The 55694-nt window shown below is 68.5% G+C and carries 51 protein-coding genes (1 of these 51 running past the window's edge); 21 read left to right on the top strand and 30 right to left on the bottom strand.

Features of this window, described 5'->3' with window-relative positions; genetic code table 11:
• Positions 1–841, bottom strand: partial view of a malate synthase A gene (gene aceB / locus PUN71_RS12925; protein WP_277798749.1) — the 5' portion only. The gene continues 812 nt to the left of window position 1, outside the view; only the first 841 of its 1653 coding nucleotides appear in the window; the start codon lies at positions 839–841; the stop codon falls past the left edge of the window.
• A 217-nt stretch (positions 842–1058) separates the two neighbouring features.
• Positions 1059–2375, bottom strand: coding sequence for an isocitrate lyase (aceA, locus tag PUN71_RS12920; RefSeq protein WP_277798748.1), 1317 nt, complete (start codon positions 2373–2375; stop codon positions 1059–1061).
• A 149-nt stretch (positions 2376–2524) separates the two neighbouring features.
• On the opposite strand from aceA, the gene PUN71_RS12915 reads away from it, so the two are divergent.
• On the top strand, positions 2525–4036 hold the full coding sequence (locus tag PUN71_RS12915; protein ID WP_043448964.1) for an XRE family transcriptional regulator: 1512 nt from the start codon (positions 2525–2527) through the stop codon (positions 4034–4036).
• A gap of 203 nt (positions 4037–4239) precedes the next feature.
• Here PUN71_RS12915 and PUN71_RS12910 read toward each other — a convergent pair whose 3' ends face one another.
• From PUN71_RS12910 to PUN71_RS12900, 3 genes are read right to left on the bottom strand one after another with little or no spacing between them, the layout of a single operon-like run.
• The gene (locus PUN71_RS12910; RefSeq protein ID WP_277798747.1) at positions 4240–5268 is read right to left on the bottom strand and encodes a TAXI family TRAP transporter solute-binding subunit; all 1029 of its coding nucleotides are present in this window, start codon (positions 5266–5268) and stop codon (positions 4240–4242) included.
• Positions 5261–6715, bottom strand: coding sequence for a HAMP domain-containing sensor histidine kinase (locus tag PUN71_RS12905; protein WP_277798746.1), 1455 nt, complete (start codon positions 6713–6715; stop codon positions 5261–5263). The genes PUN71_RS12910 and PUN71_RS12905 overlap by 8 nt, the downstream gene beginning before the upstream one ends.
• Positions 6712–7383: a response regulator transcription factor gene (locus tag PUN71_RS12900; RefSeq protein ID WP_043449074.1), complete on the bottom strand. Its 672-nt coding sequence runs from the start codon at positions 7381–7383 to the stop codon at positions 6712–6714. Before PUN71_RS12900 ends, PUN71_RS12905 begins: the two co-directional genes overlap by 4 nt.
• Positions 7384–7627: 244 nt before the next feature.
• On the opposite strand from PUN71_RS12900, the gene PUN71_RS12895 reads away from it, so the two are divergent.
• Entirely contained in the window at positions 7628–9022 is a 1395-nt protein-coding gene (locus PUN71_RS12895; RefSeq protein WP_277798745.1) for an MFS transporter, read from the top strand.
• A 105-nt stretch (positions 9023–9127) separates the two neighbouring features.
• On the opposite strand, the gene aztD is transcribed toward PUN71_RS12895, so the two are convergent.
• The 4 genes from aztD to aztB are packed head-to-tail and all read right to left on the bottom strand — an operon-like array spanning position 9128 to position 13487.
• Positions 9128–10345, bottom strand: a complete 1218-nt coding sequence (aztD, locus tag PUN71_RS12890; protein ID WP_277798744.1) for a zinc metallochaperone AztD — start codon at positions 10343–10345, stop codon at positions 9128–9130.
• Positions 10346–10393: 48 nt separating this feature from the next.
• A complete protein-coding gene (gene aztC, locus PUN71_RS12885) occupies positions 10394–11320 on the bottom strand; it encodes a zinc ABC transporter substrate-binding protein AztC (RefSeq protein ID WP_277798743.1) in 927 nt (308 codons plus the stop codon).
• Positions 11317–12561 carry an ABC transporter gene (locus tag PUN71_RS12880; RefSeq protein ID WP_277798742.1) on the bottom strand — a complete coding sequence of 415 codons (1245 nt, stop codon included), beginning with the start codon at positions 12559–12561 and terminating at the stop codon, positions 11317–11319. Before PUN71_RS12880 ends, aztC begins: the two co-directional genes overlap by 4 nt.
• Positions 12558–13487 carry a zinc ABC transporter permease AztB gene (aztB, locus tag PUN71_RS12875; RefSeq protein ID WP_277798741.1) on the bottom strand — a complete coding sequence of 310 codons (930 nt, stop codon included), beginning with the start codon at positions 13485–13487 and terminating at the stop codon, positions 12558–12560. Before aztB ends, PUN71_RS12880 begins: the two co-directional genes overlap by 4 nt.
• A gap of 51 nt (positions 13488–13538) precedes the next feature.
• Between aztB and aztA the strand changes: the two genes are divergently transcribed.
• Positions 13539–14186, top strand: coding sequence for a zinc ABC transporter ATP-binding protein AztA (gene aztA / locus PUN71_RS12870; protein ID WP_277798740.1), 648 nt, complete (start codon positions 13539–13541; stop codon positions 14184–14186).
• Positions 14187–14235: 49 nt separating this feature from the next.
• On the opposite strand, the gene PUN71_RS12865 is transcribed toward aztA, so the two are convergent.
• The gene (locus PUN71_RS12865; RefSeq protein ID WP_277798739.1) at positions 14236–14544 is read right to left on the bottom strand and encodes a hypothetical protein; all 309 of its coding nucleotides are present in this window, start codon (positions 14542–14544) and stop codon (positions 14236–14238) included.
• A 97-nt stretch (positions 14545–14641) separates the two neighbouring features.
• Here PUN71_RS12865 and PUN71_RS12860 point away from each other — a divergent pair, with 97 nt between their 5' ends.
• Together PUN71_RS12860 and PUN71_RS12855 are read left to right on the top strand one after the other, a co-directional pair.
• Positions 14642–15256, top strand: coding sequence for a TetR/AcrR family transcriptional regulator (locus tag PUN71_RS12860; RefSeq protein WP_277798738.1), 615 nt, complete (start codon positions 14642–14644; stop codon positions 15254–15256).
• Between the two features lie 103 nt (positions 15257–15359).
• A complete protein-coding gene (locus tag PUN71_RS12855; RefSeq protein WP_277798737.1) occupies positions 15360–17108 on the top strand; it encodes a pyruvate dehydrogenase in 1749 nt (582 codons plus the stop codon).
• Between the two features lie 136 nt (positions 17109–17244).
• Here PUN71_RS12855 and PUN71_RS12850 read toward each other — a convergent pair whose 3' ends face one another.
• The 3 genes from PUN71_RS12850 to PUN71_RS12840 all read right to left on the bottom strand — a co-directional run bounded on the left by PUN71_RS12850 (position 17245) and on the right by PUN71_RS12840 (position 19809).
• Entirely contained in the window at positions 17245–18102 is an 858-nt protein-coding gene (locus tag PUN71_RS12850) for a hydroxymethylpyrimidine/phosphomethylpyrimidine kinase (RefSeq protein WP_277798736.1), read from the bottom strand.
• 111 nt (positions 18103–18213) lie between these two features.
• Positions 18214–19125 carry a TIGR01777 family oxidoreductase gene (locus PUN71_RS12845; protein WP_277798735.1) on the bottom strand — a complete coding sequence of 304 codons (912 nt, stop codon included), beginning with the start codon at positions 19123–19125 and terminating at the stop codon, positions 18214–18216.
• A gap of 21 nt (positions 19126–19146) precedes the next feature.
• Positions 19147–19809, bottom strand: a complete 663-nt coding sequence (locus PUN71_RS12840) for a TetR/AcrR family transcriptional regulator (protein ID WP_277798734.1) — start codon at positions 19807–19809, stop codon at positions 19147–19149.
• A gap of 190 nt (positions 19810–19999) precedes the next feature.
• Between PUN71_RS12840 and PUN71_RS12835 the strand changes: the two genes are divergently transcribed.
• Positions 20000–20761 carry a queuosine precursor transporter gene (locus PUN71_RS12835; RefSeq protein ID WP_277798733.1) on the top strand — a complete coding sequence of 254 codons (762 nt, stop codon included), beginning with the start codon at positions 20000–20002 and terminating at the stop codon, positions 20759–20761.
• Between the two features lie 70 nt (positions 20762–20831).
• Here PUN71_RS12835 and PUN71_RS12830 read toward each other — a convergent pair whose 3' ends face one another.
• The 6 genes from PUN71_RS12830 to PUN71_RS12805 form a co-directional block, all read right to left on the bottom strand.
• Positions 20832–21581, bottom strand: coding sequence for a dienelactone hydrolase family protein (locus PUN71_RS12830; protein WP_277798732.1), 750 nt, complete (start codon positions 21579–21581; stop codon positions 20832–20834).
• Positions 21582–21616: 35 nt separating this feature from the next.
• On the bottom strand, positions 21617–22903 hold the full coding sequence (gene tgt / locus PUN71_RS12825) for a tRNA guanosine(34) transglycosylase Tgt (protein ID WP_277798731.1): 1287 nt from the start codon (positions 22901–22903) through the stop codon (positions 21617–21619).
• Between the two features lie 50 nt (positions 22904–22953).
• The gene (locus PUN71_RS12820; RefSeq protein ID WP_277798730.1) at positions 22954–23682 is read right to left on the bottom strand and encodes an SRPBCC family protein; all 729 of its coding nucleotides are present in this window, start codon (positions 23680–23682) and stop codon (positions 22954–22956) included.
• Between the two features lie 72 nt (positions 23683–23754).
• Positions 23755–24786, bottom strand: a complete 1032-nt coding sequence (locus PUN71_RS12815; protein ID WP_277798729.1) for a DUF6707 family protein — start codon at positions 24784–24786, stop codon at positions 23755–23757.
• Positions 24787–24874: 88 nt separating this feature from the next.
• A complete protein-coding gene (locus PUN71_RS12810) occupies positions 24875–25414 on the bottom strand; it encodes an NUDIX hydrolase family protein (protein ID WP_043448992.1) in 540 nt (179 codons plus the stop codon).
• Between the two features lie 9 nt (positions 25415–25423).
• Positions 25424–26161 (bottom strand): VOC family protein, encoded by a 738-nt coding sequence (locus tag PUN71_RS12805; protein WP_277798728.1) that lies wholly within the window; start codon positions 26159–26161, stop codon positions 25424–25426.
• 106 nt (positions 26162–26267) lie between these two features.
• Here PUN71_RS12805 and PUN71_RS12800 point away from each other — a divergent pair, with 106 nt between their 5' ends.
• The gene (locus PUN71_RS12800) at positions 26268–26885 is read left to right on the top strand and encodes a YdeI/OmpD-associated family protein (protein WP_043448999.1); all 618 of its coding nucleotides are present in this window, start codon (positions 26268–26270) and stop codon (positions 26883–26885) included.
• Positions 26886–27003: 118 nt separating this feature from the next.
• Positions 27004–28680, top strand: a complete 1677-nt coding sequence (locus tag PUN71_RS12795; RefSeq protein ID WP_277798727.1) for a glycoside hydrolase family 32 protein — start codon at positions 27004–27006, stop codon at positions 28678–28680.
• Here PUN71_RS12795 and PUN71_RS12790 read toward each other — a convergent pair.
• Complete coding sequence (locus tag PUN71_RS12790) at positions 28677–29960, bottom strand: glycoside hydrolase family 76 protein (RefSeq protein ID WP_277798726.1); 1284 nt, start codon at positions 29958–29960, stop codon at positions 28677–28679. The genes PUN71_RS12795 and PUN71_RS12790 overlap by 4 nt on opposite strands.
• 138 nt (positions 29961–30098) lie before the next feature.
• Between PUN71_RS12790 and PUN71_RS12785 the strand changes: the two genes are divergently transcribed.
• Both PUN71_RS12785 and PUN71_RS12780 read left to right on the top strand, forming a co-directional pair.
• Positions 30099–30893: an SDR family NAD(P)-dependent oxidoreductase gene (locus PUN71_RS12785; protein WP_277798725.1), complete on the top strand. Its 795-nt coding sequence runs from the start codon at positions 30099–30101 to the stop codon at positions 30891–30893.
• Positions 30890–32095, top strand: coding sequence for an acyl-CoA dehydrogenase family protein (locus tag PUN71_RS12780; RefSeq protein WP_277798724.1), 1206 nt, complete (start codon positions 30890–30892; stop codon positions 32093–32095). The genes PUN71_RS12785 and PUN71_RS12780 overlap by 4 nt, the downstream gene beginning before the upstream one ends.
• Here PUN71_RS12780 and PUN71_RS12775 read toward each other — a convergent pair.
• Entirely contained in the window at positions 32092–32946 is an 855-nt protein-coding gene (locus PUN71_RS12775; RefSeq protein ID WP_277798723.1) for a DUF1684 domain-containing protein, read from the bottom strand. The two genes, PUN71_RS12780 and PUN71_RS12775, sit on opposite strands and share 4 nt — an antisense overlap.
• Positions 32947–33078: 132 nt before the next feature.
• Between PUN71_RS12775 and PUN71_RS12770 the strand changes: the two genes are divergently transcribed.
• The 4 genes from PUN71_RS12770 (at position 33079) to PUN71_RS12755 (ending at position 37648) form a co-directional block, all read left to right on the top strand.
• Complete coding sequence (locus PUN71_RS12770) at positions 33079–33765, top strand: NADPH-dependent F420 reductase (RefSeq protein WP_277798722.1); 687 nt, start codon at positions 33079–33081, stop codon at positions 33763–33765.
• Positions 33766–33787: 22 nt separating this feature from the next.
• Positions 33788–34327 carry a hypothetical protein gene (locus tag PUN71_RS12765; protein ID WP_277798721.1) on the top strand — a complete coding sequence of 180 codons (540 nt, stop codon included), beginning with the start codon at positions 33788–33790 and terminating at the stop codon, positions 34325–34327.
• A 114-nt stretch (positions 34328–34441) separates the two neighbouring features.
• On the top strand, positions 34442–37249 hold the full coding sequence (gene ppc / locus PUN71_RS12760) for a phosphoenolpyruvate carboxylase (protein ID WP_277798720.1): 2808 nt from the start codon (positions 34442–34444) through the stop codon (positions 37247–37249).
• A gap of 93 nt (positions 37250–37342) precedes the next feature.
• Positions 37343–37648, top strand: a complete 306-nt coding sequence (locus PUN71_RS12755; RefSeq protein WP_141158180.1) for a hypothetical protein — start codon at positions 37343–37345, stop codon at positions 37646–37648.
• Here PUN71_RS12755 and PUN71_RS12750 read toward each other — a convergent pair.
• The gene (locus tag PUN71_RS12750; protein ID WP_043449080.1) at positions 37645–38268 is read right to left on the bottom strand and encodes a DedA family protein; all 624 of its coding nucleotides are present in this window, start codon (positions 38266–38268) and stop codon (positions 37645–37647) included. The two genes, PUN71_RS12755 and PUN71_RS12750, sit on opposite strands and share 4 nt — an antisense overlap.
• A 34-nt stretch (positions 38269–38302) precedes the next feature.
• Between PUN71_RS12750 and PUN71_RS12745 the strand changes: the two genes are divergently transcribed.
• Entirely contained in the window at positions 38303–38833 is a 531-nt protein-coding gene (locus tag PUN71_RS12745) for an O-acetyl-ADP-ribose deacetylase (RefSeq protein ID WP_043449022.1), read from the top strand.
• On the opposite strand, the gene PUN71_RS12740 is transcribed toward PUN71_RS12745, so the two are convergent.
• Positions 38805–39782, bottom strand: coding sequence for an RluA family pseudouridine synthase (locus tag PUN71_RS12740; RefSeq protein ID WP_277798811.1), 978 nt, complete (start codon positions 39780–39782; stop codon positions 38805–38807). The genes PUN71_RS12745 and PUN71_RS12740 overlap by 29 nt on opposite strands.
• A 120-nt stretch (positions 39783–39902) precedes the next feature.
• Here PUN71_RS12740 and PUN71_RS12735 point away from each other — a divergent pair, with 120 nt between their 5' ends.
• Together PUN71_RS12735 and PUN71_RS12730 are read left to right on the top strand one after the other, a co-directional pair.
• Positions 39903–40541, top strand: a complete 639-nt coding sequence (locus PUN71_RS12735; RefSeq protein WP_277798719.1) for a helix-turn-helix domain-containing protein — start codon at positions 39903–39905, stop codon at positions 40539–40541.
• A complete protein-coding gene (locus tag PUN71_RS12730; protein WP_277798718.1) occupies positions 40538–41230 on the top strand; it encodes an SRPBCC family protein in 693 nt (230 codons plus the stop codon). Before PUN71_RS12735 ends, PUN71_RS12730 begins: the two co-directional genes overlap by 4 nt.
• Before the next feature lie 99 nt (positions 41231–41329).
• On the opposite strand, the gene yczR is transcribed toward PUN71_RS12730, so the two are convergent.
• Positions 41330–42925: a MocR-like transcription factor YczR gene (gene yczR / locus PUN71_RS12725; RefSeq protein ID WP_277798717.1), complete on the bottom strand. Its 1596-nt coding sequence runs from the start codon at positions 42923–42925 to the stop codon at positions 41330–41332.
• A 61-nt stretch (positions 42926–42986) separates the two neighbouring features.
• Between yczR and yczE the strand changes: the two genes are divergently transcribed.
• Positions 42987–43607, top strand: coding sequence for a membrane protein YczE (gene yczE, locus PUN71_RS12720; protein ID WP_277798716.1), 621 nt, complete (start codon positions 42987–42989; stop codon positions 43605–43607).
• Between the two features lie 71 nt (positions 43608–43678).
• On the opposite strand, the gene PUN71_RS12715 is transcribed toward yczE, so the two are convergent.
• From PUN71_RS12715 to PUN71_RS12705, 3 genes are read right to left on the bottom strand one after another with little or no spacing between them, the layout of a single operon-like run.
• Positions 43679–44509, bottom strand: a complete 831-nt coding sequence (locus PUN71_RS12715) for an Fpg/Nei family DNA glycosylase (RefSeq protein WP_277798715.1) — start codon at positions 44507–44509, stop codon at positions 43679–43681.
• Positions 44502–49577, bottom strand: a complete 5076-nt coding sequence (locus PUN71_RS12710) for an ATP-dependent helicase (protein ID WP_277798714.1) — start codon at positions 49575–49577, stop codon at positions 44502–44504. Before PUN71_RS12710 ends, PUN71_RS12715 begins: the two co-directional genes overlap by 8 nt.
• 51 nt (positions 49578–49628) lie before the next feature.
• Complete coding sequence (locus tag PUN71_RS12705; RefSeq protein ID WP_277798713.1) at positions 49629–51239, bottom strand: FAD-dependent oxidoreductase; 1611 nt, start codon at positions 51237–51239, stop codon at positions 49629–49631.
• Positions 51240–51432: 193 nt separating this feature from the next.
• On the opposite strand from PUN71_RS12705, the gene PUN71_RS12700 reads away from it, so the two are divergent.
• On the top strand, positions 51433–51906 hold the full coding sequence (locus PUN71_RS12700) for a DUF4383 domain-containing protein (RefSeq protein ID WP_277798712.1): 474 nt from the start codon (positions 51433–51435) through the stop codon (positions 51904–51906).
• 168 nt (positions 51907–52074) lie between these two features.
• Here the strand turns inward: PUN71_RS12700 and PUN71_RS12695 are convergent, their stop codons facing one another.
• Positions 52075–52533: a DUF4232 domain-containing protein gene (locus PUN71_RS12695; protein WP_082006926.1), complete on the bottom strand. Its 459-nt coding sequence runs from the start codon at positions 52531–52533 to the stop codon at positions 52075–52077.
• Here PUN71_RS12695 and PUN71_RS23085 point away from each other — a divergent pair.
• Positions 52532–52726: a hypothetical protein gene (locus PUN71_RS23085; RefSeq protein WP_346421894.1), complete on the top strand. Its 195-nt coding sequence runs from the start codon at positions 52532–52534 to the stop codon at positions 52724–52726. The two genes, PUN71_RS12695 and PUN71_RS23085, sit on opposite strands and share 2 nt — an antisense overlap.
• A gap of 197 nt (positions 52727–52923) precedes the next feature.
• Here PUN71_RS23085 and PUN71_RS12690 read toward each other — a convergent pair whose 3' ends face one another.
• A complete protein-coding gene (locus PUN71_RS12690; protein ID WP_277798810.1) occupies positions 52924–53133 on the bottom strand; it encodes a hypothetical protein in 210 nt (69 codons plus the stop codon).
• A 211-nt stretch (positions 53134–53344) separates the two neighbouring features.
• On the opposite strand from PUN71_RS12690, the gene PUN71_RS12685 reads away from it, so the two are divergent.
• Complete coding sequence (locus PUN71_RS12685; RefSeq protein ID WP_043449048.1) at positions 53345–53692, top strand: hypothetical protein; 348 nt, start codon at positions 53345–53347, stop codon at positions 53690–53692.
• 52 nt (positions 53693–53744) lie between these two features.
• On the opposite strand, the gene PUN71_RS12680 is transcribed toward PUN71_RS12685, so the two are convergent.
• A complete protein-coding gene (locus PUN71_RS12680) occupies positions 53745–55490 on the bottom strand; it encodes a thiamine pyrophosphate-dependent enzyme (protein ID WP_277798711.1) in 1746 nt (581 codons plus the stop codon).
• Positions 55491–55694 lie beyond the last annotated feature (204 nt).

The raw sequence follows: 55694 nt of genomic DNA, 5'->3' as shown, positions 1-55694 counted from the left end.
GGCCGGCGTTCAGGCCCGAGGCGTGGTCGCGCAGTTCGTAGAGGATCTCCTCCATTTCGAACGCGGCGGTGATGGTCTCGATCAGCACCGTGGCGCGGATGGTGCCCTGCGGGATGCCGAGCAGGTCCTGGGCCAGGATGAAGATGTCGTTCCACAGCCGGGCCTCGAGGTGGTTCTCGATCTTCGGCAGGTAGAAGTACGGTCCCTTGCCCTGGGCCAGCAGGCGGCGGGCGTTGTGGAAGAAGAACAAGCCGAAGTCCACGATCCCGCCGGCGATCGGCTGGCCGTCAATGAGCATGTGCTTCTCCGGCAGGTGCCAGCCGCGGGGCCGGACCACGATGGTGGGGAGTTCACCGGCTGGCTTCAGCTTGTATTCCTTGCCCTCTTCGCTGGTGAAGTCGATCCGGCGCTCCAGGGCGTCGGTGAGGTTCAGCTGGCCCTTGATGACGTTCCGCCAGGTGGGGGTGGAGGAGTCCTCCATGTCAGCCAGCCATACCTTGGCGCCGGAGTTCAGGGCGTTGATGGTCATTTTCTTGTCCACCGGACCGGTGATCTCCACGCGGCGGTCCTCCAGGCCGGGGGCCGGGGGAGCAACCCGCCAGGACGGATCGTTGCGGATGTGCTCGGTCTCCCGCAGGAAGCGGGGGTCGGCGCCGGCGGCGATGTCGGCACGCCGGGTACGCCGTGCCTGCAGCAGCTCCTGCCGTCGCTCGGCGGTGGCCCGGTGCAGCTTCGCAATGAAGGAGAGGGCATCCGGGGTCAGCACCTCGTCCTGCCGGCAAATGGGCTGCGCGGTCAGGGTGATGCCATTGATCGTAAAGCTATCGGTAAAGCTGTTCATCTCAGTCTCCTTAAAGCCGAAAGGGAAGTTCGACGGCGGGTAGCGGCAGGGTGGCGACTTGGGCACGAGGCCGAGGAGCCGGTGTCGCGGCAGCCTGCGTAAAAGGGGCCCTGCGTCCGGCCTCGGCGAGTTCTACGAGCCCAAGGCCGGACGTGGGGAATAGCAGGCAGAGCGATGCCGGTCCGAAGGCCGGACGGAAGCGCCGCCGTCGTAAGCGTTAGTGGAACTGGCCCTCTTCGGTCGATCCGACCAGGGCGAGGGTGGACGCGTTCGGGTTGAGCGCGGTGGAGATGGTGTCGAAGTAGCCGGTGCCGACTTCGCGCTGGTGCTTGGTTGCGGTGTAGCCGCGGGACTCGGAGGCGAATTCCTTTTCCTGGAGTTCGACGTAGGCGCTCATGCCTTCCCGGGCGTAGCCGTGGGCAAGGTCGAACATCGAGTAGTTCAGGGCGTGGAAGCCGGCCAGGGTGATGAACTGGAACGTGAAGCCCATGGCGCCGAGTTCACGCTGGAACTTGGCAATGGTGTCGTCGTCCAGGTGCTTGCGCCAGTTGAACGACGGCGAGCAGTTGTAGGAGAGCATCTGGTCCGGGAATTCGGCCTTGACGGATTCGGCGAACTTGCGGGCCAGCTCCAGGTCCGGGGTGCCCGTTTCCATCCAGATGAGGTCGGAGTACGGGGCGTAGGCCTTGGCGCGGGCAATGCAGGGTTCGATGCCGTTGCGGACCTTGTAGAAGCCCTCGGCGGTGCGCTCGCCGGTGATGAATTCCTGGTCCCGCTCGTCGACGTCCGAGGTGATCAGGGTGGCTGCCTCGGCGTCTGTGCGGGCGATGACCACGGTGGGGGTTCCGGCAACGTCGGCTGCCAGGCGGGCGGCGTTCAGGGTACGGACGTGCTGCTGGGTGGGGATGAGCACCTTGCCGCCGAGGTGGCCGCACTTCTTTTCCGAGGCAAGCTGGTCTTCCCAGTGCACACCGGAGGCGCCGGCCTGGATCATGGACTTCATGAGTTCGTAGGCGTTCAGCGGGCCGCCGAAGCCGGCCTCGGCGTCGGCGACAATCGGCACCAGCCAGTCCTCGACGGTCTGGATGCCTTCGGAGAACTCGATCTGGTCTGCGCGGAGCAGGGCGTTGTTGATCCGGCGGACCACGGTGGGAACCGAGTTGGCCGGGTAGAGGGACTGGTCCGGGTAGGTGTGCCCGGAGTTGTTGGCGTCCGCGGCGACCTGCCAGCCGGAAAGGTAGATGGCGCGCAGGCCGGCCTTGACCTGCTGCACGGCCTGGTTGCCGGTGAGGGCGCCCAGGGCGTTGGTATAGCCGCCGGTCTTGTGCTCCTCGGTGAGCTGCTTCCACAGCTTTTCCGAACCGCGGCGCGCCAGGGTGTGCTCTTCGGAGACGCGGCCGCGGAGACGGACGACGTCGGAGGCTGAGTAGTCCCGGGTCACACCTTCCCAGCGGGGGTTGGCGGCCCACTCGAGCTCCAGGGCGGCGGCCTGCTGTTCGGGCGTCTGCTGGGTGGGCTCAAATGCTGCAGTCATCGTTGATCTCCTTGATTGAGCTCCGGAGGAGGTAGGTGGGAACCGCGCCGTTGAGGTTCCCACCGGCTTTTCCGGTGCGGTGTTTCTTTCCGTGTGAACTACTTTTCAGTACTTTCAACCCCCTTTCCAGATAAAAAGGGTGGAAAGAAATGCAGTTCTTCGCGTATTCTTCAGAAATGTCGCCTTCAAGCTGGAACAGGGACGTTTCCCAGCCTCCGTCCGCTTCGTCCACGGACCTTGATGTCATTTCCCTGGGCCGCCGTGTCCGCCATCTGCGGAAGCAGGCCGGGCTGACGCTCGATGACTTGAGCGCCGCCGTCGGAACTGCCCCGAGCCAGCTGAGCCTGATCGAAAACGGCAAACGCGAACCGAAACTGACCCTCCTCCAGCACCTTGCGGCGGCGCTCAACGTCAGCATTGACCAACTACTCGGGGCGGAGCCGCCCAGCCGCCGGGCCGCCCTGGAAATCGAGCTGGAACGGTACCAGCGCGGCCCGCTGTACGAGTCCCTGGACCTGCCCAAAATCCGCATCAGCTCACGGCTTCCGCTGGATGTGCTGGAGGCCCAGGTGGGGCTGCTGCACGAGCTCGAACGGAAGATGAATGAGCAGGTGGCCACCCCCGAGGAAGCCCGGCGCGCCAACGGTGAACTGCGGGCCATGATGCGGGAGCGCGGCAACTACTTCCCGGAGTACGAGGCCGAGGCGCAGAAGGTCCTCAAGGAGGTGGGCTACACCACCGGTCCGTTGAGCCAGCACGTCATCGCGGACATCGCCGCGCACCTCGGTTTCACCCTGCACCACGTGGGCGATTTGCCCCATTCCACCCGGTCAGTGACCGATTTGAAGAACCGCAGAATTTACCTGACGCAGAGCCAGCGGCAGGACCACGACCCCCGCTCGGTGCTGCTGCAGGCCCTGGGCCACTACGTCCTGGGCCACGAAACGCCGCGGAACTACGGCGACTTCCTGGCCCAGCGGGTGGCCACCAACTATTTCGCCGCCGCCCTGCTGCTGCCCGAGCAGGCCACGGTGGAATTTCTGCAAAAAGCCAAAGCGGCCAAGGAAATTGCCGTGGAGGACATCCGGGACGCATTCGCCGTGTCCTACGAGACGGCAGCCCACCGCTTCACCAACCTGGCCACGAAGCACCTGGGCATCACCACACATTTCCAGAAGACCCACCAGAGCGGCATCATCTACAAGGCGTATGAGAACGACGGCGTGAACTTCCCGCAGGACCACACCGGCGCCATCGAGGGCCAGCCGTCGTGCAAGGCCTGGACGTCGCGGGCCGTGTTCGACGTCCCGGACAAGTTCAGCGCCTACAGCCAGTACACCGACACCCCGTCCGGCACGTACTGGTGCACGGCCCGCACCGAGCGCTCACCCTCCGGGGAGTTCTCACTGAGCATCGGGGTGCCGTACCAGCACGTGAAGTGGTTCCGCGGACGGGAGACCACCGCCCGGGCCACCTCCAACTGCCCCGACCCCACCTGCTGCAAACGGCCGCCCGCCGAGCTTGCCAGCCAGTGGGCCGGGAACGCCTGGCCCTCCGCCCGGGCCCACTCCCACCTGCTGGCCGCCATGCCGCCGGGCGCCTTCCCCGGCGTGGACGAGACCGAGGTGTACAGCTTCCTGCAGGCCCACTCCGGCTCATAGGAAACCCCCCATCAGCTCCTGCCGGTTTCGTCCCGACGCCCGATCAACTCCTGCCGGTTTCGTCCAAACGCCCGATCACTTTCCTGTTGAAAGTGATCGGGCGTTCGGGTTTGAGTCGCCAAACGTGATCGGGCGTTTGGGTTTGAGCGGCCAAAGGTGATCGGGCGTTCGGGTTTGAGCCGCCAAAGGTGATGGCGCGTTGGTCAGCCGTGGAGCACCCGGTAGGCGTTGGCAGCGGCCGGGTGCAGCGGGACGCCCGCGGTGTTGATGAGGCTTTCCGCGCTGAGGAACTGCACGCCCAGGCTGGATTGCGGGATGAGTTCGGCGGCGGAGTGCACCAACAGTTGGACGGTCCGCTCCACGGTGGCGGTGTCCAGGTCGCGGCGGCACAGGAGCAGGTTGGGCGCGCCCACCGTCCACACGGCGGGGATGCCGGGATAGCTGCCCTCCGGAACCAGGACGCGGTCGTACAACCCGCCGTACCGCCGGCGAAGCTCCGGCAGCACGCTGGAAAGGTCCAGCAGGGCCAGCGCCACCTCCTGGGTGGCGGCGGCGATCGCCGCGGTGGGAACTCCGCCCGACCAAAACAGGGCATCCACGGTTCCGGCCTTAAGCGCGGCGATCCCGTCATTGAGGCCAAGGTTTTCGACGGCGGCTGTTCCGGCCGCGGGGACGGCGGCATCCGCTGAGGTGCCCAGCCCGGCTGCTTCGAGCAGGCGGGGAGTGGTCAGGGACGTCCCGGATCCGGGCTGGCCCACCGCAACGCGTCGCCCCGCCAGCCCGGAAAGCTCCCGGATGCCGCTGTCTTTCCGGACTACGCAATGCACATAGTTTTCATACACCTTGCCAATGGCTGCGATCCCCGCAGAATCCCCGCCGGGCTGGCCCGCAGCGTCGGCCAAAGCCACCGCGAAGGCGGCCCGCCCCGCCCGCAGCTCCGCGATGTTGTCCAGGCTCCCACCCGTGGCGACGGCCCGGGCATGGGCCGCCACTCCGTGGCGTTCCAGCGCCGCCGCCAGCAGGGTGGAGAACTCCAGGTAGAAACCGCCGGGTTCGCCGCCGGCCACCACCAGCTCCTCCGGCCGGTCCGCGGCGGTACAGGCAGCAAGGCCAGGCGGCAGGCAGGCGGCGAGTCCGACGGCGACGGCTGACTTCAGCACGGACCGCCGCGCCGGCAGGGCGGTGCGGCAGCCGGGCGAACCAGGTGTGTCCGAAGCGGCAGGTTCACGCACGGGCACCACCCCCACCGGATCCAGGTCCCGGGGCCGGCCGGGCAGGCGGCGGAATGGGAAACAGGACGCGTGCCGACAGCCCGTGCGGTGACGCGTCGGCCAGCACCAGGCGCGCTCCGTTGGCGGCTGCGAGTTCGCCCACGATGGTCATGCCCAGCCCGGTCCCCGGGATTGAAGCGTGCCGTGGGGACCGCCAAAACCTGGTGGCAGCCGAGGCGCGTTCGGCGGCGGAAAGCCCCGGGCCGTCGTCGGAAATTTCGACGGCGACCGTGCCGGCCTCCTGCCGGACCGCTGCCGTCACGGTGGCGCCGGGCGCGTACTTGGTGGCGTTGGTGAGGAGTTCGCCGGCCATCTGGGCCAGCTCTGCGGGGTGGCACGCCACCAGGACCGGCGGCTGCGGGGGTGGCTCCAGGACCAGCCGGCAGCCGGCCTGCCCGGCCAGCGGTGCCGCCCGCTCGATTTCCCCCTGGAGGATGGGGAACGGGTCCATGGGTTGGGCGGGAGCCTGGTCCCCGCTGCCGGCCGCCTGCAGGGAGCCCTCGGACGCCCGGTGCTCCGCGGCGGCGAGCTTCAGCACGCCATCCAGGATCTCCTCCACCCGGTCCAGTTCGGCCACCGCCCGCCCGGCCGCGTCATGTTCCCGGTCGGTCTTCAGCTCGAGCTGGAGCAGGTCCAGCCGCAGCCGGAGCGCCCCCACCGGGTTCCGCAGCTGGTGCGACGCATCAGCGATCAGCTGCCGCTGCGCCGCCATGCTGGCGCTGACGGTGTTGGCCATGGCGGTGAAGGACCGGCTCAGTTCGCGCAGCTCCGGCGGCCCGTCCTCGGGCAGGCTTCCCGTCCGCCCGGTCCGTTCCAGTTCATGCACGGCCGAATCGAGCCGCAGCACAGGCCGCAGCACCCAGCCCGTGACCCGGGCGGCCCCCACCAGGAGCACGGCGGCCAGCACCAGGGCGGCAACCCCCACGCCGAGCCATCGCTCACGGAGTTTCTGCTGGGCCGCGTCGGCATGGACGTCCAGGACCACGGCGCCCAGGACCTGGCTGGCGCTGCCGAAGGGACGGAAGATGACGCGGGGACCGGAACCGAAGGGCTCCAGCTGCTCCAGCGATGTGTTGCTGACGTTGAGCCGGGCCAGGGCCAGCGCGTTCTGCACATCGGGCCGGTCCGCCGGGAGGCCGCCGGAAGCCAGGGTCTGCTCCTGCACCCGCACCACGATGCCCTCGCCGTACAGGCCGGAGTAGGTGTCCATCTCCTGCTGCAGCCGCACCGTGTCCCCGTCGCCCGCGGCATCAAAGGCCACCTGCGCCAGCCGGTTCACGGATGCCGCCCGGTTGATCTGCAGCTCCTGCGTGAGCTCGCGGGACGCCGAACCCAGGATGGTGCCCGAGATCAGGAAGACCACCACCAGGCAGAGCACGCTGAGGACACCCAGCACCCGCAGCCTCATCCGGACGCCGCCTCCACCCGGTACCCCACGCCGCGGACGTTGATGATGAAGCCGGGCTTCTGCAGTTTGGCCCGCAGCCCGGTGAGGTGGACGTCCAGCGACCGCGAGGACGCCAGGAAGGCATCGCCCCAGAGCGCGTCCAGGATCTGTTCCCGCGTGACCACCGAGCCCGCGTGGCGTGCCAGCAGGGCCAGGAGCTCAAACTCCGTGGCGGTCAGGGGCAGGGGCGTGCCCGCCCTGGAAGCGGTGTGCCGGTTCAGGTCGATGGCAAGGTCGTCCAGCACAATGACGTCCTCCCGCGGTGTTCCGCGCTGCCGCCCCGCCCGCCGGGTCACCGCTTCGATCCGGGCCAGCAGTTCCACCAGTTTCACCGGCTTGACCAGGTAGTCGTCCGCGCCCGAGCGGAGCCCCAGCACCACGCTGCGTTCGTCGTCGCGCGCTGTCAGGATCAGGATGGGGACGTCGGTGACCTGCCGGAGCTTGCGCAGCACCTCCAGGCCGTCCATGTCCGGCAGGCCCAGGTCCAGCAGGATCACCTGGAAGTCCCGGTGGGAGAGCAGCGCGTCTGCGCCGCGGGAGAGCCGCTGAGGGTGGTGCCCGGCGCTTTCGACGGCTGCGGCCAGGGCACCGGCCATGGCGTCGTCGTCCTCGACGATCAGCACGTCCATGGCCATCTTCCTTGCTGCTTTTCCTGTATGTCCGGTTCATCCCTGCCCCGTGAGATTACCGCGTGGCGCCAGGATATGCCCGACGGCGGCAGGCCCGGCAGGACAGGCAAGGGAACCCGGACGGCAAAACCTAAGGAAGTGTTAGGAAAGTGCCGTCCGCGTTGGTTGTGCGGTGGATCACCCATACCGTGGATGGGGCCCTCCGGCGTCGGAGGCCGCCGTCACCACCAGGAGGAACTCACCGATGAGCACCCAACAAACCGCGCCCCTGTCGGAGGCCGCCCAGACCCGCAGGGCGGTGGGCAACATCCTGAAGGGCTCCGCCGGCAACCTTGTGGAGTGGTACGACCTTTACGTCTACACCGTCTTCGCCGCCTACTTCCAGGCGCACTTCTTTAACTCCAAGGACGAGCTGCAGGCGGGGCTGGAAGCGATGGCAGTCTTCTCCACGTCGTTCCTCATGCGTCCCATGGGTGCCTGGTTCTTTGGCCGGTACGCCGACCGCAAGGGCCGCAAGGCCGCCCTGACGCTGAGCGTAACCATGATGTCCGCCGGTTCCTTCGGCATTGCCGTGCTGCCCACGCAGGACGTGATCGGGCTGTGGGCCATGATCCTGCTGGTGCTCATCCGCGTGATCCAGGGCTTCTCCGTGGGCGGCGAATACGGCACCAGCGCCACCTATATGTCCGAGGCCGCCACCTCCAGGCGCCGCGGCTTCTTCTCCAGCTTCCAGTACGTCACGCTGGTGGGCGGCCAGATGATGGCCCTGCTGGTCCTGGTCATCCTGCAGAACGTGATGCCCAAGGGCGACCTGAACGAGTGGGGCTGGCGGATCCCGTTCGCCATCGGCGGCGTTGCGGCCCTCGTGGTCCTGTGGCTGCGCCGCTCCATGGAGGAAACGGTCTCGGCCGAGCAGATCGAGGCAGCCAAGACCCCGGCGGTGGCCGGCCAGGCCCAGCCGGGCACCATGAAGCTGCTGTTCACCACCTACTGGAAGCCGCTGCTGGTCTGCATCGGCATTACCCTGGGCGGCACCGTGGCGTTCTACACCTACACCAACTTCATCCTGAAGTTCATGAACGATACGTCCGGCATCGCCAAGACCGACACGTCCGTGATCAACTTCTGGGCCCTGTTCATCTTCATGCTCCTGCAGCCCGTGTACGGCATCATCTCGGACAAAGTGGGCCGCAAGCCGCTGCTGCTCTGGTTCGGCATCACCGGTGTCCTGTTCACCTGGCCGCTGCTCTCCACGCTGGCCGGCACCAAGGATCCGTTCACTGCGTTCCTGCTGATGATGGGCGGCCTGCTGATCGTGGGCGGCTACACCTCCATCAACGCGCTGGTGAAGGCCGAGCTGTTCCCCGCCTCCATCCGCGCCCTTGGCGTGGGACTGGGCTACGCGATTGCCAACTCGCTGTTCGGCGGGACCGTTCCGCTGATTGGTGCGGCCTTCCAGAAGGCCGGCCAGGAGGAGCTGTTCTTCACCTACGTCACCGTGGCGATCGCCATCTCGCTGCTGGTCTACATCTTCGCGCTGAAGAACAAGAAGGCCACGCACCTGGACGCGGAGCAGGGGCACGCCTGGGTGCAGGCCGGTGCCGGCGACGGACAGGACAAGGACCGGCTCGGCGTCTAGCGCCGGGGCCCTAAAGCACCTGGTCACCAGGGAGGCGTACGACGGCGGCTGCCCGGCCGCCGTCGTACGCCTCCTTTTGTGCCCAGTTCAGACCGTAGGGCGGGGTCAGTACCTGCCGAGGGTGACGGCGATTTCGTTGGGCGTGACGTCCAGTTTTTCGGAAGCAGTGACTTTTCCGGTGGCAAGGTCAACGGCGTGCACCGTGTTGGTGGCGGGCTCGGTGACGTAGGCGGTGGTTCCGTTCACGGCAAGGGCCGGGTGGGCGTCCTGCCATTCGGCCGGCCCGTTCCAGGGGGCGATGACGGGGAATTCGTTGACGATTTTTCCGTCCCGGGGATCCAGGACGTGGATGGATCCGTTGGTGGAGAGGATGTACGCGAGGCCGTCCGGGCCGCGGGCGACGTCCCGGAAGGTGTAGTTGACGGTCTCGGGTAGCTCGACCACGGTATAGCTGTGCTTTTCGGTGTCGATGAGGACCACCGCGTTCAGCAGATAGCCCTCGGCGTCGGGGTCGTTCTTGTAGTCGCCCACCACGATGGGACTGTCCCCGGAGGCATAGGCGTTGCCCATGCGGCCGTAGGCATCGGGTGCCGTGAACTTTTCGAACGCCCCGTCGTGGAAGAGCAGCGCGCCGTCCTCGCAGCCGAACACCACGGCTTCGCCGGCGGCGGTTCCTTCGCCGTGGATGCCGGGGCACTGGTTGTTCTCCGCGGACTTGTCCCAGTAGTCACCGTGCGCGTGCAGGGCCGCGGCGCCGCTGCGGGACGATGTGTCTCCAATGGTGGTCAGCAGCGTGCCGTCCGCGAGCACAATGGAGACTCCGTGGTGCGGCGACGGCGCGGTGTAGGTCCGCGCGGCGGGCACGGCGCCATCCGCAGCGGCAAGATCGGCGGTCTCCAGGATGGTGGTGGTGCCGGTTCCGTCGTCGAACAGGACGGTGTTGCCGGCGTGCCGGACCACGTGGCCGGCGGCCCGGGCAGGGACCACGAGGTCCGTAAGTTCCGGCTGCACTGTGTCCAGCAGTTGGAAACCCGCCGTGGTGGTGACCAAAACATGCCGGCCGTCACCCGCGGCGTTAAGCCTGGTGAATTCCTCGGAGCCGAACGTCCCGGCCACCTTCAGGGTCTGTCCGTCCAGGACGCTGATTCCGCCGGGGTGGGAGATCGCGATGCGCCCGTGCGCCTCCGCCGGTGCGGAAGCCGGTCCACTGCCGGCAGCGGGGACGGTGCTGGCCGGGCTGCTGGTGGCGCAGCCGGAGGCGAGGAGCGTGACCGCGGCCATGGCGGCGAGGCTGCCCAGGCGGTGGTGTTTTCGGGTGTGCATGGTGTGGTTCCTCCGGGTTTTGGTGCGGTGCATGGTGCGGGTGGCCTTTCAGGGTGTGGGATGCGGTGATGCTGTGAGTCCGTGGACGATGCGCCCGGTGTTGGCCCGCATCATGTCCAGATAGGTGGGGGCGGCGCCGCCGGGACCGCTGAGTGATTCGGTGAAGAGGGCCGCCACCTGGACGTTCACGCCGGCTTCGCTGGCCAGGACCTGCACCAGGCGGTCGGGTTGGGAGGATTCGGCGAAGATGGTGGGCACTCCCGCCTGCCGGATGGCCTCGCTGAGTTGGCGGAGGTCACCGGCGCCGGGGGCTGCGAGCGTGGTGCCCCCGGGGATCACGGCGCCCACCACGCGAAAGTCGAAGCGCTTGGCAAGGTAGCCAAAGACGTGGTGGTTGGTGACCAGTGCCCGCCGCCCGTCCGGGATCGCGGCAAAGGCTTGAGCCATGTCCGCGTCGAGGGCCGCCAGCTGTTGCCGGTACGCTTCCGCGCCCGCGGCAAGCCGTGCAGGGTCGATTCCCTCGATGTTCCGGGCTGATTCTTCCAGGGCGTCGACGACCTTGATCATGGCCGTGGGGTCGGTCCAGAAATGCGGATCCGGCGTGCCTTCCGCGTCTCCTGACCCATAGGGGATTGCGGTAATGGCATCCCCTGCCACCAGCATGGGTGCACCGGCCGCCGCGGCCCGGTCCAGGTGCTGCTGCAGCCCTTCCTCAAGGCCAAGCCCATTCGAAACCACCAGGTCTGCGCTGCCCATCAGGGCCGCATCCCTGGCGGAGATTTCAAAGGAGTGCGGGTCGGCGTTGGGCTGCATGAGGGTTGTGACTTCGGCCTGGTTTCCCAGGACCTGCTGCACGACGTCGCCAAGGATGTTGGTGGTCACCACAACCTGCGGCTGCCTGGGTTCCTCCGGCTGGGAACAGCCCGGCAGCACGAGCGCCGCAGCCAGGGCGGCGACCAGCGCGGCCCGCCTCACCGGCCGGTCTCCACGAGGTGCACTGGTGTGGTGGGCATGCTGAGGGTGCGGGCCACCCTGGCGCCATCGGCATAGTCGATTTCGTGGACCACGCCTTCCGCGGGAGCGTTGACGTAGGCGCGCTGGGCATCGACGGTGAGGTGGATGTGGTCCGCCAGGTCAGGGCTGGCCAGCGTGGCGGCCAGCAGCGGTTCCGTCCTGGCGACCCGCTCCTTGTTGGCTGCGTCGTAGACCTGCACGGTGCCGTCGCCGGCAACCACCACTACGTGCCCCGCGGCATCGTCTGCCGTGGCCGCTGCCAGCACCGGGGCCGACGTCGGCAGCCATTCCCACGTGTGCCGGCGCGTGTTAAGGAGCCAGACGCCGGCATCGCTGCCGGTTCCGGCGACGGTGGGCCTGCCCTTGCGCCCGTTGAAGGATGTTGCGGGGGCGGCGGCGCCCTCCGGGTAGGGGACGTGGTGGAGGACGGGGGTGTGGCCGTCAGCCGTGGCGACGACTGCGCCGTCGGCACATCCGATGACCAGCCCGGCCCGCGTGGTGATGGTTCCTGCCGCCGCCGGGCACTCCGCCGTGGCCAGTTGCTTTCCGCTGGCGTCGACGGCGCGCACCCGGGCAGCTGTTCCGCCGTTGCCGGCCTCGGTGACCAGGGCGCCGTCGCCCAGCGGAGCAATAATGCCGGCATGCGGTTCGACGGAGAGCCGCAGGGCCTCCGTGATCCTGCCGTCGGACAATTCCGCGTTGTCCAGGAGGATGGCGGTGCCCGAGGCGGGGAAGAACACGCCCGTGGTCCCGGCGGTGGACAGCATCCCGCCGGCAATGGTGGGGGTTCCGTCGCCGGCCAGCGTCCCCACCGGCCGCGGGGCGGCACGGTAGTAGTGGAAATGATCCACGTGGTCCCAGGTCCACGCTCCGCTGTCGAAGATGTCCACGCCTGCGCTGTTGGCCGCGAAAACGTAGCGGCCGTCGGTGGTGACCCCGTCCGGCGGCTGTACCCGTGCAGGCTGCGATGTGGTGCCGGAGAGCAGGTCCAGCATGGCGGCCTGGCCGGCGGCGTCAATGGCCACCAGGTGCAAGGGTGGCTCGGCCGCCTCCGCTAAGCCGGGGCGGTCTCCGTGGCTTCCTTCGGGGGAGGCGGAGCCGGCGGGGGCGGGTGGTGACTGCGGGGGAGCTGCGTTGGTGCAGCCGGTGGCGAGCAGGAGGGCCAGGGCGGCCAGGGCCGCGGCAGGTGTCTGGGGTTTCATTGCTGCTTTCCGTGGAGGGGAACAAGGTCGGTGGCCGGCGCCGGTTCGAAGCCCTGGGTGCCAGGGGCGGCAACTCGGGAGGAGGTTGCCCGTGCCGCTGCGCTGATCCGTGCCGCGGCGCTGGTCCGTGCCGCGGCGCTGGAGAGGGCTGCGAGTGCGGCGGCGGCCGCGGCGATGGAGGCACCGGCCGCCGTGCCCGCGTACCAGGAGCACAGCAGGCCCAGCCCAACGGCCAGCACGCCCGCGGCGGAGGCCAGGGCCATCCGGGCCGGGATGCTGCGGGTCCAGGGGGCGGCAGCGACAGCCGGCGCCAGCAGCAGCCCGACGACGAGCAGGGAACCAACGGCCTGGTAGGAGGAGACGACGGCGAGGGTCACCAGCCCTACCAGCGCCAGTTGGGCGAGGTCAGGGCGGAGCCCGAGGGTCACGGCGATGCGGCGGTCAAAGGCGGCGGCCACGAACCGCCGGTGCAGGGCGACCGCGGTGGCCACCGCGGCACCCGCGGCCAGGAGCAGTCCGCCAAGATCCGCCATATCCAGGGCAAGGATGTCCCCGAACAGCATGGCTGTGGCGTCGGTGGCGAAGGAGCGCGAATGGGAGACGATAATGACGCCCAGGGACAGCATGGCCACGAACAGCAGGCCGATGCTGGTGTCGTAGGAGAGCCTGCCGCGGCGCTGGAGGGCGCTGATCATGGCAGTCATGACGACGGCACTCGCGGCGCCGCCCACCAGCGCCGGAACGCCAGCGACCGTCGCCAGCGCCACACCGGGCAGCATGCCGTGGCCAATGGCTTCGCCCAGGAAGGCCATGCCGCGGATCACCACCCACGTTCCCACCACGCCGCAGATGACAGCCACGAGGGCTCCGCCCAGCAGGGCGCGGAGGAAGAAGTCGGCGGTAAAGGGTTCAATCAGCAGGTGCACGTGACCAGCCTAGCTTATTGAGAATGATGCTCAATAGCGTTAAGGTGAAGCGTGCCTACATCCGGATATGCCCTGCAAGCCCGCCACCTTCACTACAGATTTGGTCCGGTCCCTGCCCTGCGGGACGTCAGTGTCGGACTCCAATGGGGTGCGGTGACTGCCATTGCCGGACCCAACGGCGCCGGCAAGTCCACCCTGGTGGAGATCCTGGCGGGCGTGCGCAGGCCCGGCTTCGGCACTGTGGAATGCGACAGCGGGATCGCCCTGGTGGTCCAGCGGGTCGCCACCCCGGACACCCTTCCCCTGACCGTCCGCGATGTGGTGGCGATGGGAACGTGGGGGAGGCGGCGGGACCAGGCCGCCCGCATCACCAGGGCCGGGCGGAGGGAGCGCGTCGACCATGCCCTGGAGCGGGTACGGCTGGAAGGTCTTGCCGGGCGGCCCTTCAACCAGCTGTCCGGCGGCCAGCGCCAGCGCGCACTGCTGGCCCAGGGCATCGCCCGCCAGGCGCGCGTCTTTCTCCTGGACGAGCCTGCTGCCGGCCTGGACCGGGAAAGCCGGATGCGCACGCGGTCCATCCTCGCCGCGGAGGCCCGGCGGGGCGCCGCCGTTGCCTGCGTAAGCCATGACGAAGAATCGATCGCCGCAGCGGATGCTGTGGTCCGCCTGGATGCAGGACGGCTGCTCGGTCAGGTCTAGACGTGTCCTGGCGGCGGCCCGTACACCCCCGCCGGTGGGTCATCCGCCACTAGCGGCGGATGACCCACCGGCGCGCCAGGAAGCCGTAGCCGGCGAACAGGCGGGGCAGCACCACATAAACCGCCGTAGGAACCACCACCATGGTCAGGGCCATTGCCCGGAAGATGGGGTGCCAGTTCTCCATTAAGGGGGCGGAAGTGATCATGCCGATGGCAACAAGCGGAAAAATCGCCAGCCAGGTGATGGCGGCGCGGACATGGATCGACGGCGGTGCTGCCGGTGCAGGCAGCGCCACGGACCCTGATGGGGTGGATGGCTGGGCGCTTGCCGGGGCTGAGGGCTGTGAAACAGTATCCATGGAAACTCCAACTACTTAGTTGCTTTTGCTTGCAATGACAATAAGCGCGCTCGGAAGCAATTGCAACTACCTGGTTGGAATTGCGTAGACTGACGTCATGGCATGGGACACGGAGCGGACCAAAGAGCTGCTGCTGGCGGCTGCAACGGAAGAGTTCAGCGCCAAGGGCCTGGCCGGCGCCCGGGTGGACCGCATCGCGGCGGCCGCAGGCGTCAACAAGGAACGCATTTACCAGTACTTCGGCAAAAAGGATGAGCTGTTCGACGCCGTCCTGGCCGCCGAAATGGTCCGGGTCATGACTGAAGTACCCATCAACGGCAGGGGGCCGGGGGCGTTCGGGGACTATGCCGGACGCCTCTTCGACCGGCACACCACCGATGGCGTCCTGCCCAGGCTCCTGTTCTGGGAAGGCCTGGAACGGGGCGGCGAGACTGTCAGCCGTGCCACCCGGTCCGACCATTGCGCCATCAAGGTGGGCCAGGTCCTGGACGTCCTGCCCGGGATCGACCGGACCGACGCGGCGGACCTGTTGATCACCGTCATCACCCTGTGTGACGGCTGGCCGGTCCTTCCCCAGATCGACACCCTCCTGGCGGGCAGCAGCGAAGACCGCACCACCCGCCGTCGTGCATTTATCGTGCGCACCGCAACCCTGCTCGCTGAAGCCCTGACAGCCGAGGCAGCGGCCGTGCCGCAAGCCGCGCGTCGCTAAGCGGACCGTTCCGCCGGGGGAGCGGGCCTGGGAAGGGCGCCAGGGCGGGCGGACTATATTGGCCATGTCAGCACACCACCACAAACGCGGGAGTCTGCCACCCATGGCCAAGGAACTTGCCACCCAGCTCATCGAACAACTCCAGGCTGCCGGCGTGCAGCGGATCTACGGGATCGTGGGGGACAGCCTCAACCCGATCGTGGACGCGGTCCGCCAGACGGGAGGCGCCGCGAAGGGCGGGATCGACTGGGTGCATGTGCGCCATGAAGAAGCCGCAGCGTTTGCGGCTGCCGCCGAAGCCCAGCTCACGGGAAAGCTCGCGGTGTGCGCCGGCTCCTGCGGCCCCGGCAACCTGCACCTGATCAACGGGCTGTACGACGCCAACCGCTCCGGGGCGCCGGTGCTGGCCATCGCCTCCCACATTCCCAGCAAGCAGATCGGCAGCAGCTTCTTCCAGGAGACCCACCCGGACCGGCTGTTCAACGAATGCTCGGTGTACTCGGAACTCATCAGCACGGCCGAGCAGGCACCACGCGTCATGCACAGCGCCATTCAGCACGCGCTGGGACTCGGGGGAGTCGCCGTCGTGACCCTGCCCGGAGACATCGCCGGCCTGGAAGCCGCGGCCCCCACCCCGCTGCCCGCCGCGTTCCGGCCCGCCAGCCTGGTTCCGGACCCGGCCAGCGTCCAGGCGCTCGCGGACACCATCAACGACGCCGGCAAGGTGGCCATCTTTGCCGGTGCCGGCGTGGAGGGCGCACACGCGGAACTGATGGCGCTCGCCGAACTGGCCAAGGCGCCCGTGGGCCACTCGCTCCGCGGCAAGGATTTCGTCCAGTATGACAACCCTTTCGACATCGGCATGACCGGGCTGCTGGGCTATGGGGCCGCAGCCGAGGGCATCGAGGACGCCGACCTGCTGGTTCTCCTCGGCACGGACTTCCCCTACGACCAGTTCCTGCCGGACACCCGGACCGCGCAGGTGGACCGGGCGGCCCACCGGCTGGGCCGCCGGACCGACGTCGACATCGCCGTCCACGGCGACGTGCTGCCCACCCTGCGCGCCCTCCTGCCGCTGGTCAAGGCTAAGAAGAGCCGGCGCTTCCTGGACCAGATGCTCAAGAAACACGACCGCCTGATGAACAAGGCCGTGGGCGCCTACACCCGCAAGGTGGAGAAAAAGCAGCCCATCCACCCGGAGTACGCGGCCTCCCTGCTGGACCAGGTTGCGGCCGAGGACGCCATCTTCACCGCCGACACCGGGATGTGCAACGTCTGGACCGCCCGCTACATCAACCCGCTGGGCACCCGCCGGCTGATCGGATCCTTCCTGCACGGCTCCATGGCCAATGCCCTCCCGCATGCCATCGGCGCACAGCTGGCATTCCCCGGCCGCCAGGTCATCTCGGTGTCCGGCGACGGCGGGCTGTCCATGCTGCTGGGCGAGCTCATCACCGCCGCCGCCTACAAACTGCCCGTCAACGTGGTGGTCTTCAACAACTCGACGCTGGGCATGGTCAAGCTCGAGATGCTGGTTGACGGCCTGCCCGACTTCGGCGTGGACGTGCCGGACGCCAACTACGCGGCCGTTGCACAGGCGCTGGGCTTCCACGCGGTGCGGGTCACGGACCCCGCGCAGATCGAATCGGCCTACCGGGAGGCGTTTGCGCACCCCGGCCCGTCACTGGTGGAGCTGATCACCGATCCCAAGGCGCTGTCCATCCCGCCGAAGATCTCCGGCTCGCAGGTGATCGGCTTCGCCACCGCCATGTCCAAGGTGGTCCTCAACCGCGGCGCGGGCGAGGCTGTGAGCATGGCCCGCAGCAATCTGCGCAACATTCCGCGGCGCTGACCGGGTCCAGACCCGCCATGAGATACTGCCCTTAAATCCGGAACGCGTCTGCATAAAGTGCAGACGCGTTCCGGATTTTTCGGCGAAAAGTGATGGGGCGTTTGGGTTTTAGGGCCAAAACGTGATGGGGGATTGGTCAGCGGGCGCCGCCCTGCCACAGGGCATCGAACGGGGCGCCGGAGGCCACGCGGTTGCGGATGCCGGCGGTGACAAAGTCTTTGGCGGTCCGTGCAGCCTCCAGCGGGCTGGCTCCCTTGGCGAGCTCCGCCGTCACCGCTGCGGCCAGCGAGCAGCCGGCACCCGAGACGGCAACTTCGCCCACCTTCGGGGCGCGAAGGACTTCCAGGGTGTCGCCGTCGAAGAAGACGTCGACGGCGTCCGGGCCTTCCAGCCGCACCCCACCCTTGGCAAGAACTGCCGCGCCGCTGAGCTCGTGGATGCGGACGGCGGCGGCCTTGAGGGATTCGACGTCGGTGATCTCCAGGCCGGACAGTGATTCCGCCTCGAAGTGGTTGGGCGTGACAAAGGTGGCCAGGGGAAGGATCTGGGCCTTCAGGGCCTGGTCCGTGTCCAGCGCGTGCCCCGGCTCCTGGCCCTTGCAGATCAGCACCGGGTCCAGGACAACGTTGGCGAAGCTGTTCTCCTGCAGGGCGGACGCCACCGTGCTGATCGTGGCGGGGCTGCCCAGCATGCCGATCTTCACGGTGTCCAGGGCGGAAGGCGCGCCCGACGCCGGACCGTACGCCGCCGTCGTCGCCTCCAGCTGGTCTGCAATCACCTGCTGGTCCACCGGCACGAACCGGTGGTTCCAGCTGTCCTTCGGGTCGAACGAGACAATGCACGTGAGGTTGGCAATGCCGAAGACACCGAGTTCCTGGAAGGTCTTCAGGTCGGCCTGGGCTCCGGCGCCACCGGTGGCTTCGGAGCCTGCGATGGTGAGGACGACGGCGGGGCCGGCGGCGGACAGCGTTGCGTCAGTGGAAGCGGAAGTCATGGGCCCATCCTGCCACCCGCCGTCGGACGCCTGCCATGTGGCGGCGTACAGCGGATGACGGACCGCGGTGTTCAGGACCACAAGGGGCGGACGCCGGGAGCGGTGCCCGCGTCAGGCCCGGCCTTTGGCGATCTGCAGCAGTGCCCGTCCCAGCTCCGGCTGGCTGTAGACAAAGCCCGCGTCCAGGAGTTTCTGCGGCTGCACCCACCGGGACTTGAACACCAGTTCGGTTTCGGTGCGGATCAGGACCGCTCCGGCGCGGAGCAGCCACGCAGGAGTCGGCAGCCCAAAGCGGGCGCCATACGCCCGGCGCACCAGCCGCATCAGGTCCCGGTTGGACACCACATCCGGCGACGCCACATTGACAGGCCCGGTGACGTCGGTCCGCGCGTGCAGGAAACGGATGCTGCGGTACAGGTCCTCCACATGGATCCAGCTGAATTTCTGGGTGCCGTCGCCCATGTGGCCGCCCAGCCCCAGCCGCGCCAGGTTGGCGAAGGGCTGGAGCGCACCACCGCCGCGGCCCAGGACGATGGCGATCCGCAGCGGGATCTTCCGGGTTCCGGGGGTATCGGCCGCCTCCAGGGCTGCCTCCCACGCCTTGGCGACGCCCACCGAGAATCCGCTTCCCAGCTCGCCGCCGGCCTCGGACTGCGGCCGGTCCCGCGCGTCACGGTAGATGGTGCCCGTGCTGGCGTTGAGCCAGGTCGACGGCGGTTCCTGGCAGCGTGCGATGGCCCGGCCGAGTGCCTGGGTTGTGGCCACCCTGGACTCCAGGATCGCGGCCTTGTTCCGGTCGTTGTAGCGGCAGGAAACGGAGCGTCCGGCGAGGTTCACCACCAGGGAAGCGCCGTCAAGCACCCGCTGCATGCCGCCGTCGTCGTCCCAGCCGGCGGAGGAGCCGCCGTTCCCCTTCCGTCCGATGGTGCGCACGGTCCAGCCGTCCTGCTCGAAGCGCCGGGCGAGGTAGCTGCCGATGAAGCCCGAGGCGCCTGCCACCACAACCGTTTTTGCCCTGCCCATGTCTTCCCCCATTGTTCGTATTTACTGTCCGCCGCGGATGCTGCGGCTCAGGCCCAGGACGTCGTCGAGGACCTTGCTGACACCCGGGATGCGGGCCAGCGCGAGTCCCCGGGCGATCAGCGGCGCCGCGCCGTCCACCAGCCTCCTGGTCCGTTGCTGCCCTTCCGAGCTGTCGTAGACCCAGAAGAGGGTGATGCCCATGTAGCAGAGCCACAGCAGTTCCGGCAGGTCGGCCCGCAGTTTCTTCGGCACCGCCGGCCGGGCCCCCTCAACCGCGGTCCTGAAGGTGGCCAGGGAGGCTTCCCGGGCGGACGTGGAGTTCGCCGAGAACGGATTCACGGGGGAGGTGGGCCTGATGGCCGTGGCCACAAAGTCGGACCCAAACCGGTGGTACGGCGCCATGACGTCGAGTCCTGTGTGGAGGACGGCCCGAAGCCGGTCGGCCAGTCCGCTTGCCTCCAGCAGGGCATTGGCGGCCAGGCCGGCATGCTCTGCCTGCACCTGGACGTACAGCTCATGGACCAGGTCGTCCTTGGAGGCGAAGTAGTAGTAGGCGTTTCCCACGGACACGCCTGCCTCAGCGGCGATGCCCCGCATGGTGGTCTTTTCGAACCCGATCTCACGGAACATGCGCAGGGCGGCCTCCGCCACCTTCTGCCTGGTCTGCTCACTCTTGGCGGCCATGGTTCCCCGATTCTTGAACGTGTTCAAAATCAGTGTGGCACACATAGTTGAACATGTTCAATTCCTGGCTTCCGGGGCAGCCGGCACGAAATCAGCCGGCCACAGCGGCAATGGAAGAATGGCCTGAGTGCTAATACAACCGGCCGCCCCGTTCCGGGCGCCGGCCAACCACTCCTGAATGGATGCCTTTATGTCCCCTGCCTCCGGCCACAGTGCCGCGCCCGAAACCGTCCACGCAGCTGACCCTGACTCCGGTGTCCGGTTCGCCGCCGTCGGCTCGCCCTTTTTTGGAATCATGCTGGCGTCCATGGCGGTGGTGCTGATCCTGTCCAACATCGGGGCGTCCAAAGGGGTGGCTTTCGGCCCGATCGTCACCGACGGTGGCTTCTTCCTCTTCCCGCTCGCCTACATCCTGGGTGACGTGATCAGCGAGGTCTACGGCTTCAAGGTGGCCCGCAAAGCCATCTTCACCACCTTCGCGCTGTCCGTCTTCGCGTCCCTTTGCTACTGGGTGGTCATCGCCCTGCCGGGCTTCGACGACGAGTACGGTGCTGCGAAGCAGTCGGCGCTGGAGGGCGCGCTGGGTCCCGTGCCGCAGATCGTGTTGGCGTCACTGCTGGCATTCCTGGCCGGGCAGACCATTAACTCCTGGATCCTGGTCCGGATGAAGGCCCGCACTGGCGAGAAGTCGTTGTGGGCCCGCCTGATGGGCTCCGCCGGCGCCGGCGAGTTCGTGGACACGCTGATCTTCTGCAGCATCGCGGCATCCGTCATCGGCATCGCGGACCTGGGAAGCTTCGTGAACTACGTGGTGGTGGGCTTCGTGTACAAGACGTTGGTGGAGTTCCTGTTCGTTCCCATCACGTCGCTGGCCATCAACTGGGTCAAGAAGCGCGAGCCCAGTTACGGCGTCCCGGGCCGGGCCGCGGCAGCGGCGGCAAACGCCGCGTAGCTGCCGCCCGGCGCCGTCCCTTCTGGCTGCTGATCGCCCGGCAGCCCTGGTTCGGCGGCGGGAGGCCGGCTTAGGCCTTCAGCGTCCCGTCCAGGAGGTCCCGCAGTTCCGTGAAGTGCCGCTCCGTTGCTTCCGGGTGGAAGGCAGACGTGTCCGCCATGGTGTAGCCGTGCGGTGCGCCGTCGTAAATGCCGTTGGAAGCCTCCAGCCCTGCGGCCTGCAGCGCGTCGCCCAGCCGGGCGACGGCGTCGGGGGCCATGCTCCGGTCGTGGTCCGCGTGGCCGAACACGAACCTCGCGCGGGCCTTCCCCAGGTCCAGGTGCGGACTGTCCGGGTCTTCGGTGGCGAGGCCGCCGCCGTGGAAGCCGCCGCAGGCAGCCACCACGTCCGGGTGGGATGTTGCGGTGCGGACCGCGAGCCTGGCGCCCATGCAGTAGCCCACGGTGCCGATGGGACCGGGCGCGACGCCGTCGAGCGCTGCCAGTGCCGAAACCCAGGCATCGATGTCCGGCAGGGCCTTGTCCGGGGTCAGGCGGCCGACCCGCGGGAACGCAGCCTTGCCGGCGGCTTCACGGCCTTCCTGGGTGGTCATGTCAGCTGCGGGAGCGAGCTCGGCGGCCGTTCCTTCGCGGTAGAAAACGTTGGGCGCCAGCACCACATAACCCCAGTCCGCGATGCGCTGGGCCATGTCCTGGATGCGGGGGCGCAGGCCGAAGGCATCCATGTACAGGAGGACGCCGGGAAACGGGCCGGTACCGGTGGACGGGCGGGCGACAAGGGCTTCGGCAGGGCCTGCAGCGGCCTGGATTTCGATGAGCATTGGGTCAGGATAGCGGAGGCACCCGGGAGCAGCGGTCAGGAGTAATACCGGCCCAGGGTTTCGGCCTTGAAGTCAAAGAACGTGCCGGACTCGATGGCCAGCCGGGCGTCGTCCACCATCTTCACCACGAACCGTTCGTTGTGGATGGAGATCAGGGTGGCGGACAGCATCTCCTTGGCCTTGAACAGGTGGTGGATGTAGGCCCGGGAGTAGTTGGTGCAGGCGTAGCAGTCGCAGCCGTCCTGGAGCGGGCCGAAATCGCGCTTGTATTTGGCTCCGGAGAGGTTGAACCGGCCGTACGGGGTGTAGAAGGCGGAGTTGCGGGCCACCCGGGTGGGGGAAACGCAGTCGAAGGTATCGGCACCGTTTTCGATGGCAGTGAAAATGTCGTCCGGCTCGGAAATGCCCAGCAGGTGCCGCGGCTTGTCTTCCGGGAGTTGCTCGTTGCACCAGCGCACGATGGTGCCCAGGTTCTCCTTCTCCAGTGCCCCGCCGATGCCAAACCCGTCGAACGGCATGGCGCCGAGGTCGCGGCAGGCCTTCCGGCGCAGGTCCTCGTACTGCGCCCCCTGGATCACGCCGAACAGCGCCTGGTACGGCTTGGCCGCCCGTTCCCCGGTCAGGCGGAAATGCTCCGCGATGCACCGCTCTGCCCACAGCCGGGTGCGCTCCAGGGATTCCTCCTGGTAGCGCCGGGAGTTCTGCAGGGTGGTGAGCTCGTCGAACGCGAACATGATGTCCGCGCCGATCTGGTGCTGGACCCGCATGGAAATCTCGGGCGAGAAGCGGTGGCGGTCCCCGTTCAGGTGGGACTTGAACCAGACACCGTCGTCATCGATGTGCGCCAGGCGTTCCTTGCCGGGGGCAACGGCGTCGTCCGGGCCGGAGGCGTCCACCGATTTCATGTCGATGACCTTCTTGAACCCGGACCCAAGGCTCATCACCTGGAACCCGCCGGAGTCCGTGAAGGTAGGGCCGGGCCAGTTCATGAACCTGCCCAGGCCGCCGGCTTCGTCCAGGATGTCCGGTCCGGGCTGCAGGTACAGGTGGTACGCGTTGGCCAGCAGGGCCTGGGCACCCAGGTCCGCCATGGATTCCGGGAGCACGGCCTTCACGGTGGCCTTGGTGCCGACGGCGATGAACGCCGGCGTCTGGATGTCACCATGGGGGGTGGTGATGGTGCCGGTCCGGCCCAGGAACCCGCCGCCGTTGCCGGCCACTTGCGCGTCCGTGGGCGGGTTGGACTCCGCCAGGCGCGTGCCCACCGTGAAGGAAAACTGTGACCGGGTATCAGGCAGGGCGAAGGCGGGGTTGGCTGGCACGCTACCAGTGTGCCAGCAAACCCGGGCGCCCTAACAAACCAGCGGGGCCCTCAGCTCGCCGGGTCCGACTCCGGATAGTTGCTGGACCGCCAGGAATCCCAGGACGACCTGATGGCCTCCAGCGCGCCCGCACCAAGGTCGTAGGTGGAAGCGATCACCAGCGAACCTTCGCCTTCGGCCCGGACATCCTTGATGGCCGGATGGTCGGCCACCACCAGCAGTCCCTCGCCGTGCTCGGCGTAGCCGTGGACCGTCAGTCCCACCTGGTGGCTGGTCCGGAACCAGACCTTCCCGCTGATCTCCTCACCGGTGTCCAGCGTTACCTGGTACGGCTCGCCGGGCGCAGGAAGGCTGGCAAGCCCCAGCTTTTCAATCGCGGAGCCCTTCCCGTCCGTCAGGTGCAGGAACAGGGTGTGGCGCTTGCCGTGAGGGTGGCGTTCCAGGGCGAAGCGGAGCTGCTGCAGGAAGGTCAGCCACCCCTGGGTGATGTCCTCATCCCAGGCCGCCCACTCCGAATCATGGTCCAGCGCCCCGCGGGTGACACTGACCCGGGTTCCTTCGGGCACCGGGTGGAGTTCAAACGTGTCCCCGCCGTGCACGGTGAGCCTGGTGTGGTCCGCGGATTCCTCCACGTCGCTGGAGAAGTAGATCTCCTTGATCTCGGATTCCAGGTCCTCGGCCTGCCAGCCGTGCCACTGTGCCACCTTGGACGGTTCGCGCAGCATGGTCCAGACCTGCGGCGCGTCGGCGTTGATCACTACGCTGAGATTGTTCGTCATAGCCCCGAATGTACGCCCCGGACAGGGGCCCGGGTAGGGGGAAATTCCCGTATGGGGACGGCGCCCGGGAGGTCAGGCGCGGACCGCCTCCAGCTCATTGCTGATGCGGCGCTCCAGTTCGGACATCCCGATGGTCTCCGAGCCCCCGTGGGCCCGCAGGAACAGCAGGGATTCGAGCCGCAGCAGCCGCCATTCGCGTTCGGCGTCATGGTTGGAGTTGTCGATCGAGCGGAAGATTTCCTTGTCGTACAGGTTGGGCTCGTTGAGCGAGCGCTGCCGCACCTTGGCGGCCATCCGCGCCTTGAACGGGTCCGTTTCCTGGTTCTCCGGGGTGCGGATCAGTTTTTCGTACACTTCCGCGCGTTCATACTGGCCATCCTGCCGGCAGATGTAGCTGGCCAGCGCCAGGGCCGCCTCCACCGAGCTCCAGCGGCCCGGGTTGCCGTCGTAGGGCAGCACCGTGAGGAGGTCCGCCACCGAGAGGGCGCCGTCCGGGTCCTTGAGCGTGATGAACAGTTCGTGTGCCAGGTCGCTAAGGTCCTTCAGGCAGCTTCCGGACTTGAAATTGACGCCCTTGGACAGCCGGTCCGCCAGGAGCAGGACACCCTCGGCATCCGGGTGTGCCTCGGCGGCGGCTTCCACTACGGATTCGGGAGTGCCGGCCGGTGCCGGGATGAGCGCAAGTTCGTCGTCGCTGGGCCCGGTCACCGCAGGCGGGACCGGCGGCAGCGGAGGTACGACGACGGCGGGCGCCACGGCGGTCGGCCCTGTCCCGCCGCCGGACTGCTCCTGCCCCCTGTCGTTGGGTGCGGCGGTTTCCGCGCGAGGGGCGGCCTCCGGAAGGGTGGCCGGCAGCGGAAGCTGGGTGACGTCGTCGTGCGTTCCCTCCACGACCGTGACCGTGGTGCCGACGGCGACCCGGAGCGTCCCGCCGCCGGAAAGGCTTGCCAGCACCAGGGCGGGGGAGCCGAAATCGTCCCGTTCCAGCTCCACCTGGTCGATTTCGGCAGTGCGCTGGCCGTCGGGAAGGAGGATGTGGCTGCCGGTGGTCAGAGATCCAGCCTGCTGTTCACGGTGGTGCCTGGCGGCTGGTGTTTCGGTCATGGGAGTCCTTAAGTTCTCTTGCGGTCCGCCCTACAGTCTACAAAGGCGGAGCCCTGAAACCGGGGACCCCCACGTCCCGGCGGGGATGTCAGAAGCCCACGCCTGCAAACGCCAGGGCCTGCCGGATGAGGCCGCCGCGGCCGCCGGCAAACTCCATCTGGACGCCGGGGCTGAGCACTTCCTGGGGGGTCATCCAGGTCAGTTCCAGGGCGTCCTGGCGGGGCTCGCACTCACCCGTGACGGGAATGACGTAGGCCAGGGACACGGCGTGTTGCCGCTCGTCGGTGAAGCCGGTCTGGGACGGCGCGGGAAAGTATTCGGCAACGGTGAACGGTACGGGGCTGAGCGGGAGCTGCGGAAACGCCAGGGGGCCGAGGTCCTTTTCCATGTGCCGCAGCAGGGCGGCGCGGATGGTCTCACGGTAGATGACCCGGCCGGACACCAGGGACCGCACCATCGTCCCGTCGGCATCCGCCTGCAGCAGCGTGCCCACCTCGTTGACGTACCCCAACGGATCCAGCCGGACCGGCACTGCCTCCACGTACACCATGGGCAGCCGCCCCCGTGCCTCAAAGAGGTCTTCTTCAGAGAGCCAGCCGGGATTCGGGTCAGGTGTGCGCACGTTCATGCTTAAGTTCTACCCCATGGGGCGCCGCTGGGAGACCCACACGGTGGCGGGCGCGTTGGGGCTGCCGGCGTCCGGGTTGGCCACGTGCAGGGTGCTGCCGAAGGCCTCTTCGGTCAGGCTGGCGGCGAATCCTGCGGCGGCCAGCCGCTCCTGCAGGGGTTCCAGTCCGCCGCCGTACTCGAAGCCCAGCCCCGCGCGGGATGGCCCGGACGCCGGACGCACCAGGAGGACCCCGCCGTTCTTGGCCGTGAAGTCGGCGGTTTCATCATTGTCCGGCACCGGGCGTGGCCGCGCTCCGATGTGCAGCAGCGTCCGGGCGGCAGCCTCGGGATCGGCGGTGTACCAGACGCCGACGACGGCCAGCAAAGGGTCGGCGTCCGCGCACTGGGCGAAGTGGCCTGCTTTGTCCGCCATGAAGCTGAACCCGTCCGGGGCGCTGATCCGGCAGGCCCCGCCGGCCGGAGCCAGCTCCGCAGGTCCGGTTCCGTCGTCCGGCGCGCCGTCCTCCTGCGCGGCCAGGTTGGTGCGGCGGGCAAACTCCGCCACGTCCCCCACCTCAACCGCAAACACTGTCTTGCCGTCCTGCCCGGATCCCGCCTCCGCGGGCTGCAGCGCCAGGCGTCCCGACGCTGAATCGAAGACCTGGCGCCCGCCGTCGTCCTCTGTCCGGACCATCCCCAAGGCCGTGAGGAACTGCGTCCAGGACCCGGGGCGGGACGTGGAGTGGACGGGGCGGACTCGGAGCATGGCGTTGTCCTAGGGTGGGGAACTGGTCTGTAGGGGCAATGATGCCACGTGGAGCGGCGCTGCACACGGGGCTTGTGGACCGGGTTTTCAGCGGCAGAATTAGGCCATGGCCGAAGACCTTGAGGAACTGCTGGTGCCCGATGCCGCCGCCTGGCGCGCCTGGCTGGAGGAGAACCACGCCACCAGCCCGGGAGTGTGGCTGGTCCTGCACAAAAAGGGCGGGACGGTGACCAGCCTGGATTATCCGGCGGCCCTTGACGAGGCCCTGTGCTTTGGCTGGATCGACGGACAGTTGCGCCGCCGGGACGGCGAAAGCTCCTTCCAGCGGATGACGCCGCGGCGCCCCCGCAGCGTCTGGTCCGCCCGGAACGTGGGCCACATCGCCAGGCTGGAGGAGGCAGGGAAAATGACCGACGCCGGCCGCGCCGCAGTTGCCGCTGCAAAGGCCGACGGCCGGTGGGACGCAGCATACGGCGGCCAGGCCGATGTGCAGGTCCCGGCAGACCTCGCCGCCGCCATCGCTGCCAACCCGGCGGCGCAGGCGATGTTCGACGTCCTCACCAAAACCAACCTGTTCGCCCTGGTCTACCGCACCAACTCGGCAAAGCAGGCCGCCACCCGGGAACGCCGGATTGCAGGGTTCGTGGACATGCTGGCGCGGGGGGAGACGCCGTTTCCGCAGAAGAAGCGGCCTGCCGGGGTGGACCCGGAGCCCGCGGGGTAACGTCATTCGGTTGGGGTGCCGGGAGCGGAACCGGTAAACTCGATGGTTCACTTGCGCTGGTGCCGTTCCCCGAGCCGGGGGACGGCATTTGTGCATTCAGCGACGGATCGACACCACCATGCCCCCCACCCTCCCCCGAACAGTCCTTGCCGCCCTTCGGCGCCGCCCGTTCCTGTGGTCCGCGGTAGCCGCCGTGGCAGTCCTGGCCCTCGCCGTTTCGCTGGTGCTTGCCGGAAACGGGCAGGAAGGCCGGCAGGAAGGCGCCCGGCCCGGACCTGCCGGTTCCGCCGCCCCCTCCGGCCCGCCACCCACGGAAACCGCTCCGGGTGAGGGGCCCGGTTACCGGCCCGCCTACCACCTCACCCCGGACCAGCGCTGGATGAACGATCCCCAGCGGCCCTTCTTCCTGGACGGGATGTGGCATTACTACTACCTCTACAACGCCGACTACCCCGAGGGAAACGGCACCGAATGGTTCCACGCCACCAGCACGGACCTGGTGCACTGGAAGAACGAGGGCGTCGCCATCCGGAAATTCCGCAACGGCCTGGGCGATATCGAGACCGGCTCCGCGGTGGTGGACGCCGAGGGCACGGCGGGATTCGGCAAGGGGGCGGTCATCGCGGTCCTGACCCAGCAGCATGACGGCGTCCAGCGCCAGTCCCTGTTCTATTCCACGGACAAGGGCTACAGCTTCCAAAGCTACGGGCAGAACCCGGTGATGGAGAACCCCGGCGCCGAGCATTGGCGGGACCCGAGGATTGTCCGCGACGACGCCAACAACCAGTGGCTGATGCTGCTCGCCGAAGGGTCGAAGATCGGCTTCTACACGTCCAAAGACCTTAAACAGTGGACGTATGTGTCCGGATTCCGGCAGGACGGCCTGGGCATCCTCGAATGCCCCGACTTCTTCCAGATGGATGTTGACGGCGACCCCGCCAAACGCACCTGGGTCCTGGCCGCCAGCGCCAACGGCTCCGCCGAGGGCCGCACCACCGGCCCGGCGTACTGGACCGGCAGCTTCGACGGGAAGGCCTTCACCCCGGCGGGCGGGCACCAGTGGCTCGACGGCGGAGCTGACTTCTACGCCGCCGTCACCTGGGACGATCCCCGGCTTCCCGACGCCCAGCGGAAGGCATCCCGGCACGCCATCGGCTGGATGAACAACTGGGCGTACGCCCGGCAGCTGCCCACGACGGACTGGCACGGGGCGGCGTCGGTGGTCCGCGACCTCCGCCTGGAATCGGGCAGCGGCCGCCCCGTGCTGGCATCGTCCCCCACCGCGGCGCTGGCGTCGCTGGAAGGGGAGGCGGCCCAGGTGCCCGGCGGTGACTTGGGCGACGGGAGGGAACTTCCAGTGCCGGACAGCGGAGCCTTCAAGGCCGAGGTCGAACTGGCAAGACCTGCCAGCGGGACCGGTGAGGCCAGGCTCCTCCTGCAGAGCGGGGGCACCACCTACGCCACGGTCGGCTACGACTTCACGGCGGGACGCGCGTTCGTGCTCCGGGACGGCGACGCCGTGGCCGGGGGCAAGGACCGGCAGGGCGGCTCCGGCGTGGACGACAGCTACCGCGCGGCCCGGTCCGTGGAGGTCCGGGCCGCCGGGGACACCGTGCGCCTGACCGTGTTCGTGGACCGGTCCTCGGTGGAGGTCTTCGTGGCCGGGCAGGCGCTGACGTCGCTCGTGTTCCCGCCGCCGGGCCACCGGGAGGCGCGCCTGGCAACGGACGCCGGGGTACAGCTCAAGGGCGGCACCGTCACTGCGCTGGCCGGCATCCGCCAGCCGTCCAGCTAGGCGGCGGGCGGGCCCGCCGCACTGACCGACGCCGCGGCCTCAAGGGCCATCCAGGCCTGGAGCTGGGTGGAGAGCTCGACGGCGGCTCCCTGCGGATACGTCGCGGCCGCCGGTTGGGAGGCGTGCATGGAAAAGATGCTGCTGGTGGCCAGCCGCGCGCCTGCTTCCTCCGCGCCGACGGCTCGCCGGCCGGACCAGAATGCCTCCGCGGTGTCCGTCACCAGCCGGGCTGCGGTGGCCCGTGTCGCGCCGGGGAGCCGGGGATCCACTGCGGCGAGCGCCAGGTAGCGGCAGAGGATCCCTGTAAACAGGCCGCCGTCGCCGGTTCCGTCGCAGCGGAGCACGCTGCCCTGCACCGCGCTCGCTTCCCGGACGGTAAGCCTGCGCCGCACGGACTCAATCAACACCGCGGCCCGGGCCAGGTTCGCGTCGCCGCCCACTTCCAGCAGGGCCCCCAGCACCGGCCCCTGGTTGTACGTGTAGACGGCGCGCTCCAGCACCACCTCGCCGGCGGCGTTCAGGCGCGCGCCGTCCAGGTACAGCTCCTGGTCCGGGTCGAAAAGGGTGGCATCGAGCCAGTCCAGCAGGGCCTGTGCCTTGGCCTGCTCGCCGGTACGGGCGTAGAACAGGGCTACCGGCGCCGTCGCCGGCGTGTTCTTGAAGTCCCGCTTCTTGCTCCAGAACGCGCCGCCGCCAAGGTCGTCGGTGCAGGCGGCATCAAACTGGAGCGTGAGCGATGCGCGGACGGCTGCGTTGCGGCGGCGGCCCGGACGCCGGCTCTCCTCGGCAAGGCGGTCCAGCCGCAGGGTGGCCAGGGCAAGCCACGCCATGTCGTCGTAGTAGTTGTTGACGAAGGTCAGGGCGTTACGGAGACGGATTCCGGTGACCAGGCGTGAGGCCAAATGCCCCGCGCTGGGCCGGTCCGGGCCGTTGAACCGGGCCGCCGGAGTGGCGCCTCCGCCAAGCTCCCGGCGCCCGGCGTCCACCAGGCAGTCCACATAGTGCGCCTGCCACCAGTAGTGCCATGGCAGGACCAGTGCTGCGGCAGGCCTGGCACGCCGCAGGGCTGCCAGCCACCACGGCGCAGGTTGGCTGCCCGGATCCTGCGCCGGCACCGAAGGGCTGTCCTGCCGCGCCGGTTGCCTGCCCTGCCACAGGATGGCACCGAGGTGGGTTCCCGGCAGGAACAGCAGCTTCCGGCCGAACAATGCGGTCACGGACCTGGCCGCGTGGTTCGCCTTCTCCTGCCATCCGCCGTGGTCGGTGCTCATGGACGTCATGCCGTCCACCCTAACGGGGGCACCCCCGCGTTCCCCGCCCGTGCCCCCAAAGGGTGCGGGCGCGCCGGATTTCAGTTAACATTCATTAACTGTTGCCCGACGCCGCGCCGCGGCATGGGGACGCATCAAGGAGGATGTATGGACATTGCAGGCAGCGTCGCACTGGTGACAGGCGGCGCCTCCGGGCTGGGGGCAGCCACGGCACGCAGGCTGTTCGACGACGGCGCCTCCGTAGTGCTCGTTGACCTCCCCTCCTCTGCCGGGCAGGCCATGGCAGAGACACTGAACGCCCGCGCCGCGGCCGGCCAGTCCGCCGCCTTCGCGCCGGCGGACGTGACCAGCGAGACCGACGTCCGCGCCGCCGTCGGGACCGCCGTCGGGTTGGGGCCGCTGCGGATCGTGGTGAATTGCGCCGGCATCGCCACCCCCGGGAAGGTGCTGGGCCGCGACGGCGTGCTGCCCCTGGAAACGTTCAGCCGGGTGGTCCAGGTGAACCTGATTGGCACCTTCAACGTCCTGCGCCTGGCGGCCGAAGCCATGGTGGGCACCGAACCCGCCGTCACCGCCCTCGGCGGTCCCGAACGCGGCGTCATCATCAACACCGCCTCCGTTGCTGCCTTCGACGGGCAGATCGGACAGCCCGCCTATTCAGCCTCCAAGGGTGCGGTGGCTGCCATGACGCTGCCCCTGGCGCGGGAGCTGGCGCGCTCGCTGGTCCGGGTGGTCACCATCGCGCCGGGCATCTTCGAAACCCCCATGATGGCGGGCCTGCCGCAGGAGGCGCAGGATTCCCTGGGCGCCCAGGTTCCGCACCCTTCCCGGCTGGGAAAGCCCGCGGAATACGCCAACCTGGTGGCGCACATCGTGGACAACGCCATGCTGAACGGTGAAACCATCCGCCTGGACGGCGCCATCCGGATGGGACCGAAATGAGCGCGCAGGACATCCGCCAGCTGCCGTCCGCGGACTTCTTCGCCGTCGAATCGATGCTCGGCCAGGCCGAACGGAACAAGCTGGCCGAACTCCGGGACTTCCTCGCCGCCGAGGTCGCGCCGCACGCCGCCGACTGGTGGAACAAGGCCGAATTCCCTGCCCACATCCTCCCCAAGCTCGCCGCCCTGGAACTGAGCACCCCCACCCACCGGGGCTACAGCCACCTCTTCGCCGGCCTGGTCATCGCCGAAATAACACGGGTGGACACTTCGCTTGCCACGTTCTTCCTGGTCCACCACGACCTCTTCGTCGAGTCGCTGCACACCTTCGGCAGCACAGGCCAGAAGGAGCGGCTCCTGGCGGACGCCTCGGAGCTGCGCACCACCGGTGCCTTCGCCCTGACCGAACCCCTGCATGGCTCCGACGTGGCCGGCGGGCTGGAGACGCGGGCCCGGCGGATCTCCTCCAGCACCGGAGAAGCGGACGACGACGGCGACACCTGGGTGCTCAACGGCGCCAAGCGGTGGATCGGCAACGGGACGTTCTGCGACTACATGCTGGTGTGGGCGCGGGACGAGGCGGACGGCTCCGTGCGCGGCTTCATCGTGGACGCCACCCTGCCGGGGGTCAGCCGGAGCAGGATCGAGAACAAGATCGCCCTGCGCACCGTCCAGAACGCCGACATCGTGTTCCAGGACGTCCGGGTGCCCGAAGCGGACCGGTTCAGCGGGATCAGCAGCTTCGAGGACACGAAGGAGCTGCTCCGCAGCTCCCGGATCATGGTGGACTGGCAGACGGTGGGCCAGCAACTGGCCGCGTTCGACGTCGCCCGGCAGTACGCCGTCGAACGCCATCAGTTCGGCCGCCCGCTGGCACACTTCCAACTCATCCAGCAGCAGCTGGTGACCATGCTGGGCAACACCGTGGCCAGCATGTCCATGATGGCCGGGATTGCCCGGCTGCAGGACGGCGGCGGGGCGGGCATGCCGCAGGTGGCGCTGGCCAAGTCCTACCTCAGCGCCCGGATGCGGGAAACCGTGGCCCTGGGCCGTTCCATCCTGGGCGGAAACGGCATCGTCACCGACTACCGGATGGCAAAGATTTTCGCCGACGCCGAGGCCATCTACACCTATGAGGGCTCGTTCGAGGTGAACACCCTGATTGTGGGCAGGGCCATCACCGGCATCTCGGCCATCTCCTAAGCGGGATAGGGCTGCTTCTCGCCTGCCTCCACCCGGATATCGAGGCTGTTGTTCTTCACGGGCATGGGGCAGGTGCCGTACGGGGTGAAGGCGCTGGGGTAGTTGATGGTCCGGTTGAAGTCCAGGACAACGGACCCGTCCGGCCGGGGCCGGGCGAGCGAGAGCTTGCGCCAGTCGTCCGTGGTGTCGCCGTTGGTCTCGTCATGGAACGTGACGGTCAGGGCGCCAAGCTTTTCCTCTTCCGCCTGGAGCCGGAACTCGTGCCTGCTGCCCGGGAGGCGGAAGACCACCTCGCCCACCGAGCGGTGCATGCCGTCCACCAGCGGGTTCGCGGTGCCAATCGGCACGTCCACCGGGGCCGGGTAGGGCTCGAACCGCCCCACCACTTCCCACTCCGGGTTGTAGGGGTACGTGGGGACGCCCTCGAAACCCGTAAAGACCGGCGAGGCCGCATCCCGCGTGCGGACCGCATAGCGGCCGCCGCGCATGGCCAGTTCCACCACCACCTGGTTTCCTTCCGGGCCACCGAACTGCACCCACATCAGCGATTCCTCATCCGCCAGGACCGCGGAGATGGTGCCCTCCACCTTTTCCCCGGACTCCACCAGTGTGAGCCCGTCGGACGCGGTTGCAGTGAGGAACGCCGTGGTGGCCGGCGCCGAATCCGTGCCGTCCGTGGACCACAGGCCCGGAACAAGGTCGACGGTGGCCGGCGAGTCCTCGAGCCACTGGAACGAGGTGAGGGTGAGCCAGCCGTACGGGGCTGCCAGGGCCTTGTTGCGGTTGGCACGGAAGCGCTGCCAGCGCTCCTGCCGGGCGGTTGACGTGGCGGCGGCTGGGGTGGTGGTCATGGTTCCTTCCGGTTGCATCTGCCCCCGCTACAACCGCGGCCCTTTCCCGTTCATTCCGGCTGCCGGTACCGGCACGCGGGTAAGTGCGGTGCGGACTGCCCGCCGGCCGTTACGGGGGGGTAGCGTTCTGCCATGAGGATCGCAGTTCTAGGTACAGGCACTGTAGGGCGGGCGCTGGCGGCAGCGTTCAGCAGGCTGGGACACGAGGTTGTCCTGGGGACGCGCGACCCCGGCGAAACAGCCGCCCGCAGCACACCCGATGCCATGGGTGGACGGCCCTTCAATGAATGGCTGGAAAGCCACGGCGGCATCAGGCTGGCAACATTCGCGGACGCGGCAGGCAGCAGCGAACTGGTGGTCAACGCCACGAACGGAGCGGCATCGCTGGCAGCCCTGGCTGCGGCGGGTGAGGCGCGGCTGGCAGGGAAAATCCTGGTGGACGTGTCCAACCCGCTGGACTTCACGCAAGGGATGCCCCCGGTGCTGAATCCCGTGAACACGGAAAGCTTGGCCGAGCGCATCCAGCGGGCGTTTCCCGAAGCCCGGGTGGTGAAGACGCTCAACACCATGAACGCCGGGCTGATGGTGGACCCACGGCGCCTGGCGGACGGGGAGCACTCCGTGTTCGTGTCCGGCGACGACTCCGACGCCAGGAAAACCGTCACCGGACTCCTGGCGGAGCTCGGCCACAAGGACGTTATCGACCTTGGCGACATCACCACCGCCCGCGGTGCCGAAATGGTCCTGCCGCTGTGGCTGCGGCTCTTCGGCGTGCTGGGAACCCCCGACTTCAACTTCAAGGTGGTCCGCGCGGGTTGATTTGCCGGGGTTGAATGGGTGGGTGGACATCCTTGCAGGAGTGAACCGGGAATGGCTGGCGGCACTGACCTGGCTGGCTGCACTTTGCGCCGGGGTGGCTGTGCTGCTTTGGCGCCGGCACCGCCCCGACCTCGCAGCCCTGGCCGCCGTCGTCGTCTTCGCGGCGGTGAACGTCGGCGCCGGCATCTACGTCCTGGACCATCTTGCCGACGGGCGCTGGGGCGGGGACGCGCACGCCAGGCTTGACCCGCCGTCGCTCTCCGGAGCGCCGGTAGTGGGCCAGTTCCTGCAGCCGCTCGACGCGGCGATGGCAGACCTGGCGGGCAGGGCCAACGATTTCATCGACTTCCAGGCCGCCTTGCCGGTGGCGCTCGGCTTTTTTGCGGCGGCAGGCTGGGCGCTGGCGGTCCTGGTGCCGGTGGGGCTGTGGGCCGCCGCCGTGCAGGCCCGGGAGGGCCGCCGCCGGAAGGCCGAGGCCGCCGCCGTGCAGCATGAGGTGGAAAAACTACGGGCTGAACTGGACGCGGTCAAACGCCACGTGGGGTACCGCGACATCTTTTGAGACGGATTCCACTGCGGCGCGGGACCGGGGGTAGCATCTTTAGCTAGTAACGTGGCTCACAGTATCCAGCGCAGTGTACGAGCCAAGTCCCGAAACCCTCGAAAGATTGCTTCCATGGCTCACACTGCAACACCGCCCGAAACCGACCTCGCCGCCGAACTGCGTGCGGATGTCCGGCGCGTCTCCACGCTGCTGGGCGAGTCCCTGGTCCGCCAGCACGGCCCCGAACTGCTGGACCTCGTGGAGCAGGTCCGGCTCCTCACCAAGGAATCCAAGGAAGCTGCACGCGGCGGCGCGCATGCCACCGGGCCCTGGAGCGCGCACGACGTCGTCGCCCAGGTCCGCGAACTGCTGGGCTCCCTGCCCATCGAGCAGGCCACCGACCTGGTGCGTGCCTTCGCGTTCTACTTCCACCTCGCCAACGCCGCCGAGCAGGTCCACCGGGTCCGCGGGCTGCGGACCCGTGCCGAGAAGGATGGCTGGCTGGCCAAGACCGTGGCGGAGATCGCCGCGCAGGCCGGCCCGGACGTGCTGCAGGAAGTGGTCAACGGACTGGATGTCCGACCCATCTTCACCGCCCACCCCACCGAGGCCTCCCGCCGCTCGGTGCTGGACAAGATCCGCAAGCTCTCCGACGTCCTGTCCCGCCCCACCGCAGAAGGCTCCACGGCCCGCCGCCGGCAGGACCGCCAGCTGGCCGAAATCATCGACCAGATGTGGCAGACGGACGAACTGCGGCAGGTCCGGCCCACCCCTGTCGATGAGGCCAGGAACGCCATCTACTACCTGGGCGGCATCCTCACCGACGCCATGCCGGAAATGCTGTCCGAGCTCTCCGAGCTTCTCGGCGAGCACGGCGTCACCCTCGCCTCCAAGGACGCCCCCATCAGGTTCGGCTCCTGGATCGGCGGTGACCGCGACGGCAATCCGAACGTCACCGCCGCCGTCACCCGCGAAATCCTGCAGATCCAGAACCAGAGCGCCATCCGGATCAGCATCGCCATGATCGATGAGCTGATCTCCATCCTGTCCAACTCCACCGCGCTGGCGGGGGCGGACGAAGCGCTGCTCACGTCCATCGACGAGGACCTGAAGAAGCTGCCCGGCCTGGACAAGCGGGTCCTGGAGCTGAACGCGCAGGAGCCGTACCGGCTGAAGCTCACCTGCATCAAGGCCAAGCTCATCAACACCGGCAAGCGGGTTGCAGTGAACTCCAACCATGAGCACGGCCGCGACTACAGCGGAACCGACGAACTCCTGGCCGACCTGCACCTGCTGGAGCTGTCGCTGCGGAACCACTCCGCTGCCCTGGCAGCCGACGGCTCGCTGGCCCGCGTCCGCCGCGCCATCGCCTCCTTCGGCCTGCACCTGGCCACCCTGGACATCCGCGAACACGCCGACCACCACCACGACGCCGTCGGTCAGCTGATGGACCGGCTCGGCGGCCCGGGCGTGCGCTACGCCGAGCTCTCCCGGGAACAGCGTTTCGAGGTGCTGGGCTCGGAGCTGGCCTCCCGCCGGCCGCTGTCCGGCCACCCGATCAGGCTCGACGGCGCCGCCGACGGCACGTACGACGTCTTCCGGGAGATCCGTCGGGCGCTGCGCATGTACGGTCCGGACGTCATCGAGACCTACATCATTTCCATGACCCGGGGCGCGGACGACGTGCTCGCCGCGGCCGTGCTGGCCCGTGAAGCCGGGCTGGTGAACCTCTTCGGCGACAAGCCCTACGCCAAGATCGGCTTCGCACCGCTCCTGGAAACGGTGGAGGAACTGCGGGCCTCGGCCGAAATCGTCGACCAGCTTCTGTCCGATCCCTCCTACCGGGAACTGGTGCGCCTCCGCGGTGACATCCAGGAAGTCATGCTGGGCTACTCGGACTCCAACAAGGAATCCGGCGTGATGACCAGCCAGTGGGAGATCCACAAGACCCAGCGCAAGCTGCGCGACGTCGCCGCCAAGCACGGCGTCCGGGTCCGCCTGTTCCATGGCCGCGGCGGTTCCGTGGGCCGTGGCGGCGGCCCCACCTATGACGCCATCCTGGCCCAGCCCAACGGGGTCCTGGAAGGCGAAATCAAGTTCACCGAGCAGGGCGAGGTCATCTCCGACAAGTACTCGCTGCCGGAGCTTGCCCGCGAAAACCTGGAGCTGTCCCTGGCCGCGGTGCTGCAGGGTTCGGCGCTCCACCGCGACCCACGGACCTCCGAGGACCAGCGGGAGCGCTACGGGCACGTCATGGAGGCCATCTCGGACGCCGCTTTTGACCGCTACCGCAAGCTGATCGACCACCCGGACCTGCCCGCCTACTTCATGGCGTCCACGCCGGTGGAGCAGCTCGGTTCCCTGAACATCGGCTCCCGCCCGTCCAAGCGCCCGGACTCCGGCGCCGGCCTGGGCGGACTGCGGGCCATCCCCTGGGTGTTCGGCTGGACCCAGTCCCGGCAGATCGTGCCCGGCTGGTTCGGCGTGGGCTCCGGGCTCAAGGCGGCGCGCGAGGCCGGTCACTCCGCCCAGCTGGTGGAAATGATGGACCAGTGGCACTTCTTCCGCTCGGTGCTGTCCAACGTCGAAATGACGCTTGCCAAGACGGACATGGACATCGCGGGATACTACGTCTCCACCCTGGTCCCGGAGGAGCTGCATCACCTGTTCCGGACCATCCGGGAAGAGTACGAGCTCACGGTGGCCGAGATCCAGAAGCTGACCGGCGAGCACGTGCTCCTGGACGCGCAGCCCACGCTGAAGCGCTCACTGGAGATCCGCGACCAGTACCTGGACCCCATCAGCTACCTGCAGGTGGAACTCCTCCGCCGCATCCGCACGGAAGGCGAAATCAGCGGAGCCGAAATCGATGAGCGACTCCAGCGGGCCATGCTGATCACCGTCAACGGTGTGGCCGCAGGCCTGCGCAACACCGGGTAACCCCCCGCGATTTGCTCCATCACTTATGGTCCTCAGACAGCCCGTTTGGGGACCATAAGTGATGGAGCATCCGGGTTGGATAGGGTGGAGGGCATGCCTTCCTTCCAGACCCGCCTCAAGATCACCGGGCTCAGGCCAGGCAATCCACCGGAATCCGTGATGGACGCGGCCGTGGAGGCGCTGGGCACCCGGCACCACGTGGAGGCGCACCAGCTGCAGATCGCCGGCGGCGTGCCGCAACTCAACCTGCGTTTCCTCGTGGAAGCCAGCGAATACAGCGGGGAGAACCGCCAGGCGGTGGAGTCGGCAGCCATGATGCGCGACGCCGTCGAACGCGTTGCGCTGACGGGCTCGCTGAGCGTGCTGCGGCGCAGCCGCGGCAAGTGGCTGCCCGTCTAGCCTGCGTCCGGGATGGGGTCGTCCTCCACCGGCGACCGGTCGCCGCGGCGCCGGGTGACCACAACTCCCACGACCGCACCGATCACCAGGCCCACAGCCACGCCAATCAGCGAGCTGGCCCAGAACGGCAGCTTCGTGGCCGAGCCGGTGAAATAGCCCAGCCCCACCAGCCAGCACGCCCACAGGACCGCGCCCAGCCCGGCGCACAGGCTGAAGCCCCGAACGGAAACGTTCGCGATGCCGGAAGCAGCCGACGTCGCAAGGCGGCCGCCTGGGATGAACCGGGCGCCGATGATGGTCCCGTACGTGGATGAACGCCCTGCCTTGGCCAGCGCCGCATGGATGCCGGCGTGGACCCGGCGGCCCCACTTCCAGCGGTCCAGCACGTGGCTGAGCCGCCGCCGGAAAAGCTGGAACACCACCATGTCGCCCAGCCAGGAAGCCAGGGCGGCGAGCGCCAGCACCAGGAACACGTTTGCACGGCCGTCCGCGGACAGCGCGCCGCCGGTGATCACCACCATCTCGGATGGAATGGGCGGAAAAATGGCGTCGCCGATCACCACCGGGATGACCCAGAAATAGAGGGCCGCCCCCCAGCTGTCAACGCCGCCGAAGTCCATTGCCACAACGTACCTCACTTGGGAAACTGGCGGCATGCGGGTCTCAGTTCTGCAGGGCGACATTACGCAGCGGCGGGTGGACGCGGTGGTCAATGCCGCGAACGCGTCCCTGCTGGGCGGCGGGGGAGTGGACGGGGCACTGCACCGCGCTGCCGGGCCGGAACTGCTGGCGGCCTGCCGGCAACTGCGGGCCAGGGAGCTGCCGCACGGACTGCAGACCGGCGCCGCCGTGGCCACCCCCGCATTCCGGCTGCCGGCCCGCTGGGTCATCCACACCGTGGGCCCCAACCGCCATGCGGGCCAGACCAACCGGGCGCTGCTGGTGTCCTGCTTCAGCGAAAGCCTGCGGCTGGCGGACACGCTGGAGGCCGGCGGGCTCGCTTTCCCGGCCGTGGGGGCGGGGGCTTACGGCTGGAGTCCGGCGGCTGTGGCGCAGGCGGCAAAGGATGCCCTTGAAGGCTTCCGTGCATCGCATCCGGGCAGCGCCCTTGAGCTGGTGGAGTTCGTGCTGCACACCGCGGAGGTGGAGGCGGTGTTCAGGGACGTGCTCGGGCCGCTTCGCTGAGTTCCAGGCCACTGCGGTATTCCACCGGCCTGCCGGAGACCGGGTCCACGAACCGGATGCCGCGGGCCAGGAGCTGGAGCGGCTTGGCGTAATTGTCCGGGGCCTTGTCCAGGAGGTCCGGGTAGAACGCGTCATTGACGATCCCCAGTCCCAGCGAGGCCATGTGGACCCGCAGCTGGTGCGTCTTGCCGGTATGCGGTTCCAGCCGGTACCGGGCCAGGCGCTGCCCGTTGCCGTTCACGGCGGCGCCTGAGGCACCCGCCGCGGGGCCGCCGTCGAACGTTTCCAGCCGCTCGATCCTTGTTTCGGCGTTCGGCTCGCCCTCAACCACCTCGGCGAGCAGGTAGCTGCGGGACTTGGTCATCCGGTTGCGGACCACCACGGGAAAGTCGACGGCGGGATGCCCGGGCGCGGGGTCGGCGGCGGACACGCACTCGTATTCCTTCTGCACCTGCCGCTTCTCGAACAGCACCTGGTACTTGCCGCGCGTCTGCGGGTTGGTGGAGAAGAGCAGCACGCCGGCCGTCATGCGGTCCAGCCGGTGCATGGGGATCAGGTCCGGCAGGTCCAACTGGTTCCGCAGCCTGACCAGGGCAGATTCCTGGATGTACGTGCCGCCGGGCGTGGTGGGCAGGAAGTGCGGCTTGTCCACCACCAACAAATGGTCGTCCCGGTGCAGGATGCTGATCTCCACCGGCAACCGGGTCTCCGCCGGGAGCGTGCGGTAGTACCAGATAAAGGTGTGGTCCTGCAGGGGAGTGGAGCGGTCCAGCGGGACGCCGCCCTCACCAACGATCTCGCCGGCGTCGAACCTGTCCTCGATGCCCTGCGGATCGATGTGCCCCCACCGGTGCATCATGTAATCCATTGCGGTGTCCCACGGGCCCTCGTCCGGAAGGCGCAGGCGGGTGGCATTGACGCCGTCGCGCACGGGGAGGGGGGATTGCATCACCGGTCCATTCTACCGGCGGCCCCGTGGGCGCCCTCCGCCCAGGATACCCGTGAGGACCACTTGCCGACGATAAAAAAGTTCTTGACAATAAAAGTTGTCGGTATGCAGACTGGAGGCATGCAGGAAATCGCAGTTATCGAGGACGCGGCCACGGCCGAGGTATCCCTGGACCCGATCCGGACCCGGATCCTGCGGGAACTGGTCCAGCCGGCCTCCGCCACCCAGCTGGCCGTCCGCGTCGGGCTGCCCCGGCAGAAGGTGAACTACCACCTCAAGGCGCTGGAGCGGCACGGCCTGGTGGAACTGGTGGAGGAACGCCGCAAGGGCAATGTCACCGAGCGGGTGGTGCAGGCCACGGCAGCTTCATACCTCATTTCGCCGCTGGCGCTGGACTCCGTGGCGCCGGATCCGCGCCGGTTCGCGGACCGCTTTTCGGCGTTTTGGCTGCTGGCGCTGGCCGGCCGCACGGTCCAGGAGGTCGGGAAACTGATCGCCGGTGCCGCCGCCGCGCGCCAGAAGCTGGCCACCTTCGCCATCGACGGCCAGATCACCTTCCGTACCGCTGCCGACCGTGCCGCCTTCGCCGAGGAGCTCGGCGTGGCCGTCACGCACCTTGTGGACAAGTACCACGACGGCGGCGCGTCACCGCAGGGGCGCCGGCACCGGCTCGTCGTGGCGCTGCACCCGGCCCTCAAAGAAACCAATGCCCCCACGTCACCCAACCCATCCGATGCAGGCAAGGAGCAGGACCAATGACCGACAATCGCAACTTCGAGATCGTCTACGACACGGAGCTTCCCGGCACCCCCGAGCGGGTGTGGGAGGCCGTGACCAACGGGACGTCCGGCTGGATGTTCCCCACGGACCAGTGGCCGGACGTCAAGACCGTGGAGGAGTACCCCCACCACCTGGTCTCGCGGATGGACGGTCAGGACGGATGGTTCAACCAGCTCGAGCATGTGCTGGAGCCGCTGGACGGCGGCCGTGCCCGGCTGCACTACGTCCACAGCGGCATCTTCGCGGACAACTGGGACCAGCAGTACGATGGCGCCAGCCGCCACACCGAGTTCTACCTGCACACCCTGGGCCAGTACCTGGAGTACTTCGACGGCCGGCCCGTGGTGTTCACCGACATCCAGGCCCCGGCCGCGTCCCAGGCCCCGGACGGCTTCACCCGGCTCCGTGAAGCGCTGGGTGCCGGATCCGCCGGACAGGGCGCCCCGCTGGATGTTGAGCTCGACGGCGTGGGGCGGCTCAGCGGTGAGGTGGACTTCTCGAACGAGCACTTCCTCGGCGTGCGCACGGCGGATGCCCTCTACCGGTTCTTCGGCCGCAACGCCTTTGGCGCCCCCGTGGGCATGACCGTCCACGACTTCAGCGGCACCGGTGACCCCGAAACCACGGCCAAGGCCTGGGGCGGTTTCCTGGAGCGCGTGTACGGCTAGCGTTCCTTCCCGTTTTGTGCCCCAATCGCCGGAACGGTGCGGAATCGCCGTACCTTTCCGGCGACTGGGGCGCCCCTCCGGCGCGCGTGGCGGTTTGCCTCAGGCTATGGCCATGGCGGGGGCCTTCTTCAGGGTCCTGCGCAGCTGGGGGGCCGCGTCCAGGCGGTCCTGGGCTGCCCGCAGGCCCATGACGGCGGCTTCCAGTTTCCCGGGCGGCAGGGTGAACGGCACCCTCAGATGGCGTTCGAACGCTCCGCCGATTCCGAACCTGGGACCCGCGGCCAGGCGGATGCCGTACTCCGGAGCCAGTGCGGCCAGCGCGGTGCTTGACGGTGCGGGCAGCCGGCACCAGACGGACAACCCGCCGGCCGGCGGAGCCACCTCCCATTCCGGCAGGTGCGTCCCCAGCAGTTCGAGCAGCGCGGCGCGGTTTCGGCGGAGCATGTCCAGCCGGGCCGGCAGCGGCTCATCGAGGGCGCGGACCAGGTGCGCCGCCGCAAGCTGCTCCATGATGGGCCCGCCAAGGTCCACCGTGGTGCGGGTGGCGGCCAGCCGCTGGATCATGGGCCGCGACGCCCGGATCCAGCCAGTCCGCAGGCCGCCCCAGTGGGATTTGCTGAGCGAGCCGATGGTGATGACCGACGGGCTGAAGCCGGCCATGTGGGTGGTGCCGATGCCGTCCAGGTTCAGCTCGCGGAGGGTTTCGTCAACCACGGGCACTGTTCCGGAGGTCGCCGTGGCCCGGAGCAGGCGCCGGCGTTCGAGGTCCGACATGACCATCCCGGTGGGATTGTGGAAGTCCGGCACCAGGTAGGCCATCCGGGGCCGTTGCTGTGCCAGGGCCGATTCCAGGGCGGGCAGATCCCACCCGCCGTCGGTGAACGCCACCGGTACGGGCCGGCACCCGGCGGCGTGAATGGCATCCAGCGCGTTGGGATAGCTCGGGTGCTCCACCAGGACGCGGTCCTGCCGGTCCGCCAGGGTCCTGATGACCAGGGTCAGGGCATGCTGCGCGCCCGAGGTGACCAGGATGTTTGCCGGATCGGTGGGGACACCGGCAGCGGTGTACCGGTCGGCGATTGCCTGGCGCAGCGGGAGCAGCCCGACGGCGTCGTAGCCGAAGCCCGGAAGCAGGGCGGGGAGCTCGGTGACCGCAGCGGCAAACGCCCGGTGGACAAGCTCGCCGCTGGCGGGCAGTGCCGCGTACGCCAGGTCGATCAGGCCTTCCGGGGACACCAGGCCCGGTGCGGAAAGGGTGCTCACCGGTGCGGGAATCCTCGCCGGATCCGGATCCGGATCGGCCTGCCGGCGCTCGCGGGCACCTGCGCCGGCGCGCGGTCCGCCAGGCGTGCTGTTCCTTTCGCCGTCCGTGGGGCCAGTGGAGCCCTCTCCGGCGAAGCGGGGCCGGCCGAACGGGGCCAGTTGCGGAATGCAGGTCCTGGCCCTGCTTCCTTGGCGGCTGTAAAGGAAGCCCTGGTCGCGGAGGCTCGAATACGCCGCCGTGACGGTGGTCCGGCTGATGCCGAGCACTGCGCACAGGGACCGCTCGCTGGGGAGGGCGCTGTCCAATGCCACCCTGCCGTCAAGGATCAGGAGCCGCACCACGTCCGCCAGTTCGCGGTAGGCGGGCCCGGTGCCGTTGTTCCAGATGCCCAGCAGGCGGGCGAGGGCGGTGGCGCTCAAGGTGGTGGACATGTAGCCAGTATCTCAAACTGGCTATGTATTCCAATGCCAGTTGCATGGAAAGGTTGGTTGCATGATGACCCGCAGACTCCTCCAGCTCTTTCTTGGCCTTGCCATGTACGGCATCTCCCTGGCCATGTTCATCCGGGCCGGGCTTGGCCTGGACCCGTGGGACGTGTTCCACCAGGGACTCGCCAACCGGACCGGCCTTAGCATCGGCGTGGTGGTCATCATCGTGAGCTTCCTGGTCCTGCTGCTGTGGATTCCGCTCCGGCAGTGGCCCGGTTTCGGGACCCTCTGCAACGCTGTGCTGGTGGGGGTCTTCGCGGACATTGGGCTGGCCCTGATCCCGGCCGTGTCCCAGATCGCCGGCCAGTTCGGGCTCCTGGCCGGGGCCATAGTGTTGAACGGCATCGCCTCCGCCTGCTACATCGGCGCGCGTTTCGGTCCCGGGGCCCGGGACGGCCTGATGACCGGTCTGGCGCGGCGCACCGGCTGGTCCGTCCGGTTGTCGCGCACGCTGATCGAAGTGACCGTGCTGGCTGTCGGTTGGCTGCTCGGAGGATCGGTGGGTGTGGGCACGGTGGTCTATGCCTTGGCCATCGGCCCCCTGGTCCACGTGCTGCTGCCACGCTTTACGGTTCCGGCTGCCGTTCCGAAGACCGCCAATAACGCCGCTCCCGCCACCTGTTGATGTCCGCCACCTGTTGATGTCCGGCCATGCCGGTGCTTTTCAGGATCCGCGTTTCAGGCAGGACCCGCGTTTCAGGCAGGGGCCGGCTGGCATGTGGGACAGAAGTAGATGTCGCGCTCCTCTTCACCGTTCGGTTTGCCCAAAAGTCCGCGCTGGAGGGGTGTGCCGCATTTGAGGCAGGGCTGGCGTTCCCGCCCGTACACCCAGTAGCCGGGCCTGCCCGCCATCCTGCCCACGGGCATGCCCCGGGCGTTGAGGATGGTGACGCGGCGGCCGGGGCCGAGGTTCACCTCCAGGAGCTGCTTGGCGTCGGTCATCATGGTGCGGACATCCGGTACAGCGGAAACAGGTGTGGCAGGATGCACCCCGGAGAGGAAGCATGCTTCGCACCGGTAAATATTGCCGATGCCCGCCAGGTTCCGCTGGTCCAGCAGCGCCACGCCCACGGGGACCTCGGGGCGGGAGCGGATGCGGCGTTCGGCCTCGTCCAGGTCCCAGTCCGGGCCCAGGAGATCCGGACCGAGGAACCCCACGATCGAGTCCTCGTTGGCGGTGGCCACCACTTCCACGATGCCCAGCGAGAATCCGACCGCATCGGCGGCGGCGGTCCGCAGCACGCAGCGGGCGGTATAACCGGGCTTGCGCCACCGGCCGCCGGGCGGATACACCTGCCAGGTGCCCTCCATCTTCAGGTGTGAGTGGATGGTCAGCCTCTTGTCCTCCGGGCTGACCACGCGCATCAGCAGGTGCTTGCCCCTGGGAATGACTTCGGCAACCGTCCAGCCGGCCAGGTTCAGGGTGGCGAACCGCGGCACGCGGAAGTCGGAGGCCAGCAACGTCTGTCCGGCCAGGGCTTCGTGCAACTGGTGGGCGGCGCGCCAGACGGAATCACCCTCAGGCACGGATCCTCAATCCCTTCGGGGTGGAATAGGCGCCGGCGGCGCTGAGCGCGGCGGCAACGGGGGTGTCCAGGATGCCATGTCCATTCACTTTCTCCATGATCAGCTTGTCCACGGCTCCCCGGGTCACCACGCCCACCAGTGCGGCAGCCGCGGCCGCCAAGATGGCCTGGTCATCGCTGAACGCAAGGAGGGTCTTTCCGCCGCGCTCGACGTACAGGACCAGTGCGCCGTCCACCAGGACAACCAGTGCACCCGCCTTCCGGCCTGGGCGGTGGCCGGTGCCGGCGTCGTCCTGCACGGCGGGCCAGGGGAGCGCCGCACCGTAAGGGTTGGCGGGATCGGTAGCGGCGAGTGCCAGGGCGACCGGCTCGGCCTTGGCCAGTTGTGTGTCCTCGGAGTAGGAACGGAGCCTGTCCACGGTGGCGGGAACGGCGAACTGGGCGGCGCCAAGGTGCTCGATGAAGTAGCCGCGGCGGCAGCGGCCCGCCGCCTCGAGCCGGGCCAGTACCTTGTACATCAGCCCGAAGCCGCCCAGGATCTGTTCCGCCATGACGGAGCCCCTGGTCACCACGCCGTACCGGTCCAGCAGCAGCTCGGCGGTGGCCCGGGCATGGATGGTGGCATCCAGTTCGGGCTCAGGAAGGGCTGACCAGCGGCCCGCGGCACTGGGCGGCGTGCTTGCGGCCTGTGCCCCATACCGGCCCCCGCCCAATCCAGGAGAGCCCATCAATCCCGTGCCGTGGGACCGGCCCAGCCGGCTGAGCCGCGGTGCCCTGGCCCGCGGGGCGCGCGCCACTTGCCGGTGGGCGGTGTGGCCGCCGGCGATCAGCGCCCGCACCGGGGCGAAGGTGTCACCGGTGATCCTGCCGGCCCACGCGAGGTCCCAGAGTGCGGTGGCCACTTCCTGGTCGCTCAGGACAGCGTCCATGCCGCCGGCCACGTCGGTCAATTGCCGGAAGAAGTAGCCGCCGCCGTTGTTCCGCAGATGGTCCAGCAGCCGTCGGCTGGCGTCCCCCGGCTCGAAATCGGGCGCCGGATTCAAGGTCAGTTCCGCGGAGTCCGCCAGGTGGAGGCTGATCCAGCCGTCGTTTCCGGGCAGCGCGCCGGCCCCGGACCACAGGACCTCGCCGGCTGCCATGAGTTCGTCGAGCATGGCGGGCTGGTAATTGGAGACCCGGGTGGCCAGCACCAGCGGCTCCCATGCCGAGGCGGGCACCGGCACCCCGGAGAGCTGGTCGATGGCAGTGATGATGCCGTCCAGTCCGCGCAGGGTGGGCTGGCCGCGGCCGCCTCCCGGAGTCCTGACGTGTTGCCACGCCGGCAGGAAGCGTCCGTAGGCGGCGGCGTCCACCGGTTCCACTTCCGCCCGTAGGGCGGCCAGCGAACGGCGCCGGAGCTTGCGCAGCACGTCGGCGTCGCACCATTCGCTGGCAATGGTATGCGGAACATCGGCCACCGGGGCGCCTGCTGCCGGCCCCGCGCCGACATCAGCCTGGGCACTCCCGCCCGGTTCGGCATCATCCGGTTCGGCGTCATCCGGTCCGGCCCCTGGCCCGGCTTCCTGCGGCGGTGCTTCCGGCGGGGTGACGTGGGGACGGAACTCACCTTCCACCACGCGCCCGTCCGCCGCGAGGCGTTTCAAGGCGGTGCCCACGACGGCGACGCCGAGGCCAAGCCGCCCGGCGGCTTCGGCCGCGGTGAAGGGTCCGTGGGTCCGCGCGTACCGGGAGACGAGGTCGCCCAGGGGGTCGGCGACCGGTTCGATGAACGCCAACGGAACACCCATGGGCAGCGGCACGCCGATGGCATCACGCAGGCGGGCGGCATCTTCCACGGCGGCGAAGCGTTCCACTCCGCCGATGTTGACCTTGATGGCGCGGTTGGCGCGTTGGAGGGCTGCGAGGTGGGCCGCCGCCTCGGGCACTGTTGCGGCCGCTTCAACGGGCGGAGTTTCAGCGGGCTCGGGCATCTGGACGGCTTCCCCTGCCGGTGCAGTGCCCTGCAGCCGGTCCGCGGCTTCCTCCGCCGTCAGCGGGCCGAGCAGCCGCAGCAGGTCGGCCACCCCTTCCATGCCCCGCGCTCGCCGGTCCGGGGCGAGCCGCTGCAGTTCGCGTTCGGTGGCCTCGATGACCTTGGCATCGAGGAGTTCGCGCAGCTCCACCCGGCCCAGCAGCTCGTTCAGGAGGGTGGAGTCCAGCGCCAGGGCGGCGGCCCGCCGCTCCGCCAGCGGCGAATCGCCCTCGTAAAGGAACTGGGCCACATAGCCGAACAGCAGGGACTTGGCGAAGGGGGAAGGCTGCTGCGTAGTGGTCTGCACGATGCGCAGCTCACGCCGTTCCACCGAAGCGGCGATGTCCTTCAGTGCCGGCAGGTCGTAGACGTCCTGCAGGCATTCGCGCACCGTTTCCAGCACGATGGGAAACGTCGGGTACTTCCTGGCCACGTCCAGCAGCTGGGCCGACCGCTGGCGCTGCTGCCACAGCGGCTGGCGCTTGCCGGGGGTCTGGCGGGGCAGCAGCAGCGCGCGGGCGGCGCACTCACGGAACCGCGACGCGAACAGGGCGCTGCCACCCACCTCGGCGGTGACGATCTGCTCGAGTTCTTCGGGATCGAAGAGGAACAGCTCTGCGCCGGGTGGTTCGTCCTCCATCATGGGCACCCGCAGCACGATGCCGTCGTCGGCCGCCATGGCGGAGCCGTCCAGCCCGTAGCGCTGGTGGAGACGCTGCCCGACGGCGAGGGCCCAGGGGGCGTGCACCGGCATGCCGAACGGGCTGTGCAGGATGACGCGCCAGTCGCCCAGTTCGTCGTGGAACCGCTCGACCACCAGGGTGGTGTCGCTCGGGACCACCTCGGTGGCCTGCTTCTGCTCGCCCAGGTACTGGATGAGGTTGTTGGCGGCATAGTCATCCAGGCCGCTGGCTTTGCAGCGCTCGGTAGCCGGGCCAACGTCGGACGCGGACAGCTCCCGGACAAACGCGCCCAGCGCCCGGCCCAGGTCCACCGGCCGCCCCAGCGAATCGCCCTTCCAGAACGGCAGCTTGCCGGGCTGGCCGAAGGCAGGGGAAACCAGGACACGGTCGTGCGTGATGTCCTCGATCTTCCAGCTGGTGGCGCCCAGGGCAAAGACGTCGCCCACGCGGGACTCGTACACCATCTCCTCGTCGAGCTCGCCCACGCGGCGGCCGCCCTTGGGCGCGCGCGCAGGCTTGCCGTCCTCGGCGGGGGATGCTGCACCTTCCTGCTCGGTGCCGATGATATAGACGCCGAACAGGCCGCGGTCCGGGATGGTGCCGCCGGAGGTGACCGCCAGGCGCTGGGCCCCGGGCCGGCCTTCAATGGTGCCGGCGTTGCGGTCCCAGATGATCCTCGGCCGGAGCTCGGCGAACTCGTCCGACGGGTACCGTCCGGCGAGCAGGTCCAGCGTGGCTTCGAACGCTGACCGGGGGAGTGAAGCGAAGGGCGCGGAGCGCCGGACTGTGCTGAACCATTCCTCCACGTCGATGCTGCCCAAAGCGGTGGCCGCGACTGTCTGCTGGGCCAGGATGTCCAGGGGATTGGCCGGGATGCTGAGGCGTTCGATCTTGCCGTCCAGCATCCGTTCCACGGTGATGGCCGTATGCACCAGGTCTGCCCGGTGCTTGGGGAAAAGGACGCCCTGGGAGATTTCCCCCACCTGGTGCCCGGCGCGGCCCACGCGCTGCAGGCCGCTGGCCACCGACGGGGGCGACTCCACCTGCACCACCAGGTCCACGGCGCCCATGTCGATGCCCAGTTCCAGGGAGGACGTGGCCACCACGCACCGCAGCCGCCCTGATTTGAGGTCGTCCTCGATGAGTACCCGCTGGTCTTTGGAAACGGACCCGTGGTGGGCGCGGGCCAGCACGGGGTCGGCCCCGGCCGAGCTGCCGGCCTGCGCCATCATGTGCGCGGGAGTTGCGGTTGACGCGGGAACGGCCGACGGCGGCGCCCCCTTTCCGGAGGCGGCCGCCGCTTCCAGCCCTCCCGCGGCGGGCTCGTCCCAGCCGCCGCCGACCGCGATCAGCTGGCGTTCGGCGTAGATCTCGTTGAGCCGGGCTGTAAGCCGTTCCGCAAGGCGGCGGGAGTTGGCGAAGACAATCGTGGACTGGTTGGCCAGCACCAGGTCCACGATCTTTTCCTCCACGTGGGGCCAGATGGACGCCTGCGGCTGCAGTCCGGATGCCGGACCGGAATCGAACGCCCCGGCGGCGCCCTGCAGGTCCGACATGTCCTCCACCGGTACGGAGACCGTAAGGTCCCAGTTCTTCTTCGCGGGCGGGGCAACGATTTCCACGGGAGCCGAACCGGCCAGGAACTGGGCCACCAGCTCCCGGGGCTCCACGGTGGCGGACAGTCCGATGCGCTGGGCAGGTTTGGGCAGCAGCGCGTCCAGCCGTTCGAGGGAGACGGCCAGGTGCGCTCCGCGTTTGGTTCCGGCCACCGCGTGGACCTCGTCGATGATGATGGTGTCCACCTCGGTGAGTGTTTCGCGGGCCCGGGAGGTGAGCATCAGGAACAGCGACTCGGGAGTGGTGATAAGGATGTCCGGCGGGTTGGTCAAAAGTGTGCGCCGGTCCGCGGCGGGGGTGTCCCCGGACCGCACCCCCACCGTGATCAGCGGCGCGGGAAGGCCCAGCCGCTTGGCGGTCTGGGTGATGCCGATCAAGGGGGCGCGCAGGTTCCGTTCCACGTCCACGCCCAGGGCCTTCAGCGGCGAGATGTAGAGGACGCGGGTCTTCCGCTTGGGGGCCCGGGCCCGTTTGCCTTTCACCGGCGCTTGGGCCTCCGTTGCTTCGGGGGCCCGGGAGGCGTGGTCCAGCAGCCGGTCCAGGGCCCAAAGGAAGGCCGCGAGGGTCTTGCCGGACCCGGTGGGTGCGACCACCAGGGCATGGGAGCCGGAGGAGATGGCATTCCACGCCCCGGCCTGGGCCGGTGTGGGCTCCGTGAAGGCGCCCAGGAACCAGTCGCGCGTGGGCCGGCTGAATTGGCCCATGGGTGCGGCCTTGCCGGAAGCGCCGCGGCCGGCTGAACGCTGTTCCTGGTTCATGCCTCCATCATGCCCCACAGCACCGACAGCCAATCCCGGCCCGGCGCCCGCCTAGGCAGTTCCGGCCTTCGGCAGGTCCTTGGTTGCCGGGCCCTCGAGCAGTTTGCCCTCATTGCTGAACCGGGAGCCGTGCAGCGGACAGTCCCACGTCATGTCGTTGTCGTTCCAATGCAGGATGCCGCCCAAGTGGGTACAGACCGCCGACAGCCGGCAGGTGGTTCCGCCCACCGTGGACACCGCCACCGGCCGGTTTCCCTCGCGGTAGACCCGGCCCTGGCCTTCAACGGGGGCTCCCACCGGAACAGCGCCCGCAGGAGCAGCGCCCGCCGGAGCGGGCTGCGCCGGAGCAGGCTGCCTTGGGGCAGGTTGCCCGGGAACAGGGGAACTGCCCGTCCTCCGCCTGAGTCCGTCAATCTTCCGGCCCCCGGCGCCCACCCGTCCCCAGTCGGTGGCCATCCTCGCGGCCACCCCCGCGTTGAGCGCCACGGCGGACAAGGCGCCGGCCGGCGACGTGACGCGGTGGTGGATGGTGTCAGCCCACGGGATCTGGCCGCCCAGGATGTCTGCCGAGATGCCCAGGGCGGCGGCGACGGCGTTGGTCATTCCCCATTTGTTGTAGCCGGTGCCGAAGTAGATCCGGCCCCGGCCGCGGGGGAGCTTGCCGAAGAACGGCATGAGGTTGGTGGGCATGTAGTCCTGGGCCGACCAGGTGTGCGTGGTGGCTGCCCCGGGGTAGTGCTGCCGGGTCCAGTCCAGCAGGCCGGCAAGGTGTGCCTTTTCAGAGCCGGTCCGGCCCACGTGGTGGCCGTGCCCGCCCACCAGCAGCAGGCTCCGTCCATCCAGCTGGTAGTCACGGAGGGAATGGGTGGGCTGCTCAACAGAGATGTACACGCCCGGAGGCGGGGCCTGGTCATCCTGCAGTTCCAGCGCCGCCGCATAGGACCGGCTGGGTTTGAGTTTGGCGAAATACAGGCCGCGGTCAAGGACCGGGACGCCGGTGGCCAGGACCACCTTGTCCGCCCTGACGCTGCCCCGGTTGGTCCGAACGGCAGAGGGGGTGCCTCCGGTGACATCCTGGAGCCGGACGTCGCCGACGATGCGTCCGCCACGGCTGCGGATGTCGGCCACCAGCGCATCGAGGACGTCCATCGGGTTGATCTGGGCCTGGTCCCGCAGGCGGACAGCGCCGTGGACAGGAAACGGCAGGCCGGCGTCGCGCACATAGTCCACGTCCAGGCCCGCAGTTCCCGCGGCTTTGACTTCTTCCCGCAGTTTCTCGGTGCCTTGGGCGGAAGCGGCATAGGTGTAGGCGTCGCGGCGCTGGAACGGCACGCCCTGTTCCGCCAGATAGCGCAGCAGCCAGGCCTGGCCTTCGCGGTTCCCGTCCACGTAGGCCTGCACCTGTTTCTGCGAATACTGCCGGGCGAGCTGGGACAGGAACGTCCCCTGCAGCAGGGTGACCTTCGCGGTGGTATTGCCCGTGGTGACGGCGCCCGGATAGCGCGCTTCCAGCACCAGCACGCGTTGGCCCGACCTCGCCAGCAGCAGTGCGGTGACCAGGCCGGTCAGGCCTGCACCCGCCACCACCGCGTCGTACCTGGAGTCGGGTTCAAAGGGATCAGATGTGAAGGAATCCCTGCGGTCCAGCCAAATCGACGCCATGCCAGTCCAACCTGCCTCCGGTCCAAGGCCCTTTTGGGGGCCGTTTTGTGATGGGTCTGTTATGGACCCCTGCTATCCGCGGCGGATTTGATAAGTATACTTACCATGTCGGGGTTTAAGTCTACGGTCAGGCACTATCGGTCACGCATCGCCCGGCAGCCAGAAACGCACAACGACACAAGCAGGAGAAATCATGACAACCATGAATTCCGGCGGTCGCACTGTAGGCCGGACCACTATCCAAAAAGCCACCCTCGCCGTGGGCGCGGTCTTCCTCCTGGTAGGAATCCTCGGGTTCATTCCGGGTATCACCTCCAACTACGAATCCCTCGGATTCGCGGGGCACGGCTCCGGTGCCCTGCTCCTGGGCGTTTTCCAGGTGTCCATACTGCACAACATCGTCCACCTGCTGTTCGGCATCGCCGGTGTCGCCATGGCGCGCAGCGCGGCTGCGTCGAAGAACTACCTGGTGGTGGGCGGCGCCATCTACCTTGTGCTGTGGCTCTACGGCCTGCTCATCGGCCAGGACAGCGGAGCCAATTTTGTCCCGGTCAACACTGCCGACAACTGGCTGCACTTCATCCTCGGCGTCGCCATGATCGGCCTGGGCGTTGCCTTGTCCCGCGGCACGGCGGCCGCCGGACGTACCACCACGGCAACGAGGTAGCCCAACATCCCGCCGCCGGCACCCAGGAAAGAAGGCCCGACGGCGGCACCACAGTACTGAAGGCGGCCCGGCTTGATTGCCGGGCCGCCTTCGGCCGTTCCGTAACATGGCTTTGTCCAGGAGCCGGGTGTGTCCAGGGACAGATGGTGTTCGCCGGGGTACCCGCCGTCAGGCGGGCTGGAACGCCCCGATGCTGAGCAGGGTGATGTTGGCGTTGCTGCAGGCCCTGGTGGGCTGCGGAAGGAACAGCGAGTCGGTGTCCTCCGGCGGGTAGATCCGGTATCCGGCAGCATCCACGGGCGAGCAGTCCATGTAGTTGCCGGCCTGCGTGTATCGCAGCACCGCGGTGCCGGTCTGGCCGGGAGCGAGCAGGACGTCGACGACGGCGGCTGACTCGTCCCGGGTGGCGGCCGCACCGATCGGGGCGCCTGCAGCGTCGGCCACCAGCGAGACGCCAGGGAAACCCCGCAGGATGCAGGGCTCGGAACCCTTGTTGGTGAGGTTCAACTTCATATACACACTGCCTGCAGCGCCTCCACCGGAAGCGTCGGTTGCCGCCGTGAGCCCTGCCGCCTTGCAGAGGCCGGGAGCGCCGGCGGTGGTTCCGGGCGCAGGGGATTCCGACATGGCAGGCGTTGACGTGGCCGGGGCCGGCGAAGCCGGTGGCGTGGATGCCGACGACGAGGGGGACTGGCTGGCCTGCCCGGTGGCGGGAGACGTGGTGGTTTGGGACTGCGGCTGGGTTGGACCGCACGCGGTGAGCAGCAGCGCTGCCGCTGCGGCCGCCGTCGTCATGGCAAACCCCGGGGACATTTTCTGAGACCTCATGGCACCACCTTCGCTGTACCGGTTGCCCGCGTCAACGATGCTGCCTGCCGCGGCGGCAATTTGATGCCCGGATCGTGATGATCCGGCCGGCACCAGGGTGCCCGCAGGCCGGTCCGCGCATCCAGGTGCCGGCGTCCGGTCAGTCCGTCTCCGGGCCGCTGCAGTAGTGGCAATCCTCCGGGCACTCCATCACGCCGGCACCTCCGCCAGGTCGTAGCCATCGGCGATATGGAACAGGCGGCGGCCTCCGGACGGCGCGGTCACCCATACAACGTCGCCGTCGTCGGTCCTGGTATCCACCACGCCGCTGTACGCGGTGCGGCCATTCCTCTTCAGGTCCACGGTGTCGCCGGGTTCGACGGCGTCCCAGCGGACGGGGCTTTTTACGCGGCTCGTCATTGAAGTCACGGTTGTTCCTTTGCACGGGGTGGCAGGGCGGCCGTTGCCGCCCTGTGATGCCATCAAACAGTCGGGCTGGGGCGCGGCTCAATAGAGGAATGGCCACCGTCGCGTGGACGCCTTTGTGCAGGCCTCCAGCAACGGCCCGTGACGGCGTGGAAGGGCAGGGTTAGACTGCCTGCGTACGTGTTGGCGATCGAAGGAGAAGTTCATGGACTACACCGGAAGCCAGTCGGAAAAGGCCGTTCCCGCCGGGGAACTGGGCCGCAGCCACATCGGCCAGACCATCAGCTTCCAGCCGAATGAGTTCACCGTCGTGTTCGGAAAGCTTGCCGGAATCGCGCGGACAGAGGCCATGGTCTACCTGTCCCTGACGGGGGTGGGGAACGGCACGCACCTGAAGGATGAATACGACCTGCCGGTGACGCACGAGGTCTTCGTTCCCGTGGACGTCATTACCAACGCTGAGTCCACCATCAAGGACCTGTTCGGGAAAGTCCAGGAGAACCTGCGCGGGTCCAGCCACAAGGGCGGCGAGGACCGCACGGACCGGCTGTAGCGGATCAGCCACCAGGGAAGGCCGGCACCCGCATGCCGGCCTTCCCGGTGCGCTAGTACGCCTTGACGCGCTGTTCCACGACGAGGTGGATCAGCGCGAACATGCCGTCCCGGTCGATCGCCGCCAGCGCGGCGTCCAGGGCGGCGGGCACCTCCCAGTCCGCGGTGACGGTGATGCCGAAGCCGCCGAAGGCCCTGGCCATCAACGCAAAATCAGGGTTCTTCAGCTGCGTGCCGGACACCCGCTGCGGGTAGTGCCGCTCCTGGTGCGTCCGGATGGTGCCATACTCCTGGTTGTCCATGACCACCACCAGGGGAGTGGCGCCGTACTGGGCAGCAGTGGCCAACTCCTGCCCGTTCATGAGGAACTCACCGTCGCCCGCAATGGTGACCACGCGCCGTCGTGGTTCTGCGAGCGATGCGGCGATGGCGGACGGCACGGAATAGCCCATGGAGCCGTTGCGGGCACTGATCATGGACGCGTAGCGGCGGGTGGGGAAATACCGGTGGGCCCAGTTGGTGTGCTCACCGGCCCCGAACGTCACCATGGCGTCCGCGGGCAGCCGGGGCACCAGGTTGGCCATCAGGGTGTCCATCCTCGCCTTGCCCGGGCCGGGCGTGGCCGGGGGCAGCGCCGCGAAGTCCTCCTGTTCGGCCCGCATCTTCGCCGTCCACGCTTTCCACTCTTCCTTGACCGGCAGCCCGATGTTCTCGAGGTCGCGGACGAACGCGTCCGGTTTGGCCAGGATCTGCCGGGATACAGGACCGGAGCGGCCGCGCAGCGACGGGTCCACCGTGACCAGGAAGTTCTTCTTGCTCCAGTCCTGGCGGCAGACGAACCCGTCGGTGATCACATCCCCGGGCACTGTCCCCACGAACACCAGGAGGTCGGTCTCTTCCAGCAGGTCATAGGTGGGGCGCGGCCGGCCATAACCGATAGGCCCCACGTAGGAGGGCGAATCGAAGGGAACTGTTCCCTGCGTCCGCCATTCGGCAGCAGCAGGAATGTTGTGCCGCTCCAGCCACGCGGTGAGCCTCCGGGCAGCCTCTGGGGTCCAGTCATTGCCGCCGGTGACAAAGAGCGGCTTGCTGGATTCAGCCAGCGCGGCCTGCAGCGCCGCTGAATCCGCGCCGTTCATGCCACCCGCCGCCACGGGAATGGGAGGGTGCAGCGCCGGGCTGATCTGCTGCCGGATGATGTCCTCCGGCAGGCCCACCACCACCGGACCCGGCCGTCCGCTCATGGCGGCAAACATGGCTTCTGCCACGATTTCGGAAGCCCGCTCGGCATGGTCGAGGACCATGACCCGCTTGGCGCCAGTGTCGAACCAGGATTTGATGTCGAATTCCTGGAAGGCCTCCCGGTCCCGGTGGGCGAACGGGATGAGCCCCACGAAGAGCAGCATGGGGGTGGAATCCTGCCAGGCCGTGTGGAGGCCCACGTGCGCGTTTGCGGCGCCGGGACCCCTGGTGACCATCGCGATGCCCGGGCGCTGTTGCATCTTGCCGTCCGCCTCCGCCATGTAGGCGGCCCCGCCTTCGTGCCTGCAGACGATGGTTTCGATGTCGGAATTGTGCAGGCCGTCCAGCACGTCGAGGAAGCTCTCGCCGGGAACCACATACGTGCGTTCCACGCCGTGGGCTACGAGCGAATCCACGATGACGTGCCCGGCGGACTTCAGGGTCGGGTGCCCGTGGTCCGGCGTCTCCGGGTGGTGCGGGTTGAGCGCCGGCGCGTTAGCGGCGGGCGCGGGCTGGGGCTGGGTTTCGGTCAGGATGGGTTGCGGCTCTGGTGTCATGATCTTTCTTCAGCTCGACGTTGGTGGAGGGGCGGAGTCAGGAGATGGGGGTCCGGTTGGCGATGACGGGCGCTGTCCCGGTGTAGCCGTCGCGGGTTTCGGCGATTTCGCGGATGCGGTGGCGGCAGGCGTACCAGCCGGCGACCATGAGGATGGAGGCGATGGCGGTGACGAGCATGGTCAGGGGTGAGTCGATGAAGACCA

Origin of the sequence: Arthrobacter sp. NQ7, from assembly GCF_029581595.2 — a bacterium.
In the GTDB taxonomy this organism is placed as follows: domain Bacteria; phylum Actinomycetota; class Actinomycetes; order Actinomycetales; family Micrococcaceae; genus Arthrobacter; species Arthrobacter phenanthrenivorans_B.
Note: the sequence above shows the minus strand (reverse complement) of the source record. Positions and strands in the feature narration are given on the sequence as shown.

Bases quoted from the DNA above. Each gene is read 5' to 3' on its own strand.
- PUN71_RS12815 (WP_277798729.1), bottom strand. From the start codon at position 24,786: ATGACCGAAACACCAGCCGCCAGGCACCACCGTGAACAGCAGGCTGGA.
- PUN71_RS12840 (WP_277798734.1), bottom strand. From the start codon at position 19,809: ATGGCCGCCAAGAGTGAGCAGACCAGGCAGAAGGTGGCGGAGGCCGCC.
- PUN71_RS12860 (WP_277798738.1), top strand. From the start codon at position 14,642: ATGGCATGGGACACGGAGCGGACCAAAGAGCTGCTGCTGGCGGCTGCA.
- PUN71_RS12795 (WP_277798727.1), top strand. From the start codon at position 27,004: ATGCCCCCCACCCTCCCCCGAACAGTCCTTGCCGCCCTTCGGCGCCGC.
- PUN71_RS12805 (WP_277798728.1), bottom strand. From the start codon at position 26,161: ATGCTCCGAGTCCGCCCCGTCCACTCCACGTCCCGCCCCGGGTCCTGG.
- PUN71_RS23085 (WP_346421894.1), top strand. From the start codon at position 52,532: ATGGCAGGCGTTGACGTGGCCGGGGCCGGCGAAGCCGGTGGCGTGGAT.
- PUN71_RS12865 (WP_277798739.1), bottom strand. From the start codon at position 14,544: ATGGATACTGTTTCACAGCCCTCAGCCCCGGCAAGCGCCCAGCCATCC.
- PUN71_RS12680 (WP_277798711.1), bottom strand. From the start codon at position 55,490: ATGACACCAGAGCCGCAACCCATCCTGACCGAAACCCAGCCCCAGCCC.
- PUN71_RS12770 (WP_277798722.1), top strand. From the start codon at position 33,079: ATGAGGATCGCAGTTCTAGGTACAGGCACTGTAGGGCGGGCGCTGGCG.
- yczE (WP_277798716.1), top strand. From the start codon at position 42,987: ATGATGACCCGCAGACTCCTCCAGCTCTTTCTTGGCCTTGCCATGTAC.
- PUN71_RS12745 (WP_043449022.1), top strand. From the start codon at position 38,303: ATGCGGGTCTCAGTTCTGCAGGGCGACATTACGCAGCGGCGGGTGGAC.
- PUN71_RS12685 (WP_043449048.1), top strand. From the start codon at position 53,345: ATGGACTACACCGGAAGCCAGTCGGAAAAGGCCGTTCCCGCCGGGGAA.
- PUN71_RS12800 (WP_043448999.1), top strand. From the start codon at position 26,268: ATGGCCGAAGACCTTGAGGAACTGCTGGTGCCCGATGCCGCCGCCTGG.
- PUN71_RS12690 (WP_277798810.1), bottom strand. From the start codon at position 53,133: ATGACGAGCCGCGTAAAAAGCCCCGTCCGCTGGGACGCCGTCGAACCC.
- PUN71_RS12730 (WP_277798718.1), top strand. From the start codon at position 40,538: ATGACCGACAATCGCAACTTCGAGATCGTCTACGACACGGAGCTTCCC.
- PUN71_RS12830 (WP_277798732.1), bottom strand. From the start codon at position 21,581: ATGCTCATCGAAATCCAGGCCGCTGCAGGCCCTGCCGAAGCCCTTGTC.
- PUN71_RS12740 (WP_277798811.1), bottom strand. From the start codon at position 39,782: ATGCAATCCCCCCTCCCCGTGCGCGACGGCGTCAATGCCACCCGCCTG.
- PUN71_RS12710 (WP_277798714.1), bottom strand. From the start codon at position 49,577: ATGAACCAGGAACAGCGTTCAGCCGGCCGCGGCGCTTCCGGCAAGGCC.
- PUN71_RS12755 (WP_141158180.1), top strand. From the start codon at position 37,343: ATGCCTTCCTTCCAGACCCGCCTCAAGATCACCGGGCTCAGGCCAGGC.
- PUN71_RS12810 (WP_043448992.1), bottom strand. From the start codon at position 25,414: ATGAACGTGCGCACACCTGACCCGAATCCCGGCTGGCTCTCTGAAGAA.
- yczR (WP_277798717.1), bottom strand. From the start codon at position 42,925: ATGTCCACCACCTTGAGCGCCACCGCCCTCGCCCGCCTGCTGGGCATC.
- PUN71_RS12700 (WP_277798712.1), top strand. From the start codon at position 51,433: ATGACAACCATGAATTCCGGCGGTCGCACTGTAGGCCGGACCACTATC.
- PUN71_RS12775 (WP_277798723.1), bottom strand. From the start codon at position 32,946: ATGACCACCACCCCAGCCGCCGCCACGTCAACCGCCCGGCAGGAGCGC.
- PUN71_RS12915 (WP_043448964.1), top strand. From the start codon at position 2,525: ATGCAGTTCTTCGCGTATTCTTCAGAAATGTCGCCTTCAAGCTGGAAC.
- PUN71_RS12785 (WP_277798725.1), top strand. From the start codon at position 30,099: ATGGACATTGCAGGCAGCGTCGCACTGGTGACAGGCGGCGCCTCCGGG.
- PUN71_RS12705 (WP_277798713.1), bottom strand. From the start codon at position 51,239: ATGGCGTCGATTTGGCTGGACCGCAGGGATTCCTTCACATCTGATCCC.
- PUN71_RS12790 (WP_277798726.1), bottom strand. From the start codon at position 29,960: ATGACGTCCATGAGCACCGACCACGGCGGATGGCAGGAGAAGGCGAAC.
- ppc (WP_277798720.1), top strand. From the start codon at position 34,442: ATGGCTCACACTGCAACACCGCCCGAAACCGACCTCGCCGCCGAACTG.
- PUN71_RS12695 (WP_082006926.1), bottom strand. From the start codon at position 52,533: ATGTCGGAATCCCCTGCGCCCGGAACCACCGCCGGCGCTCCCGGCCTC.
- PUN71_RS12855 (WP_277798737.1), top strand. From the start codon at position 15,360: ATGGCCAAGGAACTTGCCACCCAGCTCATCGAACAACTCCAGGCTGCC.
- PUN71_RS12835 (WP_277798733.1), top strand. From the start codon at position 20,000: ATGTCCCCTGCCTCCGGCCACAGTGCCGCGCCCGAAACCGTCCACGCA.
- aceA (WP_277798748.1), bottom strand. From the start codon at position 2,375: ATGACTGCAGCATTTGAGCCCACCCAGCAGACGCCCGAACAGCAGGCC.
- PUN71_RS12905 (WP_277798746.1), bottom strand. From the start codon at position 6,715: ATGAGGCTGCGGGTGCTGGGTGTCCTCAGCGTGCTCTGCCTGGTGGTG.
- PUN71_RS12820 (WP_277798730.1), bottom strand. From the start codon at position 23,682: ATGACGAACAATCTCAGCGTAGTGATCAACGCCGACGCGCCGCAGGTC.
- PUN71_RS12845 (WP_277798735.1), bottom strand. From the start codon at position 19,125: ATGGGCAGGGCAAAAACGGTTGTGGTGGCAGGCGCCTCGGGCTTCATC.
- PUN71_RS12780 (WP_277798724.1), top strand. From the start codon at position 30,890: ATGAGCGCGCAGGACATCCGCCAGCTGCCGTCCGCGGACTTCTTCGCC.
- PUN71_RS12900 (WP_043449074.1), bottom strand. From the start codon at position 7,383: ATGGACGTGCTGATCGTCGAGGACGACGACGCCATGGCCGGTGCCCTG.
- PUN71_RS12880 (WP_277798742.1), bottom strand. From the start codon at position 12,561: ATGAAACCCCAGACACCTGCCGCGGCCCTGGCCGCCCTGGCCCTCCTG.
- PUN71_RS12735 (WP_277798719.1), top strand. From the start codon at position 39,903: ATGCAGGAAATCGCAGTTATCGAGGACGCGGCCACGGCCGAGGTATCC.
- PUN71_RS12895 (WP_277798745.1), top strand. From the start codon at position 7,628: ATGAGCACCCAACAAACCGCGCCCCTGTCGGAGGCCGCCCAGACCCGC.
- PUN71_RS12750 (WP_043449080.1), bottom strand. From the start codon at position 38,268: ATGGACTTCGGCGGCGTTGACAGCTGGGGGGCGGCCCTCTATTTCTGG.
- aztD (WP_277798744.1), bottom strand. From the start codon at position 10,345: ATGCACACCCGAAAACACCACCGCCTGGGCAGCCTCGCCGCCATGGCC.
- PUN71_RS12850 (WP_277798736.1), bottom strand. From the start codon at position 18,102: ATGACTTCCGCTTCCACTGACGCAACGCTGTCCGCCGCCGGCCCCGCC.